This window comes from Neobacillus mesonae (assembly GCF_001636315.1).
Lineage (GTDB): Bacteria > Bacillota > Bacilli > Bacillales > Cytobacillaceae > Neobacillus > Neobacillus mesonae.
Window position 1 is genome coordinate 1,778,874 of sequence record NZ_KV440949.1, and the last position, 57,321, is coordinate 1,836,194.

The following is a 57,321-nucleotide window of genomic DNA, read 5'->3' on the forward strand; positions in this document are numbered from 1 at the left end:
GCTTGATAGCAAGTATATGGTGAAGGGCAAAGCTGTCGCGGCATAAACAAACGCTAGAACAAACAAATTGTCTAATAAAAAGCCTTCACCAAATTGCCCCCGCAAAAAGGTATCCCCGTTCAATAACATGAGGAAAATCGGCACGACAATGTAGTTCACATTGATAAATAAGCCTGCTTTAAATAACGTATTCATCAATCTGCTGCCTCTAAAGGTATATCTCGCCAGCACATACGCTGCAGGCAGGGCAACCACTAATAAGATTAGCAGCGCCAAAGCGGTAACCCAGACTGAATTCCACATATAGGTGCCCATGTTTGCCTTCTCGAATGCATCGATAAAGTTTTGAAAATAAAACCCTTTCGGCATCGCCCATGGACTGCCATAAAACTCCTTATTTTGTTTAATCGACGCTAAGAACACCCAGCCAACCGGGATAATAATCGAAATGGCTAATGTAATTAGTGCGACATAAATAAATATGCGATAAATTTTTTCTGCACTCATGCTTTTGTCTTTTTTCATTGTTCATGGCCCCCCTAATACTCCAGTACGTCCCGTTTGGTGACATGGCTGATAATAGCTGACAATGCAAATGAAAATAGGAAGATTACCACGCCAATCGCCATACCGTAACCATATGAAGAATTGGTGTACGCCTGCTTATACATATAGCTTAAAAATACCTCTGTAGCCCCGTCAGGCCCTCCTCCTGTCATCGCCTGGACGAGCAGAAAGCTTAGGTTAATCGTACTGATAATAAAGAAGGTAAGTGTTGTTCGAATGTTATTCCAGATTAATGGAAGTGTAATACTGAAGAATTGCCTGATCCGTCCGGCACCTTCCAAAGCGGACGCTTCATAAAAGCTTTCCGGGATGCTTGCGATACTAGCCATATACATCACCATGTAGTAGCCAATCGCCTGCCAAACGAGTGCCCTGCCGATACTATAAATGGCTATTTGCTGATCGCCCAGCCATAATTTTTGCAGGCTTTCAAGCTTAAATAAACCTAGCATATTATTCAACAAGCCGGTTGTTGGGTCATAGACAGCTGAAAAGATACCGGCAATGACGACAATCGATAAGATATTTGGGATGTAAAAGATAATTCGAAAAAAGCTGTTGCCTTTCATTTTCTCCCGTGTCAGAATTGACGCAAACAAAATGGCAATCACCATCGTGATGAGTGTGACCACGACGATCAATAAGATACTGTTTTGCAGGGAATGGATAAAGTTCATATCATTCCAGAGCTTTTTAAAGTTTTCAAGCCCGACGAACACCTGATTATTAGAAAATCCGCCCCATTTATACATAGACATTCGAAAGACCTCAATCGTGGGCACAATCATAAAAATCGTTAATAAAATCAGTGCCGGAGCCGTACAAACAAAGATAAATATCCGTTTTTCTGTCGTTTTCTTCATTGCAATCACCTCTGATTTGAAAAGCGCATGCACCCTTTGCACATTGCACTTCAGGCTGGGAATACCGCTTAAAAAATATAACGGTGAGAGGGCTGCTCACCGTTATACTGCTTGTGCGTTTATATCCGTTATTTTAAAGCAGGCCGCAATTGGTCACTGGTTTTTTCAACGGCTTTTTGCCATTCTTTTACGGTTTTATCCCCAGAAACAATACTGTCAATGGTTCTGAATAAAGTATCAGCCATGCTGACGCCTTCCACTGCATCTGTTGCCGCAAAACCGCCCATACCTGCTTTTGCTCCATTATCATAGATGCTGTAGAATAATTGATTGTCGCCTGATAGTTTACTAGAAATACCTTCAATTGGCTGAATTGCTCCAGATTCAGCAAAAATACTTGCCGCTTTTTCAGAATAAACGAACGTTAAGAAATCCTTAGCCGCATCTTTATTTGTCGCCTGGGATGGGATCCACATTTGTTCAAAGAACGTAAAAGCGTAGCGGTCGCCGCCATCTTCAAGTGAAGGCAGTGAAGTCATTCCCCATTCAAAGCCATCTGCTCTAGGGGCGTCCTTCATTTCACCTACTACCCAAGTTCCATTTGGCATAAATAACGCTTTATTATCCAAGATCAATTGTTGATTTTTTGTATAGTCCTTATCATTGGCATTGGCAACAGTAGTCGGCTCAGTGTATTTTGCTAATTTGCCAACAATTTCAAATGCTTTTGTGGCTTCAGATGATTCCCAAATGCCATCTTCATATCGCATTGCTTTATTATAAAAATCTGGTCCGCCTACTTCTAAAAGTAAGGAATAGAAGAATGCATCAAAGTAGCCGGTGGTTGGATACGTAAATAATGAAATACCTTCAGCTTTTGCCTTATCACCTAAAGCCCACATTTCATCCCACGTTTTTGGGACTTCCCAGCCTTTTTCCTTAAATAAAGCGGCATTGTAGAATAATCCTGTCGGACTGTAGAACATAGGTGCCATATAGGTTTTTCCGTCATTATAAGGATTTGTGGCAAGGGTTTCCGTAAACCCTGGAACCAGTTTATCCTTCACTTTGACATCTTCCCCAAAGACGTTTTGATTGAACACATCGGTAATGTCTTCTAATGCTTTATCTTTAATTAACGTTTCGGTAAGTGCCAGTTTTCTTCCCGTTGCTAGTAACACAACATCAGGGTAGTTTCCAGCTTTCATATTTGGACTGATAACCTCTTCCAAGTTTTTATCAACGGTTAATTCCACATTAATTTTGGGATTCGCTTCCTCGTAAGCGTCAGCAATTTTTGTCCACATGTCCTTACCATAAGCAGATTCCAGCGCCGCCACATGAAGAGTCTGCTTTCCGTCTGCATCTTTGCCGCCCTTTGAATCTACCTTTGTGCTGTTACCACTCTGACAAGCTATCAAACTAAGTGATAATAAAGCTGTCATCCCTGCCATCAAAACTTTCTTTTTCATCCTTCTCTCCTCCTTTATACCTATCTCTAGCTTAAAGTATACGAGGCTTAAAACGCTTCCACAATAAACATCTTGTTCTGTTTTTTAGGTATCTTGCTTTTCATTGTTAAAATCCGCTAAAAAAAATTATACTTAAGAGAATGAGGCACGAGAACCGTCTCTACGTATACCTACATAATTGATAAGGAGGGGATGAATTGTCAAATGAGATTTATGAGGTGAGGCCAGCTCATCGAGAGCATCTTCCTGTTAAGCTTCTGTATGTTACAAAAGCGCGATATGATAAGGATTGGCATAGCACCAATCATACGCATCACTTTACCGAAATCTTATTTATCATAAAAGGAAAAGGGACGTTTGTTTTTTTCAATGAGGAGGTTCCTGTTGCTGAGAATGATTTAATCATCATTAATCCTAATAGCGAACACACGGAAAAGTCCTGCGCTAATGACCCTCTTGAATACATTGCACTGGGAATTCAGGGGCTAGCCTTTTCTTCTCCGGATTCTCCTGGTTCACAGGTTACTTTTCTTAATTTTAAACAGGAGGAAAAGGTTTATCGGTTTTACATCCAGCAATTGGTTGAAGAAGTGGAAAACCAAAAGGAAGATTATGAACTGGTCATTCAAAACCTATTGGAGGTCCTCCTCCTTAAAATGATGCGGAGAAAGGCATTCAACTTAGAAAAGACCTCTTCTGAAAAAATCAGCAAGGATGTTGCTTTTATCAAAAATTACATAAAGCAGCATTTTCGCGAGGATATTAATTTAGATACACTGGCGGAGGCCGGTCATATTAATAAATACTATCTCTCTCATTCCTTTAAGAAATCAGTAGGTGTCTCCCCAATCGAATATTTAATTCAAACCCGGATCAGAGAAAGTAAAATTCTGTTAGAGACCACTAACTACCCCATCTCAGATATTGCAGCTATAACCGGATTCTCTTCCCAGTCATTCTTTGCCCAATCCTTTAAACGAGTGGCAAATGTCACGCCCTCGCAATACCGAAATGCCAAAAACACTAAGAAAAAGGGGCAAAAAAAGCAAAGTAAAACAAGAAAAAAAAATTAACCATCTTGAGTCCTGTATTCTTGGGGGCTCGGGATGATTAATTTTTTTATGACCCAAGGAAATAAATGCGTTTTTGGCGGGACGGTAGAACCGTCCCAATGATTAACTGATTGTGCTTGTACCAGCAATAGTGACATTGCAGTCTATTTTAACATTTAGATTTTTATAATCGTCTTCCCATTTTTTGAAGTCAAACCCCCGATTCTTACTTTTATAAAATTGTCCTAATCCAATCGGGTCGATGTTTTGAGCCTGGAATCTCTTTACTAGCTGTAAGCATTCCTTTTCCACTTCCTTTTCTAATTCTTTCTGAACCATCTCTATTTCTTTTGTCTCTTGCAGTTTCTTTCCTGTATATTCTTGGATTGTTCCCTTAATTTTAATTTGAATCGTTACTTGGGAAGGATTTTGTTTTGAAATTTCAAATTTATGGATGGAGCGAATACTTCTGACAGATGCTTTCTCGCCCTTTTCCTTTGAGACTGAAAAATTGCCGTTACTATACTTATCTACCAACAGTTTAAAAAAAAACATCTTTTCGGCTGGAATAATATCTACTGCTTTATCGCCTCTAAACAGGCTAATCCCGCTTATTTCGACCTGATCATCGCTTATTTGTTTCAGTTGAGGAAGGTAAATATCTTTTCCTTTTTGATAATAATCATATAATAACAAGTGGAGATTCGTTTTGGGTAAATCTCTACCTTTCACGTGAGAATCCAGAAGGTTGTATAAATAATCGCCACTTCCCTCTGTTCCATAACGTCCTTGTAATATAGTTTGAGCCTTTCCTTCAGAGATGACAAAAAAGTTTCTGGCCCCTATGGAAACATCTCTTTGATACGGATCTAATAGATCTTTAATCCCTCTCTTGCCAAGCTCCTCCCCAATGATTGTAACCCCCAAACCGCCAGTAACAAGCGGCTGTGAAGATTGTCTATTCGCATTTATTAAAAGATCTCTTCTCAAAACAGCTTTAGAGGAATACGTTTGGTTACTGATGCTTTTATCAGATTTGTAATTTTGGGTAAGAAAAGTGCCGATTAGTTGTTTATCTTTTAAATAGTCAAATCCGACACCAGTGACGATATTAATATCATCAATGATTTTTTTTTCAATACATCCCGCCAGCAGAAACAGTGTGATTATAACAAAAATTAACCTTTTCATTTTTGCTTCACCTTCTTTGTAATCTGGACCGCAAGGAATAATAGCGGAATGTACAGCACCGTGAAGGCAAATCCTATTTTCTCCACAAGAATGTTTAACCGTTCAATCCCTTCCCGTGTATGAATAAGATTGATGGCGGCCAAAAGGGCTATAACGAACAGGTACACCCCATTTTTCTGCCTGATATTAAAAATTCTATTCACTAGCCTAGAGCCAATCCAGATTGACAAACACACATTGGGGAGGATAATTAAATTCCAGTTTGCAATCCCAATAAATTCAAAGCGGTCTACAAACGATAGCTTCAGAATTTTCCACATCGTTAATGTTGGCCACAATAACTTTTGCAGCTGTTCTTCCGAGAAATAGGCAAAAGTTAACACCGAAAAAACCCCGTATAAAAGAGTGGTAGTGAACAAGGAAAAGTGTGCCCATTTTTTTGATTCTTGTGGCTCCTTAATAAATGGGTAAAGGAACAGTACGATTTCAAATCCTATAAAGGAAAGTGTCATGTGAAAGGAACTTTTTAATAGATCGTTTATGGAATGATCCCAAATAGGCAATAAACTTTCAAAGTTAGAAAATGGTAAATTAAAACTAAATGTAAACAATAGGTAGGCAGGCAAGACGAGGCTGAAGAACGCAATTCCAACAACTGTTCTTAGTCCGCCAAATACAATATACATACAAAGCAGTAAATAACTAAAAGTGAACCAGAAAATGTTTATTTCAGGAAACACCCAAACCTGGATAATTTCAATGAAAGTTCGAAGAGTAGCCAAACAATGCAAAAGGAAATAGCCAATAGAATGAAGTGATAATAGCTTCCCGAGAAAATTCCCCGCAACATACGTATGGGCTGCCACGATATCTCCGTTAACAGTTTCCGTAATTTTATAAATCATCCAAAGAATAATATGAAGGCAGGCACCTACAAAAAAAATAGAAATCCAGGCATCGTAGCCGGAATCTTTAGCAATTCTCCGCTGAAAGTCAAACGCACCAAGTCCGATTTGCATGGACATAATCGCATAAAAGATTAAGAAAGGGGAAATTTTCAGCCTGTCAGGAATGGTTTGCGCTTGCATAATGGCATCACCTTCTCTTGTATTCATTCCTCAATATCCTTTTTCATTTTTGCCTTTTTCTTACTAAAACGTATGGGATTTTCCGTTCTTAAAAATTCTGGTCTTATTGCACTGTTTTTAAAAGGAACCCTGATCAGGGAATCCTTTAGGTCGATCACTCTTGGTGGATAAAAAGGCTCCAAAAACGGCCTGCCAAGAGAGGTAAGTCGGATTAAATGGGCCAATAAAATACAAAAACAAAATACGATACCAATCAATCCCCATAGGTGAGCAAAAAACAAAAAAGGGAAGCGAAGGACACGGATGGTATTGCCCATTTTATAGATCGGTGTCGTAAAGGAGGCAAGAGCTGCAAGTGCGATAAGAATGAGAAGCACATTACTTGTTAGACCTGCTTCAACCGATGCAGTCCCAATGACAATCCCTCCCACGATACCAATAGTCTGTCCTACTTTCGTCGGCAGCCTTGCCCCCGCTTCCCGTAACAATTCAATCGTCACTTCCAAAAATAACGCCTCTAGGACTGGCGGAAATGGAACAATCCTCCTTGATGATATTAATGTACCTAATAAATCATGTGGAATAATTTCATAGTGGTACGTAAGGACTGCCACATAAAGCGGGGTTACCAAGACGGAAAAAGAAACGGCAAACACCCGAAGCAATCTGAAAAATGAAGCAATAATCCAATTTAAAAAATAATCTTCGAAGGCACTGAAAAAATTAACAAAAGTAGTCGGCGTAATCAAAGCATGCGGTGAACCATCTACAATAATGGCGATCTTCCCCTCGGACAAAACCGCCGCGACTCTGTCTGGTCTTTCTGTATCGAGTAACTGAGGAAATGGTGAATTCGAGTTATCCGATATGATCTGTACGATATAAGAACTGTCCGTAATGGCATCATATTCAACATCTTTTAAACGCTGCCTGACAGTATTCACATTCTCCTGATTCGTAATACCCTCAATATGTAAGACAGCAATCTTTGTTTTAGAAAGACTTCCAATTGTAAATTCTTCCACAATTAATTCTTTTATTGGCAATCTGCTTCTGATTAAGTTTAAATTTGTCTCCATGGATTCTACGAAGGCTTCCTTTGGGCCGACAACAGAAATCTCTACCTCGGGTGGTGTTAAAGAACGAACAATTTCTTTTTTGGCTGCAATACAACCATACCGCTCTTCCTCTGTTTCAATTGTCAGCAGCACAAAGCCGTTGCATAAATTTTCTTCAATTTTGGAAGGAGTATCACAAATTTGAATATCTTCTAGTGGAATAACTTTCTTTAAATCATCCATGGAATGAAAATCACTTCTTAATAAAGGAGAAAGGATTCCTTGCTGAACGATTTCCTCATCCACTAAAGTAGAGAAAAATGAAAGGCAAAATTGCACATTTGTTTTTTGATTACAATAATAGCTACTTTTAAAATCTTTGGATTTAGCTAATGTTTGTATCCAATCTTTCTTTTCCATCCCCTCATCAACACTCTTCCTTTTTAACCATTTCATCCTATCATCACCATCATTTCACGATATGTAAATTATTCCCCTACTAGGAGAAGTTATGAATCATAATGGTAAATGGCGGCATTTGAATCAAGGAATTTGCTAACAAAAAAAGGAGCAATTCCCCCATGTTGAGAGATATACCCCTTCTGGTGTTTATACAAGTCCGCTCCCTGCGTCACATTTCTTAAACCCAAAACATGGATATCGCAGGGAAGAATGTAATAATTAACAAATCCACTACCATGACGATAATAAATGGAATGACAGATTTAATAATTTTATCATAAGAAACATCTGCTATACCTTTTACCACAAATAAGTCTAACCCTACCGGCGGAGTAATAAGTCCTATGGACAGGTTAACTACCATTATCAGACCGAAGAAGATTGGATCTATTCCGGCGGCAATGGCAATCGGTAATAATAATGGTGTTAAGATGGTAATAGCGGCCGAAGCATTTAAGAAACAGCCTGCAATAAAAAATATAACGGTGAACATTAAAAGTACTAAGTAGCGATTATCAGAGAATCCTGATACAAGCTGTACCAATTGATGCGGGATTTGCTCCGCTGTCAGCAGCCATCCAAACAGGTTAGCAGCTGCAATAATAAACACAACCATAGCTGTCATTTTGCCTGCCTTAATGAATGCTTCAGGCACATCCTTCCACTGCATATCTTTGTAGACAAACTTATTAATAATAAAAGCATAGGCAGCAGCTGCAGCTCCGGCTTCTGTTGGGGTGAATATACCTCCTCTGATCCCGAATATAATAAATAAAGGTAAAATTAAAGCCAATATACCTTCAAAAAATGTCTTTTTAAAAGTTGCGAACTCAAATTTCGTTGCTTCCTCGGAATAGTTATTCTTTTTGGTCAACCAATAGTTTAACAGCATAATCGATAAACCGATTAAAATCCCAGGAACGATACCTGCGGTAAATAAAGACCCAATTGAAACTCCTGCCGTTACCCCGTAAACAATCATGGGAATCGATGGTGGTATAACAACAGCGATGGTTCCCGCACTTGCAACAGTTGCAGCAGCAAAACCTTTATCATAACCTTTTTGTTCCATCATTGGAATCATCATTTTACCTACAGCCGCTGTATCTGCTGCACCTGAACCAGAAATTCCTGCAAAAAACATACTTGTTAAGGTAGAAACCTGCGCTAACCCGGATTTGACCCATCCAACAGATGCAAACGCAAAGGCTGCAATTCTTCGTCCCATACTGCCGGACATCATAAATTCACCCGTCAGCATAAAGAAAGGAATAGCTAGAAGTGGAAAAGAGTCTACAGAGGTAATTAGTCTTTGAGGTACTACTTCTAATGGAATATAATAAATGCTAGCTAAAAATCCCGAAATGGATGCTAAAATTAGGGAAATTGCAATTGGGACGCCAATAAACATAAATAAAAACAAAACAACAAGGACAACTAAAGCAACCGTCATTCAAACCCCTCCTTTAATAAATTAAATCGGCATCTCTTCTATTGTTTCGATTGGTGCAGAATTCTTTTGGTTTTTTATTTCCAGCAAGCCAAGTATATTTACAACAGCATGAATGAGACAAATAATGGAGCAGATAAGAACTGCACAATAAATTAGCGTCATATTTAGTCCCATTGATGGAGATATTTGCTGGCTTGTAAATTTCAAGATTCTCCAGCCAAAGACAATTAGAAACAAAAATACCGCAGAATTAACAGCTTCTATGACGACTAATAGTTTGCCTTTAAATTTTTCAGGCAGATAGTGATGTAAAATTTCCACCTGTGCATGTTCTTTACTTTTATAAACCAGTCCAATTCCCAGAAAAACGATCCATACAAATAAATAGCGAATAAGTTCTTCAATCCAGCTAAAATTAAAAACAGAGAAATCAATCATTGGAAGCATATTCCGCATAAAAGAACTTTGCAATACAAAACGGGAAAACACCGAGTATACAGCAGCTACAAAGGCAATCACGAAAAGTACAATCAGTAGAAATCGACTGGCTTTATTTATTTTTTGGCTTAACACTGTTAGAAATTTCATGATTATAAGGCACCTCCAAATAATTTTTTTAAAACCGACTTTTTGGGGCTATATCTTTCCATCTATTGAAGCCGTTTGAACAAGCAGTTTTATGGCTGCTTTAGTTTTTCTATTTTTTCTAATAAATCCTTGCCGATAGAATCTTGAAATTCTTTATATACTGGTTTTACCGCTTCTCTTAAGGAATCTAAATCAGGATGTTCCTCTATTTCGATATCCGATTTTCTTAAATTATCAAGCAGGGTTTTCTCATCCTCTAAAGCTACTTTTCTTTCATATTGAATGGCTTCTTTTGAAGATTCTGTTATCACTTTTTGAAGGTCTTTAGGTAGTGTGTCAAATGTAGTCTTACTCATAATAAATACTGCGGCATCATAATTGTGGTAGGTTAATGTAAGGTATTTCTGCACTTCATGAAATTTGTTCAAGTAAATTTGCGCCAAAGGGTTTTCCTGCCCATCGACAACATGCTGCTCAAGCGCCGTATACAATTCACCAAACGGTACAGGTACCGGAGTAGAACCCAGTGCCTTGACGAAGGAAATATAAGGAGGGGATTCCTGGACCCTAATCTTCAAACCAGCAGCATCTTTCGCCGTTTTGAATGTTCTCACATTGTTGGTCATATGTCTCCAGCCGTTTTCCATATAACCTAAATTCATTAACCCCCTATTCGGTAAGTTAGCTGAAATCTGCTGACCAATTTCGCCATCTAGCACTCTGAATGCTTGTTCACGGCTTTCAAATAAATAAGGTAAATTCAATACATTGAATTGTGGGGCAAAATTGGTAACTGGTGCAACAGATCCAATATGAAAATGGATAGAGCCAATCTGGGCCCCTTCAATTTGGTCCCGGCCGTTCCCTAACTGACTACTTGGAAAAATATCAATTTGAATTCTTCCATTTGACTTTTTTTCAACCAATTCTTTAAACTTTAATGCCCCTTTATGATAAGGATGGGTTTCCGTTTGCAGATGTCCCAGCCTTAACACATATTCAGCTTTTGACTTTTTACCTGCCGCCGTATTCGAGCAGCCGGCACTAATAAAGAGAACCGTTAACACCATTAGAATCAGTACAGACAATTTTTTCATCTTCTATCCTCCCTATTCATTTGTAAGCCTTTTCATCTTTTTAAAAAACATCCCGGAACCGATGATTAAATTCTGCTCTATGGTTCAGTCACCCAACCAGTTCTCTTTAATTATATTTTAATTTTCTAAAAAATCAATATATTTTAGATAAAAATTTAATTGATTCATCACATTAAACATGATTTAATGAATTTATATTGGTTGGGCCACTATGCCAATTTTACCTGCTTTTGAACGGCTAAGAAACAAACGAATACTTTATATATTGCTCCTCTTATTCAACCTGAGATTTTTAAATGTCAAATATCTGTACTAATTCACACAATTTCTAAGTTTTCGTTACGGTAAAATGAACATAAAACTTTCAAGGTTTGCCCTTTTATTAACACCTTCGAAGTAAAGAATATCAGATTCGTAAATAAAAAGGAGGCTGGGGGTATAAATGCAAAGCAAGCAATTTAATCGAAAAGGAATTTCGGAACAAGTAGCAGACAGGATTAAAGAAAAAATTCAAGCGGGTGAATACGAAGTAGGTGAGCGAATCCCGGGAGAAAGGGATATGGGCATCGAACTTTCCGTAAGTCGGAATACGGTAAGGGAGGCTTATAAAATTCTTGAAGCATACGGATACCTCACCGTTAAACATGGAACAGGAGTATTTGTAGCTTCCCCAGAACATCAAATCCAAAAAATGACTGAAGCTTTTTTTGTTTCATCCAGTCATATTAAAGATTTCTTCTCTGTTCGAAAAATTCTCGAGGAATGGACGGTAAAATGGGCGATTGAAAACTCTGATGAAGGTCAGTTTATTGAATTGGAGCAGATTGTAGACGAAGCAAATGAAATTGTAAATGGTACGATTGATTACCAAAGGCTAGCCGAATTAGACCATAAATTTCATATGACACTAGCCAATAAATCCAATAATGTGGTCCTCGTTAATATTATGAACTATTTAATTGATTTATTATCTGAGTCACGTAATAAGTCGATACAAATTCCAGGCCGTGCCATACAATCTATCCAGGAACATACAAAGATTTTACAGGCCATCAAACAAAAAGATTCTCAACTAGCACAAAAATATATGATAGAACATATTGAAAGTGTGGAGCGTTCAATATCAGAAACAAGTCCAAAGGATTTATAATATTTGTTTGGCTTAAGAAAAATACAGAAAAAAAGGCTGTTCAAAAGACAGCCTTTTTACATGATTTATTAAATTTTTTCAAAATATAGCGGTTCCGGGAACTTGACGCTTAAATCCTTCCCAATGTTCATTAGTTCTTCTTCAACACTAGCTGATAGGGAGATTCCTTCCAAAAGACGCAATTCTCTCTCTCTTTTCCGTCTTTCACCTGGATACCTTATTTCTCCTTTCCCGGGAGCCAGTGGTACTTCCTTCATCTCATGCAGAAGGTTCTCCATAGATTTAAAAAAGATCGACAAATCCATAAACTTATCAATATCCAACAGGATGAAAAAATGCCCTACATTGGCTGGTTCCGTTTCCTCGTCATCATAAAGATTATTCACATGAGGACCAAAGGCAGCACCTGAGAGAATACCTGTGAGGATTTCTACTGCCAGTGCTAGCGCTGACCCCTTTGCACCTCCTAATGGAAGTACAGAACCTCTTAGGGCTGCTTCCGGGTCATTGGTCGGCTCACCATCTTCATTAATAGCCCAGCCATCCGGAATTTCTTCCCCCTGTTTAGCTGCTAAGATAATTTTTCCTCTAGCAACAATACTAGTGGATAAATCAATAATGACCGGCTGATCATTTCCTGTTGGAAACCCAAATGCAATGGGATTTGTTCCGAAAAAGGCACTTTTCCCTCCCCATGGAGCAATTCCTGGGGGAGAATTCGTAAAAGCCATACAGGCAAGGTTTTGCTCGCAAGCGAGCTGGCAAAAATAAGCAGCAGTCCCAAAGTGATTGCTATTTTTGACTGCAATTGCTGTCATCCCATTTTGTTTTGCCATTTCCATTCCTTTCATAATTGCTCGATGGCTGACAACATGCCCCAGCCCGTTATTTCCATCAACAAGTAACACAGAAGCAGTTTTCTGGACAATTTGAATGTCGGGATTTACATTAATCCGCCCGTCACGAAACCGTCTTACATAGATGGGGAGCCGGCTAATTCCATGGCTGGCAACCCCCTCTAAATTGGCTTTTACGATAGAATCAGCAGCAACTTTTGCATCCTCAGAATTCATTCCTGAACTGATAAGCAAATTTTCACAAAAGCACTTTAGATCAATTGCTCTAAAAGTTCTCATTGATTAACTCCTCAATAATTATTCTTTTTTCGTGCTATAAATGCCTTGGGGAAATCTATCAGTAAAAAGTGAACTCCCCACACATCAAAATGTGTAGGGAGAAATTGTAAGCGTTACAGTATCCTTTTCTACATTCCGTCAACTAGAAAAATTATGCACTTCGATATAATTTTGTCATGACAAATTCGCGGTGTCCTAATGCCTCAGCACTTGTCAAACGGCCATTCACAGTACGGCAAATCATTTCCATTAGCTGATCTCCGGCCTCTTCCAATGAAATCTTCCGGGAAAGTAGCCCTTGTACGTCCACATCAATATGTTCACTCATTGTCGCCGCAGTTATTGGGTTTGCCGTGATCTTAACAACCGGTTCAATTGGATTACCGATAATGTTCCCCTGACCAGTAGGGAATAAATGAAGAACCGCGCCCCCAGCTGCCATTAAGGTAATACATTCTGCTGCTGCAGAGGATGTGTCCATGAAATATAAGCCATTTCCATTCTCCGGCTTTTCAGCAGGATCAAGTACGCCAATAATTTCTTTTGATCCTGTTTTGGCAATATTGCCCAAGGCCTTTTCCTCAATTGTTGACAGACCACCAGCGATATTTCCTTGAGTAGGCTGGGAACCTAGTAAATCAACACCTTTTGATTCAATTTCCCCAACATAATCGTTGTAGATATCCATGAACTGCTGACGTAATTCAGGAGTAGCCATACGCTCGCTTATTAAATGCTCGCCGCCTGTTAATTCTGATGTTTCACCGAAGAAAACAGTTGCGCCAGCATCAACTAAACGGTCAACAGCCTGTGATACAGTCGGACAAGATCCTAAGCCAGTCGTTGTATCAGATTCACCGCATTTAATACTTACTGTTAGATCCTTTAATTCAATTGGTACTCTTTGTAGCTCAGTGGCCCATTGAACATATTCCTTCGCCTTCCAGGAAGCCGCACGGATTGTTTCTAAATCACCATTTCTTTCAATAGAGAAGTAGGATACTGGTTTACCAGTTTCAGCAATTCCGTCAGCAATTTTCTTCGCCCAATTCTCTTCAATTCCTATAACGATAACAGCTGCTACGTTAGGGTTGGATCCAGTTCCAATCATTGTTCTAAAATGTAAATCTAGATCTGGACCATACTGAAGTCTGCCGTATGCGTGTGGTAATGCAAGTGTACCTTGAATTTGTTTAGCAACTGCTTCACAAGCAGCATTTGAAATGTCATCTACTGGTAAAATAATTACATGATTTCGAATTCCTACTTTTCCATTTTCTCTGCGGTATCCGTATAATTGTACCATTTCCTACCACCTCGCCGTTTTAATATTGTGAGTATGAACATAGTCGCCTATTTCCCATTTTTCAGTTGTGATTCCTACCTGAACACCATACTTCAATACTGGTTCGTCCTTTTCCAGGTTGACTAAGGAAATTTTGTGGCCTAAAGGAATATCTCCTTTTGCCGTTACGACCACATCAGTATTATCATCCATATAAATGCCGACTACCTTTTCCCCCTGAAGAATCTCGCTTGTAGCTACTCCTACATGATCACCGCGATGATGAATTAAAAACTTGTGTGTGCTGGTAACTGTTTCCGCCTGCTTCTCCGATAGAGTACTTGCCTGATTGTTAACCATTTAAAAGCCTCCTTATAATTGGACCAGTGACCCAACCAATTTCTATATTTTTATTAAACCACTTTAGGAACAGTTCGTCAATAATAATATTATAATTTTCTAAAAATTCCTTCTAAAAATTTTTTCTCTATATTGTACATAGAGAATGTTCACCTTTTACTATTTTTCCTACCTCCTTTGCCACTAACACAGAAGTTCTTATTTGGGACTCTTGAGTAAGTCCGGCAATATGCGGAGTGATCATAGCAGTTTCACAGAATAATAGCTTATTAGACGAGGATATTGGCTCCACTTCAAGCACATCTAGAAATGCCCCGGCAATAGTATGGTTAATTAAGGCTGAAGCTAATGCCGTTTCATTAATAATCCCGCCTCTTGATGTGTTAATAATATAGGCTGAAGTTTTCATTGATTTTAATTCAGATTCAGAAATTAAATAATGGGTAGCAGGTGTAAGAGGAACATGGATGGAAATATAATCAGATTCTGATAAAACCTCTTCTAAAGATTCTTTTACTTGAACCCCAGTTTCGGTAACAATAAAATCATTCTCAGTAATGTAAGGATCATAACCAATAACGGTCATCCCAAAAGCGAGAGCCCGCTTGGCAACCCGGTGGGAGATTTCCCCTAAGCCAATCAAACCGATTGTTTTATTGGCAATTTCCCGACCGGTAAATTTTTTGCGATCCCAATTTCCTGCTTTAATATCTTTATCAGCAAAATATAATGGGCGATTAGCACTAAGTATCGCCGTCATGACATATTCAGCTACAGAGGTAGCATTGGCATGGCGGGCATAGACGACTTGGATATTTCTTTTTTTAGCTGCCGTGGTATCAATGTTATCGAGCCCCACCCCCAGACGGCCGACGACCTTAAGCCTAATGCCGGCATCTAACAGTTCATAATCAACCCTCGTTTGGTTTCGAACAATAATGGCATCATAATCTTTCACCATTTCAAGAAGTTTTTCACGCTTTTTCCATAGGGTTTCATCGTAATCAACTTCAAAACCCTGATTAATGAGTTCTTCAATCCCTTCATTCCATATGATTTCTGTAATTAAAACTCTCATAAGAAAACTCCTTTCTTTGATAATGGTTCAGTGACCCAACCACATTATAATCCTATTAAAACACCGTAACTATCTTTGGTCAATAGGTATTTAACATTAAAAGGAATATAAGGAAGAATGTTCACGAACCAAACAAAAGATTCGTATTAGCTAGAAGCCCAATACCTTATCTACATATAGTCTGCTTCAATTGGAAATAATAAATCTTCAAATTAAATGAATGGTGATGATTTAGTGCGGTTAATTTTTCTATTATGTTTAATCGTGAGCCCTATAGTGGCAACGGCTGCTAATAATAATGACGGAAAAGTGGAAATTATTGCACATAGAGGCGCCTCCGGTCATGCGCCGGAGCATACGATGGAAGCGTACCAGCTCGCTTTGGAACAAGGGACAGATTATCTGGAATTGGATTTACAGATGACAAAGGACCGAAAACTTGTTGCGATTCACGATGACCGGGTGAACCGGACAACAAACGGACGCGGGAAGGTCAATTCGCTGACACTTGCAGAAATTAAACAGTTGGATGCGGGCTCATGGTTTAATCAAAAGTTTCCCGAAAAAGCAAAACCGTATTATAACGGACTTTCCATCCCCACTGTAGACGAGGTTTTTCGAGCATTCGGCACATCGATGAATTATTATATTGAAATAAAAAAATTGGAGCCATTTCCGGAAATGGCTGATGAATTGCTGAAGGTTCTACGTTCGTATCAGTTAATCGGGACACAGGCTGAAAAAGGGAAGGTAGTCATAGAATCATTTCATCCCGAAACCTTAAAATACTTGCGGAGAAAAGCTCCAGAACTGGTTCTGATTCAATTAGGAGAAAAACCGGCCAAAATGAACCTCTCGGAAATCTCCGGTTACGCAGATGGCGTTGGCCCAAACTACCTCAACATGAACAAACAATTCGTTAAAACCGCCCACCTCCACGGCCTCATTGTCCATTGCTGGACTGTCAACAACGAAACCGATATGATAAAACTAATCAACTGGAACGTAGACGGCATCTTCACAAACTATGTGGACAGAGCAAGGAAACACGTCGGGGCCCTCCAATGAAACACGGGGACGGTTCAACCTGCATCATCCTTAACATAAGGCAGAAGAACCGTCCCCATGCAGCATATCAAAGGTGAGTGAAACGGATATGGATATTAAGCATTTGCAGTATTTTCTTGAGGTAGCACGGTTGAATAGTTTTTCGCGGGCAGCGGATGAGTTGTTTATTACGCAGCCGACGATTAGTAAGATGATTAAGAATTTAGAGGAAGAGCTTGGGGTTGTGCTGTTTGACCGTTCGCGGAAGCAGCTGGCCTTGACGGATGCCGGGCGGATTATCCTGGAGCATGCGAAGCTGGTCGACCATGCGATGAAAAATTTAAGTACCGATCTTGATAACCTGTTTGGCCTGAAAAAGGGGCATATACGCATCGGGCTGCCGCCGATTTTCGATGCCCATGATTTTCTTAAAATCGTCGGGAAATTTCACGAAAAATATTCCGGCATTACTTTTCAATTAGTCGAAGACGGCTCGAAAAAAATTGAGGAAGCCGTCCAAAATAATCTGCTCGATGTCGGGATTGTTGTGCTGCCAACGAAGCTCGAACTGTTTGATTATTTTTCGATCCTAGAAGAAGACTTGATGCTCATCCTTCCTGAATCACATCCATTAGCGAACCGGGAAGAAGTCAATTTAGTCGAGCTGGCCCAAGAATCCTTTATTTTGTTTAATAAAGATTTTGCCTTGAACGACCGGATTATCCTCTCATGCAACAACCTCGGTTTTCAGCCGACGATTATTTCTGAAAGCTCGCAGCAGAATTTTATAAAGGAAATGGTGTCCTACCAGCTTGGAATTGCACTTTTGCCGGAAAGTATTTCCCACGATCTGCCGAAAAATGTGAAGGCGATCAGGGTGGTGAACCCAACGATTTCCTGGCATTTGGCGATCATTTGGAGCAAAGAACAATATCTTTCTTACGCGGCCAAAGAGTGGCTTAACTTTACTAAACAAGAGCTGGCAAAAAGATAAAGACGGTTTTTCAATACATGAAAAAGCCGTCTTTTTTTATTACCATACTATTTACATTTTGCATCAATGGTAGCATTTACATAGATTTCATCTATACTTTGGATAAAATATAACCATTTTACATTAGTTGTCATTGGGCTTACACTTGTTTCGTAACAAAAAATCCTTTTTCCAACGTGAATATAGGGTTTTTACGAAAGGAAGTAATAATATGAATGCAAAAAAAGCAAGTGAAAGTCGGATTGTGAATACAGCACAAGTATTGTCTTGTGATTTAAATAACTATAATACTTTGTTTGGCGGAATTTTAATGAAGAAGCTGGACGATGCCGCCACATTGTCAGCACGAAGACATTCTCGGGTGAAGGAATGTGTAACAGCTTCAACCGACTCAATCGACTTTTTATGTCCGATTCATCAAACAGATTCCGTTTGTGTGGAATCATTTGTCACCTATACAGGCAGAACGTCAATGGAAATTTTCTGCAAAGTCATTGCGGAAGATATCGGGACAGGTGAACGCCGCGTGGCTGCCACTGCCTTTTTGACTTTTGTCGCTCTTGATGAAAACAAAATGCCTGTTCCGGTGCCGGGTGTGATTCCGGAAACCGAAGAGGAAAAATTCCTTTATGAAACTGCGAAAGAAAGAGCCGAAATCCGGAAATTAAGAAGAAAGAAAAGTAAAGAACTTGCGGCCTACATTTCATTGGAAAAACCTTGGGATAAATAATAGGAGGAATTTCATTATGCTTACTTTATCAAATATTAACGAGCTAAATACGGCGAAAGCTGAACTAAATGTTTTTCAACGAAACCATCCGGAGCTTTTTGGAAAATTTATAGATATGATCTATTTGACACGAGCTTTGCATTTCAAATATCAATACATGGGATGCTTATTAATGGATGAAGAACCCGGCGAAAACACTCCGGACTTTGTCTACGGCTCTGTCCTTCGCCTATATAAAAAAGAAATCCAGCAGCTCAAAAACGAAGCTGAAATCCAAAGCTTAAAAGACATCCTAGCCCAATACAAACAAAACGGCTACGCCAAACTCAGCCTCCTAGCTCTTGGTCAAAACCCCGAAACCCTAGTCGGTCCAACCCTTGTGCAGTAAGACATGGGGGTTCTTCTGCTACTTTTTCACAGTATTTGCCGTTAGGTTAAGTGAATAGATTCACGTGTATTCTGTAATAAAAAACTAGAATCTAGTCTAAATAAGTTATACAGGATTGTCGAATTGAGTCGTTTTTTGTATGATAGTACCAAAGTAGAATATTTTAATCACTTTGGAGAATAAAACCTATGGCTAAACTATATTCCTTTAAATTGGATGAAGAAAAAGGCATTTTTTTTGTAAAGGTAAAAGGCTTCTTTCAAGTGGAAGATGCAAAAATATATCTGAGCGAGTTTCAAACGATTGTAAATACTATTAACCCTTCAAGATATAAATTAATCATTGATGGTCGTGGACAAGAAAAAGTTGCTGATCATGTAGTGGATGATATTGAATTTGTTTTAAAATTATATTGGATAGCTAATTTTAAAAAGGTAATAATTATTAAACCTTCCTCTTTAGCTTCAAGAATACAGGTTGAAAATTGTGTAAAGAAAATTAACTTTCCTGGTATATTTGTGGATTCCATTGAGGAAGCTTACAACATATTAGAATAAAAGCACTCTTATCATTTTTGTTGTGATGCAAAAATTATTTTTAAAAAAAGCTAAACAATTTTTGATAGGAAGACGATAATATTTAATGTAACCTGCTTTTCTCCTAGCAAGAACTAGTATTATTTCACTAGAGCTGTTCCTTTTTAGGGCAGCTCTTTTTCTTAAGGTAAACACCCCAATTAATGTCAATAAAAAACGAGTGTCAAATTGTATATGACACTCGTTTTGTTGTTTAAGTTAGGTATGGGAACCCGTTAAGAGATCTGTCCCCATGTATTATTAAACAGTTACAGCTGATAATTTTTTAGCAGCTTCCGCAACTTTAGCTAAGCCTTCAGCGATAATAGTTTCAGCTTTGTCTGGGGCTGCGTTGTGGCCTTCGATGATGACTTCGTCAATGATTTCCATGCCGAATACGCCGCCGAATACATTTTTCATATAGGTTGCTGCCATTTCCATTGGTGCAGTCTCTGGTGTAGAGTAGATGCCGCCGCGCGCGCTTAGAATAACAGCCTTTTTATCAGGCATTAAGCTGATTAATTGACCATTTTCATCATATTTAAAGGCGAATCCAGCAGCATAGACATAGTCGATGAACGTTTGTAATTTAGCTGGGATGGTTAAGTTCCATAATGGGAAAGCAAATACGACAACGTCAGCTGCTTTTAGGGCATCCATAGCTTTTTGTTTTGCCGCAACAATTCGTTGCTCAATATCTGTAAGCTCTTCACCAGATTGCATTTTACCAAAAGCATTAAATAAATCTTGACCAAAGTAAGGCATGTCCTCTGCGAACACATCATAGGTCGTAACGTTCACACCTTTTAAATTTTCCATGAACGTTTCGTACATTTTACTAGAAACAGCTTGAGAAGCTGGACGATTATTTGCTTTTACTACTAATACATTCATTATATTAAAAACTCCTTTTTAAAAATTATCTCGAATTCATGATATATGAAACTATAGCTTTAATCAATCGAAACAATTTGGAAATAGTGAAAAAAAGAAGTATGGCACCCTTTTCTTCCTCTTACTGGAATAAACTAGTAAATTAGTCCCTAATATTTTCTTGCTGGTAATATCCTGCTTGTCCGCTCCATAGCATGTACTGACAGATACATCACGAATTTTGGGGAGTGAGCTCGATGTTAAATAGAATGGCTGGAAGGTTTTCGAAGCTGGTGGAGAGGTATCTTCCGGATGCCTTCGTAATCGCTGTGTTGATGACTCTGTTCGTTTTTGTGGTTGGTTTTTTCATGAAGCCGCAGGCGCCAATGGAATTGTTTCAATCGTTTGGAGACGGCTTCTGGGTTTATCTCGCTTTTACAATGCAAATGGTGCTTTTGCTAATGACCGGTATGACCTTAGCCTCTGTTCCGGCTGTCGGACGTCTGTTGGAAGCATTAGCCTCCAAAGTAAAAACAGCCAACCAGGCTTACGTCGTTACTTTTCTAATCTCTTCTCTGGCCTATTATATTAATTGGGGACTCGCGGTTGTTGTGGGGGCAATCATGGCCCGGGAGGTTGGAAGACGGAACAAAAATGCCCATTTTCCATTATTGGTTGCCGCTGCTTATACACCGACCGTCCTATATACAGCGGGACTTTCAAGCTCGATTGGTCTAACCGTGGCAACAAAGGGGCATTTTCTTGAAAAGGTTATGGGAGTCATTCCAACATCGGAAACTATTTTTCATCCGGGGACGATCATTATCTTTTTTGCTCTATTAATCACCATCCCGATTTTTATCGTACTAATGGCTCCGAAAAAAGATATTATTCCGTACAACCCGCCCGTAAAAAAAGCTGACATCGAGGATACGCCGAGTGAAACGGCGGTGGACGCTCCAGCTGCCCGTTTGGAAAATACCCCGGTTCTCGGAATCATCACTGGATTAATTGGTCTGGTGTACATCGTTTATGGGTTCGTGAACGGCAAAGATTTGGATTTAAACATGATTAATATGTTGTTTTTGTCACTTGGACTTATTTTGCATCGGTCTTTATTTCAATATGCTAAAGCATTCAAAGAGGCGGCAGGAGCCATCTCACCGATTATTCTTCAATTCCCATTTTACGCGGGGATTATTGCTGTTTTAGGGAGTTCGGGGCTTGCAGAAGCGATTATCAACGGAATGACGTCTGTTGCCAGCAAAGATACATTTGATATTTTCACCTATTGGACGGCTGGATTGGTGAATATCCTTGCACCTTCTGGGGGCGGGCAGTGGGCATTACAGGGACCGCTGCAAGTCCCGGCAGGCATACAGCTTGGCGTGAACCCGGCCATCACCGCCATGGCCGTTGGATGGGGCGATGCCTGGACCAACCTCATCCAGCCATTCTGGGCCCTGCCCATCCTGAGCGTCGTCGGCCTGCACATCCGCCACATCATGGGCTACTGCATTTTATTAAGCGTATGGGTTGGTTTGATTACAACCGTCTTGATGTTTTTTGTTTATTAAATTTATAAGTATGCTCATATAGATTTGATTATAGTGGGAAATTACTCTATCTTGAGGATTTCCCACTGCATATTCACCTTTACCCGTCTGTTTGCTTGTTTTACCCATCTAAAAATTGAATTTACCCGTCACTTTTTCTTGTTTACCCGTCCAAGGTACCATTCAAAATTATACCTTATACATTTCCTATAAATGCATCTGCTTTTGTTTCAATTTCCGATAGGATGGTGTCGTTTTCCTGTAGTGTTTTTCGGATTCGGTCAACAAGTTCAAGGGCTGCCGTTCCTCTGATTTGTTCGGCGACCCGTTCGAGCAGAAGCTTTGTATCAACAGAAAATTTCCTCGCAAAGCCGTGACATCTGGAGATATTTTTCCTTAAAAACTCGGAATTCTCACGGGCAAAAATACGGCGGATGCAGCCCCTCATCCCGGCGTAGCCGTAGGAAACCTCTGAAACAGCACGGTATAAAAGAATCATTCCGTCTGCCCGGCTTGATTCGGGGTGGAGCCTCAGTTCGGTGATTAATGATACAAGCTTTCTAACCACAACAGCGCCTCGTTCCGTTGCCTCCCACCATTCCAACAATACTCGTTGTTCCTCATTACTCAAAATTAAAGAAGGGCCTTGTGACATTTTCCCACTCTCCCTTTTGTAAGATCCCTTTGCTAAAGCCGCGGGATCGCTTGAATCCTTTGGACTCGCTTTAAAATCACGTCCCATTCCGCTCCAAGCATCGCTTTACCGGACATGGTCGCCTCCCTGATTTTTTCACCAATAACTCCGTTCAAGTAACGACTTTGCTCAATTAAATAATAGGTTTCGGGTGTTGCTTTTTCAGCCACAAGTTCAAAGTTTGGACTTAATTGTTTTTCACTGATTCGCAATGTATCAAGATCTAGAACCAGCATTTCTTTCGCTAGAGGAATCGTTTCACCGTGACGGAGCCGCTGAATCGTCCCTCTTACGGCATCAAATCCATAACCGACATCCGCCACAGATGCATGGTACGGGTTCAGCCCCGGCGCATTCCGCAGTGCGGGAAGGACCCGGAAACCCGTCGTAATCGAACAAACAACCTCCTTCGCCGCCATCCCCTGCTCAAATGCAGCATCAATGGCATCCAGATACACATTCCACTGATTGGTGCTCATTTCATCATCCCTCATTTGTTTTGCCTTGCTTCCCCCTAATCCAGGTGCCTTCCTATACAAATATTCCCTCCAAAAAAGAAAGTGCCAGCCCCATCCATTTTTTAGGATAGTAGATGACACTTTGATATTTTTAGAGGGGAGAACATTTCCTATGCTTTTTTAACTGTCCACTCCACGCGTACAAATGTCCACGAGTGGTGCCTGACACCAAAGCTTATTTCACTTTAACGGAAACAGATTTGCTCTTGTTGCCGGCTTTGTCTACAGCGTAGATTGTTAAGTTTGTGCCTTTTTTCTTTGCTTTGATTTTTACGGAATAGTTGCCTTTTGAATCGGCAACTGCTTTGCCTAGATATGATTTTCCATGATAGATATAAACAGTTGAGCCCTTTTCAGCTTTTCCTGTAACCTTAGTAGATTTAGATGTTACTTTATTGACTGAAGGTTTAGCCGGTGCTGTCTTATCGGCCACTTTTATACTCATTGCGTTACTTACATTTCCAGCCTTGTCCGTTGCCGTCACTTTAATTTCTGCTCCGGGACGCTGTTTCGAAATGACAAATTTGTATTGGCCATTTTTATCAGCAGCGGTGCTCTTTTGGTATTTTCCATTGATATAGAGCTTAACCGTTACATTCGCTTCTGTTTTTCCTATAACACTAGTAGATTCAGAGGTTACTTTATTGACTGAAGGGCGAGCTGGTGCTGTCTTATCGACTACTTTCAAACTCTTAGCGGTGCTTACATTTCCAGCTTCATCAGTTGCCGTAACCTTTATTTCTGTTCCTGCACTTTGCTTTACAATGACAAACTTATAGTGGCCATTTTTATCAGCAACGGTGCTCTTTTGATATTTACCATTAATATAAAGTTTAATAGTTGCATTTGCTTCAGCTTTTCCAGACACCGATGTGGATTGATCCGTTACACGGTCAATGGCTGGAGCCGCAGGCGGTGTGAAATCTGGCATATTTGTAAATGATGGAAGGCCTGAAAGATAGCCAATACCGCCTGTTTTATTAATACCAATTTCTTTTTCCAACGCATTTAATAACTCTTCTTTATTTACAGCAGTAATATCTTTTCCGTCCACTTCATCTCCTGGGTGCTGGAAGTTACTCATGATATAGGAGAAACCATTACGATCATCTGCTGCGAACAAGCCAGTGGCTTCCGCACCTGCAGGATTCGATAAAATACGTGATAACTCTTTTGTCTCTACATTGTACGCCCACACATAGTTATTGGTATGCTTGCCGCTGTCTTCACCGATAAATAAAGTTCTCATTTCTTCCGAGAAGCTAAGGTTATCAGGATTAGCCACCTTGTCAACATTTGCGGTATTTCCATAGGCATCAGGAGTTGCGAGGTCTTCCCCTGCAACTAAACCAGACATCGAGGTCGCTACATATTTACTAAGAATTCCGCTGCCGTTTTGATCTTTTTGTCCACTATTTAAATCTAATTGATAGGTTACACCAGACTTAATTTTTGGCAATTGAATATCATCCGGAAGTCCCGATCCTGAAGTATCCTTTTCCATACCGCCGCTTTGGTCGGAAATCGCGATATACACCTTTTGATCCTTGGCGTTATAAGTGACACCTTCCATTTTATTGAATTCGGTTGTCGCACCAAGATATGCTGCATAGCGGCGGGATTCTAAAAATGCAGCCGCTTTTTCCATCCCTGGCTTCAGTTTTATATATTCTGTTTTACCATAGGAATATTGCTTAATGGCTTTAAATCCTTCTTGTGGTGTTTCGGACGTTTCAAAAATGTCACTGAATTTAATTCCATTATCAATAAGCTGCTTAATTTCTTTGTCAGTGCCATGCCCCAGCTTAATCCAGTCTAATTTTCCTGAACCGCCATTTTCTGTTCCAGTTTGATTAAATTTCGCGGCATATAGCGTACCAGCTGTTAAATTCTCCGCTTTATCGGCCACATACATGAACAAGCCTGTGTTGCCGCCGTCATCCCCAAAGTAAGCAGTACGGTTATCCGGCATCATTTTCATTAATTCATGTGAGAAACGCCCCATACTGTAATGCTTGTCCACTTTTACTTTACCGTTTTTCTTTACTTGGATCTCAGGGATATATCCATAGAAATATGGGTTTGCCTTTGATTTATCACCAAAGTAAAGCTGGGCGAAGCTTTCAACCTGAGTTCTTGCTGATGACTTAGCATCAAATTCAAATTTTCTCGCATCTGGCTCATATTCTTCCGACCCTAAATGGGTATTCCATGGAGAAAGAGAACCGTTACAAGGAATCCAAAGTCCGTTGACAGCGGAAAAGTCAATCTTCTTAACCTCTTTGGTTGTTAGCTCTCCGGTTTTCTCATCTTGATCTAATGTTGTTAGTGACATGGAGGCTGGCACAACACCGTAGGCAGAGTTGCCGGCAGCATCTATTGTCTGATATTCATAGTGTGTAACCATGTACAATTTTCCGTTAATCGGATTTAGTAAGCTATTGGAATCCGGTGCATCGGAAACAAACGGTGTCGGTTTTCCAGGAACGCTATGATCCATGATTGGGTCACCATAGTAATCAATCGGGGTACCTGCAGAAATCATTTCTCCATTGTTCATTGCCACTTTATCTTCTGATTTAAAAAGCTTTTTATAGGTAAGCGGAAATCTTTTCACTTTTCCGTTGCTGTATTTTACATCAACAGAGGCAGTTGAATATGTATCTACCATTTGGTTGATTGTAGTGGGCGCTTGCATTCCATTAAATTTCACAGAGTCAATTTTTACTTTACTGTTCCCTGCAGCCGCCGCTGGTGTGAGAGCAGGAATCGTTAAAGCCAATGCTAAAGCGAAAGCTGTACCTTTTTTAGCCATCTTTTTCTTATTCATTGAAAAACTCCCCCTTAGATTATCTAGTTTCTACATATCTAAGAATAATTCTTGTTTATTAATGTTGGATTAATAGAATGTAAAGCTTTGTGAATTTTATGTAAAGTTTTGAGTTTTATAAGAATCTATTTGAATATTTTTTCCCCACCTGGTCATAGGTGATGCACGGGGACGGTTCTTGTGTATCACCAAAAAAGGGCATATTCATACATCCCTAAAAGGACACGCAATGCTTGTTCGCTCATACAATAAAGTAAACTTTTGAAAGAGGTGTAAGAATTGACACATCATATTGTAACAGGCCCACATCCCGGACAACCTGGCGGCGGCTGTATGGCACAATATAACCACTATACCCATGGTCATACACCACAGCACTACCCTACCTTGCCTCAGTCTAACCACCAAAATCACACCACACCATTTTCGCAATACCCTACTTCCTTTTACGGGCAGTATGGGGTACCTTCCTGGAGACCACCTTGGCGGTAAACCTTGTTCCATAAAAAAACAAAAGACCAAGGGATTTCACTTTCCCTTGGTTTATTACTTCCCTCTTACCCGTTTGTTTTCTTTGTTTACCCGTCAAAATTTAGATTTTAACCGTCAATTTTCGCAATTTACCCGTCTGTTTTGTCATTTTACCCGTCAAACACCACACCCCTTTATTAAACAGACAAAATCACTAAATTCTTTTATAAAAATATCCTAATCCTGCTTACCTTAGTATCAATGAAATCAAAAAACCAAGAGGCTCCCCCCTTGGTCTGTATCACTCCCACATGCATCATCCACACTTCCTGAAAATGTAGGCTCCCTCTTCAATATCTACTAGTTCTACTTTGTCGTTGATTTGGATTTCTTCTTTTATTCGGCCGGTGACTCTTTCGCCTGAGATTAAGTCTACTAGTACGACGTAGTAGGGTGTGAGGTGTTTGAATTCGACGGAAGAGATGTTGATTTTAGTGAAGGTATAGACCGAACCTGTGCCTTCAATTTCTTCTATCCTAAAACCCACGGCGCGGCAGGAAGGGCAGATGAGCCGCGCTGGAACGCTTGTGTTCCCGCATTCTTCACAAACATGTACTGATAGTTTCATAGCCCCTTACCTCCCGTTACTAAAAATATGGACAGTAGAATAGGACCCTGTCCCGCCTAAATTTTGTGCTAAACCGATTCTCGCTCCGTCCACCTGGTTGCAGGCCGTCCCTCGCAATTGCTGGACCACTTGATAGATTTGTGCAATCCCGGTCGCCCCGATTGGATGACCGCGTGAAAGCAATCCGCCGCTTGTGTTAACCGGAATCTTGCCGCCATGCTTCGTGTCACCGTTCTCGAGCAATTTCCAGCCCTCGCCCCGAGCAGCCAGTCCTAGAGCCTCATAAGCGAGAATCTCCGTCATGGAGAAACAATCATGCAGCTCAATCACATCAATATCGTCAGGTCCAAGTCCAGCCTGTTCATAAGCTAGTTCAGCGGATTTTTTAATCGCACCAATTGTCAACAAATCCTCCACTTCTTGCGCCTGTGTCGGACCGGAAGCCTGGGAGGAAGCAATCACCCGAATCCCCGACTGTCCCCGTGATAATATTACTGCAGCAGCCCCGTCGGTAATCGGCGAGCAATCAAACAGCCCTAGCGGTTCGGTAATCATTCGGGCAGCTAAAATTTCCTCTAATGCTACCGGATCGCGATATTGGGCAATCGAATTTTGGACCGCATATTCCCGATTCTTCAGCGCCACCATTGCCAAATGCTTTTTCGAAGCCTCTGTTTCGTAAAAATAACGATTGGCCACAAGCCCGAAAAATCCTGGGAAGGATAGGCCCGCCATCTTCTCATTACTGTCGGTATCCATCGCGGCATTAATCGCAGACGTGACCACATTCGTATCCGCCTGCTTCATTTTTTCCCCGCCGGCCACAAGAACCGTATTATACACACCGGCTTCAATCATTTCGCAGGCATGACGGAATGCAATTCCTCCGCTAGCACAGGCCCCTTCCATTTTTGCCGTCGGAATTGGTCCCAGCCCTAAGTCATGGGCAATAAGCGATCCGAGGATCTCCTGATTGGCAAGCGGACCGGACATGAAATTCCCGATAAACACCGCGTCTACCGTTGGAAACCCGGCTTCCTTCAAAGCTTCGAAACTAGCTTCCAAAAGCAATTGTTTCAGAGATTTATCGGCCATAGTTCCGAACTTGGTAATCCCCGTTCCAATTACGGTCACATGATTCATTGATGAACACCCCCATACAGCTTTTTCATTTCCTTCTTCAAAATCTTTCCGTACGAGCTCTTTGGCAACGACTCGACAAATTGAATCACCTTTGGCTTTTTATAACTGCCTAAATGTTGCTTACATAACTCCAGCATATCCTCTTCTGATGCAGTTCGGCCTTCTTTTATTACAATAAATGCAGCTACTATTTCACCCCATTTTTCATCAGGCAGCCCGATGACACATGTTTCCTTCACAGAAGCATGTTTATTTAACACTTCCTCAATTTCCCGTGGGTAAATATTCATTCCACCGGAGATGATGACTTCTTTTTTGCGGTCGACTAAATGTAAAAAACCGCGTTCGTCCATCCAGCCTAAATCGCCGGTGTACAGCCAGCCGTCTCGTAAAGTGTCCGCCGTAGCCTCCGGGTTATTCCAGTATCCCTGCATCACGAGCGAGCCTTTACAAATCACCTCGCCCACTTCGCCTTGAGGAACCTCCCCCCCTTTGCCATCAACTAATTTCACTTCAACAAAAGGTCCGCTTAAACCGCAGGATTCTAAATGTTCACCAAGTTCCCCCCGCGGCATAATGGTAATCGCCATCGGTGCTTCCACCTGACCGTATGTTTCAACAAACTTATCCCCAGCCAAATCCAAAGCCTGCTGTAATTTCGCAGCCGCAATTGGCGACCCAGCCATATTAATGCTTTTAATATGTACGAGTTTACTAGCATCAAAATTGGGACTTTGAATAAGAAGGTTCACGATCGTTGGTACGAGGAAAATCACACTTACCTTCTCCCGGTACAACTCATCCAGGGACTCTTCCGGATCAAATTTTTCAAAAATCACCTGGGTTAATCCAAACAGCCAAGAGGCATGAGAAAGAAAATTACTGCCGTGCGTCAGTGGTGCGACATGTCCAATGACGTCATCCCAGCCGATTTCGCATGCCATCGCAAGTGACAACGCCCCGGCGACAATATTGCGGTGTGACAGGGTGACTCCTTTTGGCTTTCCGGTCGTACCGGATGTGTACATAATGGCAAAAGGGTCATTTTCGCTGACCGCTTCTTCGAGGAATTGAACAGATTCTTCAGCAACCAGCCCCTCATACATGTCCCCAACCGTAATTTTGGCAATCGTGCTTGAAATCGCCTCAAGCAACTCTTGTTCCCCAATCAGCAGGACAGCACCTGATTGTTCGAGCATGTATTCATGTTCCTCCGGATGCAGGCGGTAATTGAGCGGCACCTTGATAAAACCGCCAAACGCACAGGCAAGGTCAAGTTCAATATGCTCCGAACGGTTAGACATCAAAATCGCCACGCGGTCGCCTTTTTTAATCCCTCTGTTCTGCAGCAACGACACAAGCTTGTACGTCCGCTCCTCCAGCTCGCCATAAGTATACGTAATCCCCTTATATTTCACGGCAGGTTTATCTTTAAATGTCCGAAACGTCTTTTTTGCATAGGATGCGATCGTTTCCAATTATTGAGCCTCCTCCCCATAAAAATTAAACACACTAAACTTCGTCCCCGGAATCAGTTCCCGAACAGCTTTTGCTTTAGGGGCAACTGTCACGGAAAACTCAATGGTAATCGCTACAGTGTTGCCTCCTTCTAGAAAATGACCGCCGTGAATTTTCCCGTGTTCGTCAATCATCACACCATGAAAATGAATATCCGGACGGTTGTCCTCTTTCACCCCAATGAAACCGGTTCCACTTAATAGCTCGACTGGCTTATCTTTTTTAATGGGACTAGTGTACGTTAGTTCTCCATTCGAGTCTTTCCCAAACATACAGTAATGAACAGACTCCAGCGAACCCATGCATTGAAACGAACCTGCTTGAATGTTATATTTTTCGCACTGCTTTAAAATACCTAGCAGCAGGTCTTCTCCTGCTGCCAAACTTCCAATTAAAATACCCTTTTCTTCATTATATATAGCATGAGACTGGCGCATCGCATTTCCCCCTCAAACAATAGTCGATGCCATTAGGCAAAAACGGCGCCTCCATCTACTCGGAGTGTCTGTCCTGTCGTATAGCTGGACTCCGGTGTAGAGAAATAACAAACTGCTTCGGCGATATCAGCCGGCTGTCCCATTCGTTTGATCACTTGGCTATCAAGATTATAATGAATTCCAGCGGTGATTCTTGATTCTACAGCACCTGGAGCCACACTGTTACAGGTAATGCCCTTTGAACCAAGCTCTTTAGCTACCCATTTGGTTAAAGCGATGACCCCGCCTTTACTGGCAGCATATGCAGGACCCGAACGTCCCTTCCAGCTATCCTCGTTAAAACCAGAAACCTGCCCTCCGTTCATGCCGGAAATCGAACTGATGTTGACAATTCGTCCATAGCCGGTGGACAGCATATGAGGATAGACCACTTTTTGGATAAAAAAGAACGCTGCTTTGAGGTTCGTATTCAAATCGCGTTCCCAAATTTCTTCGGTCATTTCTTCGATATCCAGACGTCCGGCAGTTCCAGCATTATTGATCAAAATATCAATTTTTCCAAACTCTTCAATCGTTTGGTCGACAACCGCTTGAATTTCGTTATTGTTGCGAATGTCGATTTGATGCGTCCTTACCTTGCTATTTGAAAAATCCTGTGTAATCTGTGCTGCCATTTCTGCAGCGTCTAATAAATCGACAATGACAATATGTGCCCCTTCCTGCGCAAGTCTATAGGCACAGCCTCCGCCAATCCCACCGGAAGCACCCGTAATAATGGCAACATGTCCCTCTAATTTCCCCATCAAAACCCCTCCTTTGTTTTTAAAAAAATACGTTGAAAGTTTTGCGCGGATTTTGCCCATTATCTGCGATTCCGAAGCAGTTATCCGCGTATCTCACAGCAATATCCGCGTTTTTAGCTAGTTATCCGCGTATCTAATCCACTTATCCGCGAATTACAAAAAGAAGCCTTATTTAATCCCCATCAAATTCGGTAAAAATGTTGATAATGCCGGGATATACGTAATCAACAGAAGTACGACTACAGCAGCAATAACAAAAGGCAGAACAGCTTTTGAAATACTTTGAATCTTGATATTTCCAATCCCGCTTGCTACATATAAATTTAAGCCTACAGGCGGTGTAAACAAGCCAATCGCCAGGTTTACGGTCATAATGACCCCAAATACCGTTGGGTCCACGTTAAAGTGGATAATGATTGGTAATAAAATTGGAACAAAGATGTAAAAGGCGCTGATTGCATCAATAAAGCAGCCGGCGATCAATAGAATAATATTAATAATTAATAGAATGATAATCGGATTCGATGATAAGCTCAGGAGTGAATCCGACATCGTCTGGGCAATCGACTCTGTCGTAATAATATAAGCAAACAGGGAAGCCGTACTGACGATAAACGTAATAATCGCTGTTTGGATCGCAGCATCATAAAGAACTTTGAAAACATCAGATATCTTCAACTCACGATAAATGAAGATTCCGACGATAAACCCGTAAAACACCGCAACAACCGCTGCTTCTGTCGGGGTAAAAATCCCCCCGTAAATCCCACCTAAAATGATAACCGGAATCAATAGACCGCCAATTGCATCACGGAAAGCCTTCAAAATTTCCTTGCCAGATGCCCGCTGTCTTCCTTCTAATGTTGCTGCCACTTCATCATGAACTGGCGCTCCCGACTTGAGGCCTTTTTTTCGAGCATAAAGTGCGGCAAAGACGAAGGCTGCTCCCATTAACAGACCAGGAATAATTCCGGCAACAAACAAGCGGCCGATTGAAACACTGGCCTGGTCACCTGCGACAACAGCGAAGACAATGAAAGCAATACTTGGCGGAATGACGATCCCAATCGCACCGGAACTGGCGACAAGGGCACCCGCTGTATTTCGTTTCACCCCGTTTTTCGCCAAAGCGGGAATTAATATACCGCCAATCGCCGCAACCGTTGCCGGACCTGAACCAGAAATCGCTGCAAAGAAAATGGCTGTTATGACAGTTACAAAAATCATACCGCCTTTTAAATGACCGACACAAACATCTGCAAAATGAATCAGTCGTTTGGAAATACCTGCATAGTCCATAATGACACCAGCAAGCACAAAAAACGGAATGGCAAGAAGGGTAAACTTTGACACGCTGGAATATAAAATATCCGGCACTACTTCAAGATTGCTTACCCCACCGGTTATAAGCAGAATCGCAATGGAGGAGACTCCCAAAGATATTGCAATCGGAATTCCAAGTAACACCAATATAAAGAAAATCCCAAACAATAAAATGGCTGTCATGCTTTAACCCCGCTTTCCTGTTGGGATGCGGCTTTCCACTCACGAAAACCGGCCTCAATTGCTCGATATAATCCGAACAAACAGCCGATTGGGAACCCTAAGGTGAATACCCATTGATTCCAGCCAAGAGCAGGGGTCTTTTGATTCGATTCAATTTGAAAACTCACCATATCATAGCCAAAATAAACGAATATAAGAAAAATTGCCGAGATTAATGCACAGGTAAAAACAATGAGGAATTTTTTAGGCACCCCTGATAGCTTGTCAAACAACATGGTAAAACCGAGGTGGGCACTATTTCTAATGCCCGCCGCAGCCCCCAAGAATGTTAACAACACGAATAGGTTAACGGTGACTTCCTCTGTAAACGAAATAGAATAATGAAAGAGATATCTTGAAACAATATTGGCAAACGCCAGGATGCTCATGACCGCCAGAGTTATTGCCAAGATCGTGTTCTCGATATATGCAATGGCTTTTGACATGCTATCCCCCCTGTTAGCTTTCTTGGAAAGCTTTTAACAAGTCTGCTCCCCATTCTTTCTCATACTTTTCATAAATTGGCTGTGAGGCCTTTTTGAATTGCTCCATTTCTGCATCTGTTGGGGTGTAGAATTCCATTCCAGCTGCTTTTAATTCTTCAATTTGCTTTGCTTCCTTTTCACGAGCCAATTTAATTTGGTATTCATTTGCATTTTTTGCCGCTTCTTTAATAACCTCTTGATCTTCTTTACTCATGCTGTCGAATTTCTTTTTGTTCATCCCGAAAATCAGCGGGTCATACGAATAGTTCCACATGGTGATATACGGCTGTACTTCGTTTAATTTAGAAGAAGATATGACATCAATTGGATTTTCCTGTCCGTCGATCGTCTTTTGCTGAAGTGCTGTAAATACTTCGGAGAATGTCATCGCAGTTGGATCAGCTCCGTAACCTCTCCATAAATCCGTATACATTTTGATGCCCGGAATACGAATTTTTAATCCTTTCAAATCTTCCGGTGACTTTATTGAGTGTACACTGTTAGTAACTTGTCTAAAACCGTTCTCACCAAATCCCAATGTTTCAATCCCTTTTTCTGTAAGGATTTTCTTAAGGGCTTCCCCGCCTTTACCATTTAACTTTTGGTCGACTTCATCTAGGTTTTTAAATAAAAATGGGGCACTAATGACACCAAGGCGTGCATCTAAAACAGAGTAAATAATTGGTGAATGATAGCTAAGATCAGTGGAGCCTTTTACAAGCATTTCCACGCCTTTAGCAGAATCGCCGCCGGATAATTGTTCATTTGGATAAATCTTTGTTTTAATTCTTCCATTTGTTTTCTCTTCCACTTCTTTAGCAAATTTCTCGGCCGCTTTATACCACGTAGAAGATTCCGATACTGTTACAGACATTTTTAAGTTGTAGCTTTTTTTACCGTCTGATGAGCTCTTTGAACTTCCGCACCCTGCTAGGGCAAGCAGCAAAATAGCGCTTACAAAAACTAATAATAACTTTGAACGTTTCAATTCATTTTCCCCCTTGTTTTATATTACATTGACATTGGTAAAACCTAATCTTAGAGAAATTTCCTTAACAGCATCCAATCCGAGTGTAATAGCTTGCTTCACAACGTCTTCGTTAAAGCGATAGGACAAACCAGAAATGGAAAGAGCACAAACCAGTTCCTGTCTGGCGTTAAAAATCGGAAAGGAAATTCCCTTTAATCCTTTTTCCCATTCCTCGTTGTCAATGGCATAACCATTTGTTCGGATCTGTTTTAATTCCATCAGTAATGCCTGTTTACTCGTAATCGTATTTTCTGTACACGGCTTAAGCTCGTTTCTATGTAAATATTTTTGTAGTTGTTTTTCATCGAGGTGTGCTAAATACACCTTGCCAGAAGCCACACAATATAATGGAGCCTTTTGGCCTATATTCACAACGATTCGCGCTGCAGATTTACTTTCTATTTTTTCGACATATTGGACTTGGTCACCGGCAAGCAGTGCCAAAAAGGTACTTTCTTTGACGGTCTCGGTGATAGATTCTAAATAGGGCCGGGCGATGGGAAGAAGATCTAGATGGGATGAGGCCTTAAGAGCGATTTGAAACCACTGTTGGGATAGGTAATACTTTTCCTGGTGATCCTTTGTGACATAGCCAAGCTGTTCAAACGTTGATAGAAAACGGTGAATTGTAGCCTTATTACTATCTGCCTTCATCATCATTTCTGTAAACGTCATCGGCTGCTCGGCAATCATTTCAATTAATTTAAAAGCCTTTTCTACTGTTTTTAAAACTTCAGAAAATGGAATCACCTCCTAAATTAAAGTTTCATTTTATGAAACTCGAGTTACGTTATCTGAAATTAATTATAATTTATATATTTTTGAATTGTCAATATATTAGTTATTTTGCAAAAATTAATGCTTTTAATTGTTAGATTAATATGTGAAAATATAGAAATAATATATTGATAGAGTAGGATTCTGGAAGAATTCAAATCATAGTCGTTTGTTATCCATTCTATTAGAGGCATTGTATTTTAGGAGGCAGTTGTTGTGAAATTGTTCGAAGTTGTGATGAAGATCGTTTCCAAGTATTTGCCGGTTTGGATTGTGTTATTGTCGGTGATTGCTTATTTTTTTCCGCAAGCGTTTGCCTCGATTCGGCATTTGACAGGTCCGGGACTGGGCATGATTTTTCTATTAATGGGGATGTCGCTTTCGACTGATAGCATCAAGTCGGTGTTAAAAGCACCGCGGTACACGATTCTTGGCGGTGTGCTGAAGTGGACGATTACTGTGGGCGTAACAGTCGTGATTGCGTTTTTGTTTTTTCGCGGGGAACCCGAGCTTGCCACCGGAGTGATTTTGGCCGGAACAGTGCCAAGCGGTACTTCTGCTAATCTTTATTCGTTTATTGCCGGGGGTGAAGTTGCCCTAAGCATCACCCTTGCATCCGTGGATACGGTGATTTCACCTGTTTTGACGCCAACGCTGGTAAAAGTCTTTGCGGGTCAGTTGATTGAAATCGAGTTTCTGCCGCTATTCTTAAACATTATTTATATCGTATTTATTCCGTTATTTATGGGGTTGTTCTTGCAATGGAAGTGGCCGGGGAAGGTGGAATTGGTAAGACCTTATACATCCTTTTTGTCTACGATGGCTTTATTTGTCGTCGTGTTGTCGGTGATTTCAAGCGCTCAGGCAACGCTTTCCCAACAGCTGGCGCAGCTGCCAGTAATCTTTGCCGCAGTATTCCTGCAGGTTGCGATTCCGATGTTCGGCGGCTATGGGGTCGCCCGCTGGCTCAAAGTCCCGGAAGCAAACTGCCGCTCCATCCTATTCCATGTCGGCATTTGCAACACCGCCCTATCATCAACACTTGCTATGGAACACATCAGCACCATAGCCGCCGTCCCAGCCGTCGCCAACATGGTCGTCAACCTCACTCTCGGAGCCCTCGTTGCCAACCGCTTCGCCTTCATGAGTCATGGGGACGGATCTTCTGCCTCAAAAAAGGCAGGGTGAGGGGCTGATGAGGCATGGGGACAGTTTCTCCTGCCTCAATGTGCCGCGGAAACCTTTTGACAGCGGAATTTTAACCGAGAATTTACATCGACTTCATATAAGTGCAATCTCCGTGCAGTAAAATGAATATATAACAAAAGTGAAGATTATTTTTCAAGAACAGGCATAGTTGTTCAAATTCTGACATAGGTTTTAGTAAGTGTAGTTTCCCGTCGAAATGTGCACCAATCCTATAAAGAAAGAGGCTGTTCAATTTGAATAATAAGATAGTGATGTATCAAGGCAAGAAATTCAAAGTTCTTTATCAATATTTATCGGATTTTTGCGAAATACAGGAAGTAGAATTCAGATTCAATGTGGAGCTTGTTCATAAATCAGAATTAACACTGTTGGAGGGGTAGTAGATCACCTGCCAATTGGTTTGGAGGAAACTGAGGATTTGAGCAATTTCAGGCTGAAGTAAGCCGGACGACCTTACCTTTACTCAGTTACTCCTCCTCTTCTTTACCCATCTCGGCCGTTACTTCTTCCTCCTCCACCACCTGCAGCTTCTGGATTTCATCGGTCAGCTGCTCAAACGCATGCAGCCGGAATTTGGCGCTGGCGATAAGGTCATCAATAATTTGCTTGAAGGTTTCATACTCCACACCGTTTTCGCCGCATTCTTTAATCAGCCGCAAAAAATCACCTTCATACAGGTGATACCGCTCATTGAACGTTTCCGAATCCATCGTTAAAAAGTACTCTCCATCGACCACGAACTCATTGAATATTTTTTTCGTCAGCCGGGACTTTGTCACTTTGATTTCTTCTTGATCCTCTTTGTTCTCATAATGCTGGGCATCCTCATATTCCGAGCACAATGTCGCATAAATCTTCTCAAGCAGTTCAGTCGGTTCCAAATACTTTAATTCCGCCATTAAAAAAACCTCCGGAAACCTCTATCGTCTATTATCTTTATTGCCAAATTAAAAAAGAAATAGAACTGGAAAGATTTCTGCCATGCGTCGTTCGTTCTGGTCAAATAGCGGTGTCTTATTGATTTTGATATACTTATTAAGCTAGCATTCTTGTCACCACAAGAGAAAAAACTTAACGTTATTGTCATAGCATGGTTGTAATAAGTGAGGCAGGAGAACCGTCCCCGTGCATTACTAGTAAGGGAGGAAAATGAAAGTTGAAGAGAAAGAAAAAAACTTCTAGGGAAAGTTTCGTGCCTGCAGTTGGGATGCTGATTGTTGCTTTTGGTGCGGTTCTTTTGTTTGGGTGGTTTGTGATGACTGCTCATTTAGATTCAGATGTGTATGGGGATGTGGTAGAACTGGCGCTTCCAGATCCTTACTATTCCTGGATTAAGAAAGTAGCGGTGTTTTATTGGGCCTTGGGAGTAATGGCAATAGTAACTATTTTTATCGTTGTTTTTTTTGAAGATAAACTAAAGCATAGCGATCAACTTATGTTTATTGCTTACACCATTTTGCTATGGTTACTAGGAAGCTCCATGATGATTGGTTTCTTTGTTGCCCTGATTAAACTGCATGTAGTAAAATGGGTGTTCATTATTTCCTGTTTACTAGTGCTTTTCTTGATAATGAACAGCATTGTCTTACTATTAAAATTCAGCAGCAAAATAGTTACTATATCTTTTTTAGTAGTAGCGTTTGTCATCATTTTAGCGTTATGTGCCGCACAGGCGACAGATCAATTGTACATAATCATTAAAAACTCACATCAATTCTCAAACCTTGAATCAAAACTACTCTTATGGGTTGAGGCTTCCTTAGGATTATTTATATTTGCCTGCCCTTTTTATTGGAAGTTACGGGAGCGCTGGGAAAAGTCTGTCCAATAGAACTATCCTATAAGACAAATCTTGAAGAGTAATCCACAAAACTGTCTCATAGAGCGAGCCTATGGGGCATACCAGCTGATATATCAGGAGAACCGTCCCCATGCCTCATCAAAAAAAGAAGCACGAAGAACTGTCCCCATGCTTCAAAAAGAAACAAGAGAACCGTCCCCATGCTTCGCCATGGCAGTGCGAAGTCTTTTGATCGCTTGGTTGTGGAGCTGGGAGATGCGTGATTTGTGGAGGCCGAATATTTTGCTTACGTCAGTGAAGCTCAGGTTTTCAAAGTAGATCAGGGATAGGATGATTTTTTCTCGTTCTGGTAAGCTGTCGATTAATTCGGCTAGAATTTGTTTTTGCTCCTTGGCTTCAAGCCATTCGTCCTGCTTGATGGATTGCTGGTCTTCGATTTGTTGAACCATTGTGTTTTCTTCCTGGCTTTTGGGCTGGTCTAGTGAGTCTTGATGAATAAAAGAAAGCTGTAATTGGGTTTGTTCATATTCTTTCATGCTGATGCCCATATACTCACTTACTTCTTTTGGAGTAGGACGCCTAAGATACGATTGTTCTAATGTTTCCATCGCCTCTCGGTAGGTTTTTTCCTTTTTCCGCAGCGTCCGGGAGACATGGTCTGTTTTTCGTAAGCCGTCCAATATTTCCCCGCGGATCCGCTGCACGGCGTATGTTTCAAATTTAACACCTTGCGACGGATCAAACTTCTTTCCGGCATCCCACAAACCGGTCATTCCAAAAGAGATAAGATCGTTCTCATCCGCCTGACTGGATAAACTTCTCTTCATTTGCGACACAACCCTATGAACCAATGGAATATATTGATCGATGACCTTCTCTACATTCCTCTCCAATCTATATTCCCCTCTCCTTGGTTTTTCTCTTCATATTTGCAAGATTCTAAACAGCAGTCAGTGAACATTATGATGTAAACATCCGGGAGATGGTTCGAAGGAACCCTTTCATCCCGCCGTCTTCAGCAGGAACAGCTTCGGCCCCGTTGATAAACCTTTGCGCTAACCGCTTTAACGTCAACGACGCCTGTGCCCTCGGATAAGCAAGATAAAACGGAACTTGTTTTAATACCGCCTGCATGACGGCTGCATCATCAGGAATCGCGCCAAAGATGGTGATTTCTTTATTTAAAAACCGCTGGACGGCAAATTTAAATTTACTCCCTGCCTCGATCCCTTCTTTTTGACGAGAAACCCGATTTACCACCAATTGAAAGGAGATAGTCGGTTTCTGGCTATGTAAAATTTTCACCACAGAATACGCATCCGCCATCGCCGTCGGTTCAGGTGTTGTCAGCAAAATGACTTCATCTGCGGCGAGATGGCATTGCTGCGATTCCACCGTTAAACCCGCGCCCGTATCTATTAAAATCAGATCAGCATAGCCGTGCAGTTTTTCCAGCTCCCGAAAAAAATAATGCCGTTCTTCTTCCCTTAACTGCAGCAATTCTTTCAGCCCTGAGCCGCCAGCGATATACTCCAGTCCCTGCGGACCTCTCTCCAGCACACTCCAAATACTTTTCCGTTCGAGAATCATGTCCAGCAGATGATACTTCGGCGTTGTCCCCATTAAAATATCCAGGTTGGCCATCCCAATATCCAGGTCAATCACCACAACCTTTTGGCCAAGTTCCATCAGGCTGAGGGCAAAACTTAAAATAAAGTTTGATTTGCCTACTCCGCCTTTCCCGCTTGCCACGGTAACCACTCGGGACATTTTCTTATGTTGTGCCAGGGAGTTAGATAGCTGTCTTAATTGATGTGCTTGATCCTGGTTCATCCTCATCTACTCCTAAAATCTTTTTTGCCATAAAGGCTGCATCCGCCGCCATGATATCCTGCGGGACTCCCTGCCCTAAGCTGACATAGGCTAATGGGTACGGATAGTGATACACCATATTGAGGGCCACCCCGTAACAGCTTGTTTCATCCCATTTCGTTAAAATCAGCTTATCAACCGGAACAGCTTTCATTTGCTCGACGATTTTGCGCATATCCCGCCAGCGCGTCGTCATACTAAGAACTAAGTAATTTTCCTGCGGGACATCAAAACGTAAATATTGATTAATTTCTTCTATATATTCTTCCTCTAAATAGTTCCGTCCGGCACTGTCCATGAACACGATATGGCAGCCTTTCAGCCGGTCCATGGCTCCTTTCAGCTCCCCCGCATCAGAGACCACTTCTAACGGAACATGTAAGATGGAAGCATAGGTTTTAAGCTGGTCAACAGCAGCAATCCGAAACGTATCTGTTGTCAAAAGTCCCACCTTCTGCCTTTGCTGAAAAACCCGTGCTGCTGCCAGCTTGGCAATTGTGGTCGTCTTTCCAACCCCGGTCGGTCCTAATAAGGTGATAAAACAAGCGCTTGATAGAGGATCTTTCGCAATTCCTTCCTCAAACAGCTGCTTTAACACCGCCAGCAGCAGCCTCTCAATTTGTGAATCCGACATACTGTCTAGGTCCATCTTTTTCATCTTCACTTTTTTTATGATATATTGGATGACTTCTTCGTCCACTTCCTGCTCACGCAGCCGTGCCGCCCATTTTTCCAGCTGCTTCGGTATAGTGCCTGCAGCTGCGTCATCTTTGAGCAATGAATAAAGCAGCCCCTTTACTTCAGACAGTTCCTTCCATACATCTGGCAGCACAGGCTCCTCAGCACGAGGTTTCAAGCCTGCCTGCTGTGGCTGCCCATCAGCTTCAGACTTAACAAAAGGTTTCTGCTCCTCCTGTTTCGTACCGATTATATCAACTGCGGCAACCACCTCTACTCGTTTTTTTCGAAAAAAGCCAACCCTAACCGGCTTCGTATTTAAAATAAAGGCATTCGTCCCAAGGTCCTGAAAAATCAACGGATAAGAATCAGCTATCGTTTTAACGATATATGTTTTGATAATCATAGATTTACCACTCCAACACTCTTCACTTCGACATTAGGCTCCAGTTCGTTATAGGAAAGAATTGGGACATCAGCTAATGAGCGTTCCACCAGCTGCCGAACATACATCCGGATGCCCGAGGATGTTAGAATAATCGGGCGGATCCCCAGCTGGGCCATTTGCTCTATTTTTTGTGTAAAAGTAAGAATCAGCTGATTGGATGATTCCGGATCTATTGTCAAAATATCACCATGCTCGGTCCGTTGAATCGATTCCGCCAGTTTCTTTTCAATTCCAGCACCAACCTGAATCGCATGGACTACGCCGTTTCGCACAAATTGTGACGTTAACTGGCGAGCAAGGGCCTGCCTGACATATTCAGTTAGGATATCGGGATTCTTTGTATAAACCGAGTAATCTGCCAGCGCCTCAAAAATGGTTGAAAGATTCCTAATTGAAACATTTTCCTTCAATAACTTTTGCAGCACCTTCTGAATATCACCTACAGAAAGAACATTAGGAATTAATTCCTCCATTAATGATGGATGCGTTTCTTTCACATGGTTAATTAATTGGCTTGTTTCTTCCCGTCCCAATATTTCATGTGCATGCTTTCGAATCGTCTCTGATAAATGGGTGCTGATAATCGAAGCTGGATCAATCACAGTGTAGCCAAACATCTCCGCCTCATCCTTTTTCTCCTCTGTAATCCAAAGCGCCGGCAGGCCAAACGTAGGATCAACGGTTTCGATTCCATCAATCCCATGCTCCTCATCACCTGGATTCAGCATCATGAAATGATCCAGCAGGATTTCCCCTTTGGCCACTTCATTCCCTTTGATTTTTATTACGTACTCATTATGATGAAGCTGGATATTATCACGAATGCGGACAACCGGAACGACAAGGCCCAAATCTAAGGCAATCTGCCGCCGTATCGCTACCACTCGGTCCAACAAGTCACCGCCCTGATTCACATCTGCCAGCGCAATCAATCCAATCCCAAATTCAAACTCAATTGGATCTTCCCGGAGCAAGGCAAACACATTCTCCGGCTTGCGCACTTCTTCCAGCTCTTGTTCGCTTTGCGTGTTTTCCTCTGCGGCCTCCTGTGTCGTCTGTTTATGCTGGATGCTATAAGCAGCAAAAGCGAGCAGGCCGCCAATCCCCCATGTCAGGAAAATGCCAATCGGTGTCACAATCCCAAGCAAGGCAATACATCCGGCAACGATATATAACAGACTTGGATAAGAGAGCAGCTGCTTCGTGACATCATCACCAAGATTCCCATCCGAAGCCGCCCTCGTGACAATAATTCCTGTGGCTGTTGAAATTAACAGGGCAGGAATCTGGCTGACAAGCCCATCGCCTACAGATAACAGCGTGAAGGTATTGATGGCCTGTGTTAAGTCCATCCCGTGCATCGTCATCCCAATAATGAAGCCGCCGATAATATTAATCATCAGGATAATAATGCTGGCGATCGCATCCCCTTTGACGAATTTACTGGCACCATCCATGGAACCGTAAAAATCCGCCTCCTGTTCGACTTTCCTCCGTCTCAGCCGAGCCTCCTGATCATTGATCATGCCTGTATTTAAATCAGCATCGATGCTCATTTGTTTTCCTGGCATCGCATCCAAGGTGAAGCGGGCAGCGACTTCCGCGACCCGTTCTGACCCCTTCGTAATCACGATGAATTGAATAATGACTAAGATTAAAAAGACAACAAAACCAACAACGGTATTCCCGCCAACGACGAAGTTTCCGAACGTTTCAATTACGTTTCCCGCTTTTCCATTGGTCAAAATCAAGCGTGTGCTGGAGACGTTTAACGACAGGCGGAATAACGTTGTCAGCAAAAGCAAGGACGGAAAGATGGAAAAATCAAGGGGTTCCCTCGTATTCATCGTAATTAAGAGAATCATAATCGATAGGGATAAATTAAATAAGAGCAAAATATCTAATAAAAACGTTGGTAATGGAATGACCATCATTACGACAATCATGATGACCGCAATGAGAACCCCCATATTTTTCATATTCACGTTAAATCCCCCCCTGCTTGTTTAATGTCCCTTTGACTTTATATACATAGGCCAATACTTCTGCGACCGCTTTAAAGAGTTCTTCCGGGATCTCTTCGCCAATTTCGACATTGGCATATAATGTTCGTGCTAATGGTTTATTTCCCATGATGACCACCCGATGTTCTTTGGCAATTTCCTTTATTTTTTGCGCTAAAAAGTCGGCACCCTTGGCGACCACTACTGGCACCTTTGTCTTCCCAGCTTCATAGGCAATGGCAACCGCAAAATGGGTGGGGTTTGTCACTACCACCTGGGCACGGGGTACATCCTGCATCATCCTGCTACTTGAAATCTGCCGTTGCTTCTCCTTGATTTTATGTTTAATTAACGGGTCACCCTCGGACTTTTTATATTCATCTTTAATGTCCTGCTTAGACATGCGCAGCTTTTTGGCATGATCAAACCGCTGATAAACCAAATCAGCCACAGCCAAAACGAGGTATGAAGCTGAAATCACCATTCCCAGCTTCACCATCAGCGATCCAAGAAACGAGGCCAGCCGAAGCAGCTCCATTTGCGGCAACTTCAACAGCACAGCTTTTTGCTTCCAAAGAAACAGACCCGCTACCATTACAATCACGACCAGCTTTAAAATCGACTTAATGAATTCGACCAGTGTGCGGGTTGAAAACAACCGCTTGGCCCCTTCAACCGGATTGATTTTTTTTAGGTCCATTTTGATGGTTTCTGATGATACGAGAAAACCAACCTGTGCCAGTGTTGAGGCCAGACTGCCCATCCAGGCAATCGCAATGATAGGCGCAGCAATCAGCGCACTATCCTTTAGAATAGTAACAAACAGCATCGTAACCGTTGATGGATTCAGGTCCACGACAAGCCAATCACTAAAGCCGCGGCGAAACACAAGCAAGAGCTGTTCCGCCGCCCTTCCGCCATAAAATGAAAGGAAGGAAAATGCACTTAACAGTACGACTGCATTCGATAAATCCGTACTTTTGGCAACCTGTCCCTTTTTTCGTGCTTCTTTCTTTTTTTGCGGCGTTGCCTTCTCTGTTTTTTCAGCAAATAATTGTAAATCTAATGATAAGTACATGTCGATGGTTCCTTTACGTCCCAAGTATCTTTAATATTTGTTCCAATGAGTGAACCATTGTCTGTACGAGCTTTTCCATCACAATCAAAAAAACCGGCATAAAGACAAACAAAACGATAAAATGGACGGCCATTTTGACTGGAATACCGATAACAAACAGATTCATTTGCGGCACTGTTTTTGCTAAAATCCCAAGCGCCACATCTACTAAAAATAAGGTCCCGACAATCGGAGACGCGATTAATACCGCCATCCAGAACATATTCTTAATAATCATCAGTGACAGGGTGACAAGATTCTCCGACACCGTGGCGGGCAGCATCGATTGAACAGCGATCCAATCATAGCTGGCCAAAATCCCTTTTATCAAGAGGTGATGACCATCGATTGACAAGAAGAACACAAGCGCCAGCATATAGAAGAACCTGCCTGTTTGCGGCTCTTGAATGCCGGTTTGCGGATTAAACAATGAAGACATCGCAAAGCCGCTTTGCAGATCAATCAAGCTCCCGGCAAGCTGCACCGCATATAACAGCACAGCTGTAAAAAAGCCCAAACACAGCCCGACGAGCATTTCTTTTAAGACTAAGAGCAGATAGAGCCCATCCATTTCGATTGCCTGTACAGGCTGAATCAGCGTCCCTGCAAGTATCGAGAAACAAATTGCCAGTCCCCATTTAAAGACGGCCGGCACCTGCCGATCCATAAATACCGGGGCAGTTGTAAAAAAACAGGCTAACCTGACAAACACCAGCAAAAACAACGGAATATGTGAAAAAATTGTCATCGTCTTAGCCGATAAAGCGCGTCATATTGGCCAGGATATTCCGGGTAAAATCCACGAGATGCGTCAGCATCCAGGGACCAAATAATAGCAAACTGGCAAAAACGGCGATTATCTTCGGTGCAAACGAAAGGGTTTGTTCTTGAATCTGCGTAATTGCTTGAAAAATACTGATAATTAGTCCAACTGCCAAAGCCACACCGAGAATTGGTGCCAGTGTAATGATTGTTAAGTAGATGGAGCTTTGGGCAAGCCCCATAATGCTGTCAGGTGTCATACTATTACTCCTTATCGAAAGCTTGTGAACAATGATTGAACGACCAAGTGCCACCCATCCACCAGGATAAACAGCAAAATTTTAAATGGCAGTGAAATGAGCGCGGGCGGCACCATCATCATTCCCATCGCCATCAATACACTTGCAACAATCATGTCAATAATCATAAATGGAACAAAAATTAAAAACCCCATTTGAAATGCAGTCTTCAGCTCGCTTATCGCAAAGGCAGGAACTAAAGATGTCAGCGGGATGTCTTGAATCGAATGGATGTCTTTCGTGTCTCTATACTCTAAAAAAAGCTTTAAATCACTTTCACGAGTTTGTTTTGCCATAAACTCCTTTATCGGTGCAGCTGCTTTTTCGGCAGCCTGTTCCTGGCTCACCTCTCCCGCTAAAAAGGGCTTAAGCGCGTGTTGATTGACCTCGTTGAAGGTTGGCCCCATGATAAAAAACGTCAAAATTATACTCAGCCCCATGATCACCTGATTCGGCGGCATTTGCTGGGTGCCAAGCGCGTTCCGGACAAATGATAGAACAATAGCAATCCTTGTAAAACTAGTCATTAATAGAAGAATACTTGGCGCAACAGATAAAATAGTAAGAAGAATAATTAATTTAATAGATAAGGCCGTCCCCTCTGTATCTCCCGCGCCTGCATCCAAGTGGATGCCCGGAAGAACAGAAGTGTTTGTTTCTGCAAAAACTGTGTATTGCCCTAACAAAAATAGGAATGGTGTTAGAAGGATGAGCTTTTTCAACTCCGCTCCACTCCTTTCCCCTGCTGGTCCGTTAGCCGTTTCGGCTCATCGGACTTTACTTCTTTTAACTTCTTTAACAGAAGCTCGTCCCACTTTTCCTGTGAGGATTTCTTAAGCTGACTGCTCCATTTAGAAACCGTATCCAGCGGTTTTTCCGCCATTGTTTCTAAAAGCTTCCGCTGCTCCTCACCGGGAGGGATTGTGCGAATTAGGTTGACTTCTTCTCCAATACCTAGAATGTATAGGGTGTCGCCAATCATTACCATTTGCAGCGAGCGATTTTTTCCGAGTGAATGTCCTCCAAGTGCATGAAACGGTCCGCCTCTCCCGTTCATACCTGTTTTTTTTGAAAGATATTTTAAAACGATAAACAGCAGAATTAATATTAATAGGAAGGAACCGATAAATTTAAAGGCATATGGGACGATTGACGGATTTTGAAGATCATGGTTTTGGTCTGAGGTCTTCTCACCGGCTGGAGTCTTTTTTTCATATTGCTCATATACGGTTCCTTCCTTTGCCTGAACCGATGATAGAGGCAGAATGGATACGAGAAGACTAACCATTATGATGCCTAGCCATTTTTTCCATGTACGCACGTGGTATTTCCCTCACTTAATTTTTTTCTCGATTTCTTTGTTGGAAACAACATCTGTTATTCTGATGGCAAATTTGTCATCCATGACAACGACTTCACCAACAGCTATCGATTGCTTATTAACGAGAACATCAACGTACTCACCGGCAAGCTTTTCCAGTCCAATCACCGACCCTGATTGCAGCTGCAGAATCTCTCGTACCGATTTTTTCGTTCTGCCTAATTCAAATGAAACTTGAAGGGACACATCGGTTAATAATTGAATTTGTTTTTTTCCTGAAGCAGCAAGCGGCTGGTCCATAAGCGGAGCGAATTGCACCGACTGTACCGCACCATATGCTCCTGTTTTTTGTTCTTTCATAGTTGCCCGCTCCTTTCAAAGGGATTCAGCTCGTTTAAGATGAAAGCCGTTGATGAAAATGGCGAATCGCCGCCATTTCATCCATTGCCTCCTGCTCCAATTTCTTCTGCAGCTGGCTGTATTTTTCAAACGCCTTGTCTCGCAAATGATGCCAGGTTTTTTCCTCCTGCTGCTTGGCTAACAGCTCGGCGTTTTTCCTCGCTATGTCCTCGTCGATTTGATGGATTTGTTTCTCAAGTTCAACTGCCATCCGGGTTAGATAGGTAAAATATTCTTTTCGCCGCTGGATGTCAGCAATCGAGATTTGCCCGCTTGCAGATTCGATCTGTTCGAGAACTCCCTGCCGCTTTCCATCGATGGACTGAAATTCCTCCATAACAGCTTCTCTTTTTCTGACGATTACGCTCATCTCTAATAAAGCCTGATCTTTTTCTTTTTCTTTAAGGTTTAAAATGTGCTTATATGGAAAATGAAAAGTCATCCTGCATCCTCCCCAAATTTTGATAGCAATAGCTCAATAGTCGACTCGTACAGAGGGGATTCATGTGTCCCTTGCTTAACAAATTCGTCAATCCAATCCTTTACATCGACAGCCCGGTCAATTTCACGGTCCGTTCCCCGCTTATAAGCCCCTATCTGAATTAAATCCTCCGCATTCTGATAAACACTCATATGCTGCTTCAGCCGCTCTGCTGCCTTTATATGCTCACTTGTCACAATCTCATTCATCACCCGGCTGACGCTTGATAGTACATCAATGGCAGGATAAATCCCTTTTCGTGCCAGATTCCGGTCAAGCACGATATGACCGTCTAAAATGCCGCGGACCGTATCCGCAATCGGTTCGTTCATATCGTCGCCATCGACAAGCACCGTGTAAAAAGCCGTGATACTACCCTTGGCATTTGTACCAGCCCGTTCCAATAAGCGCGGTAGCAGGGCGAATACAGAGGGTGTATAGCCTTTCGTTGCAGGAGGCTCGCCGATTGCCAGTCCGATTTCTCTCTGTGCCATCGCATAACGCGTGACTGAATCGAGCATCAAATTAACATTCAAGCCTTGGTCACGGAAAAACTCAGCGATCGCCGTTGCAATCATTGCGCCCTTGATTCGGATTAGTGCTGGCTGGTCGGAAGTGGCGGCTACGACAACTGATTTTTTCAACCCTTCTTCACCTAAGTCTCGTTCAATAAAGTCTAATACCTCCCGGCCGCGCTCCCCGATTAAGCCAATCACGTTGACATCTGCCTCCGTATTGCGGGCAATCATACCAAGCAGTGTGCTTTTTCCCACACCGCTCCCTGCAAAGACACCAACCCGCTGGCCTTTACCTACCGTTAACAATCCGTCAATTGTCCGTACCCCGACACTTAACGAAGTCGTGATCCTCGGTCTTGTTAACGGGTTCGGCGGAAGATTATCTGTTCCCGCTTCGAGAAGCCCTGCCGGAAGACTGCTCCCATCCATCGGTTTGCCAAGGCCGTCCAACACTTTTCCTAAGAGGTCCATTCCCACCTTCACCGTTAGCGGTTTTCCGGTAGACACCACGTCACATCCCGGTGCAATCGATTGAAGTTCACCTAGCGGCATCAGCAATACCTTGTGATTGCGAAAGCCGACTACCTCTGCCATGATTGGTTTTTGCTGCTGCGGAGAAAAGATATGGCAAATATCTCCTAATTTCACATCCGGTCCCTGCGATTCCACCGTCAACCCGATGACCTGTGTCACTTTCCCGTTCATTTTGATTGGATTAATTGTTTCCAGCAGCTCGAGATACGGTTTGCTATTCCATTTCCTCACGACGGTCCTCCTGTTGATAAGCACGCAGCACTTTTTTGATCTCACTTAGCTGGACGTCAATTCTTGCATCGACACTTCCGGATGAAGTCCGAATGATACAGCCGCCCTGCTGGATTGAGTAATCAGGAAACACTTTGATCTCGACTTGTCCATTGTCGAGCGCCAATAGCTGCTCCCGCTGCTTTTGCACAAACGCGAAATCTTCCGGTGCCACACCGATCGAAATCGAATCTGTTTCATAAACGGACGCAAGCGTTTCTTTAATAATATGGATGAGGGCATCTGGATGCGTGCGCAGTTCCTGCTGTAACACCTTTTTGGCAATTTCCATCGTCAGTTCCATCACAAACGGTTCAGCTTCTTGAATAATCGCCGCTTTTTCTTGATAGGCCTGTTTTAGAATGTCTGCAGCTTTTTGCAGCTGGAATTGATACTCTTTTACAGCATGATCCCTGCCATCCTCAATGCCCAGCCCATAGCCTTCCTCATAACCCCGGCGTTTTTCTTCTTCCAGTTCTAGAAGAAAACGTTCCTCCTCTGCTGCCCGCCACTTAGCTAACTCCCTATGGGCCCGTTCTTTTTGCTGCTCCAATTCCAGCAACAGCGCTTCTTTTCGAGAATCTGCAATTTGTGTTGACACAGTTTCCAAGGCTTGAGGCTCCGGTTTCGGTACACCTATCAGCTTTTGCCCATTGTAGGCGATGACGTTTCGTGCTTTTACCAGCTTAGATGACACGATTCTCTTCCCCATTTCGAGAAATAATGATGGCACCGTCTTCCTCAAGCTTACGTATGATCGTCACAATCCGGCCCTGAGCATCTTCTACATCTTTTACGCGAACCTGCTCATTCGCATTTAACAATTCTTCAAGCCCTTCTTCACGGCGTTTCGAAATGTTTCGATAAATGGCATCCTTGACACCTTGTGAAGTCATTTTCAGTGCCAAATAGAGGTCCTGATTTTGGACATCCATCAAGATTCGCTGGATGGAACGATTATCAAGATAGGCAATATCATCGAAGACAAACATCCGCTGTTTGATTTCATTGGCGAGTTCTGGATCTTTCTCTTCTAATGTCTCGAGAATATTTTTTTCTGTCCCGCGGTCAACGCTGCTTAAAATGCTGACAATTGAATCGATACCTTTTTGCGCTTCCTGCTTTTGTGAGCTTGTCATTGTCAATTTCTCTTGTAAAACCTGCTCTACCTGATGGATAATTTCCGGTGAAGCTATGTCCATCATCGCAATTCTTCTGGCAATTTCAATTTGCCGTTCAGAAGGGAAGCTAGATAACACCTCTGCTGCCTTTTCTGATTCCAAATAAGATAAAACCAATGCCACTGTTTGTGCATTTTCATATTGGAGCAAATGGAAAATTTGCAATGATTCCACATGCTGTATAAACTGAAACGGCCGATTATTGGTACGATTGCCCATTCGCTTCAGAAACCCAGCCGCCTTATCAGGGCCAAAGGTACGCTTCAAAAGATCTGTTGCGGTATCAAGGCCGCCGTATGACACGATATTCGAGTCAATCGCCAATTGATGAAATTGTCTCATCACTTGCTCTTTAACATCAGCCGTGACCCTGCGCAGCTCGGTAATTTCCTTTGTAATACTCTCAATCTCTCGTTCTTCTAAATGCTTCATAATCCCTGCAGAAACATCAGGTCCAACGGAAAGCAGTAAAATCGCTGCCTTTTGGGTGTTTGTGTACTGTTCCATCTCATCACTCCCCCTTTACCTAATCCCGTGTAAGCCAATTTCGCAGCAGTCCGACGAATTCTTCCGGCTGTTCCAGCGCCATTTGTTCCACCTGCTTTTTAATCGCTGCCTTTTCATCTTCTTTCATCTCAATAGGCGGGGAGACAGGCTCTTGAAATATAGGAAATGGATCGTCCTCTTCCATCGATGCTTTTCTGCGGCGTAATACCAGGAATAATACCAGGAATAGAATCAAACCACAGGCCCCAATGAGACTGTATAACAGCCATGGTGGAAGCAGATCAGATTTTTGTTCCAATTTTGGCGCTTCCGCTTTGCCCCCAAATGCCTGGGAGAACACAGTAATCCGGGATGAAATATCTTGATTGGTTAAAGCCGTATTCGAACTTAATGCCGTCCGGACAACATTTGAAAGAACTTGTTGAATGTTCGCCTTCGTATCCGGTGTCAATGATGCCGGATTTTGAGGGTCTGGAGGCTCTACTCCGACGTTGATCGTCAAATCCTCAATTTTATAAGGACTTTTCATAATCTCATTTGTGATCCGATTTACTTCATAGTTCACTCGGTTTTCTGTTTCATTTGATTTATTTTCCTGTGAAGGGCCGGCAGCGGTATATTGTTCAGGTACATCCGTTTGTCCCGTTCCAGTCACTCCGGAGGTGGTATCTTTCCCGCTGTATTCCTTCTTTATCTCTTCAACACTAACGGCAAGACCTTTTGTTTTCTTTCCATTTTCGTCTACTACAACTGGCTCGACTAATTCTTGACGCGTTTTTACTTGATCAAAATTTAATCGCACAAACGCTTGAACCAATACCTTGTTATGCCCCATGATCTTTCCGAGCATTTGCTGCAAGTCCTTTTGGATATCATTTTCAATATCCTTTTGTATCTTTCGCTGCTGATCAAAATTATCCAATGCTCCCGCTCCGGCGGATTGATTCGGCAGCTCCAATCCCTGTCCGCCTTGATCCGTCATCACGATATTCTCTTTTGGCAAATTCGGAACACTTTTAGAGACTAAATGATACAAAACTTGTATTTCCTTTGGTCCCATTTCATACCCCTGCTCCAGCTCCACAACCACGGAGGCTGACGCTTGCTCTTTCTCATCCGGACGGACAAACAGGCTGTCCTGCGGGGTTGAAATGACCACAGCTGCATTTTTTACCCCTTCTACATGCCGTAACAAATTAGCGACTTCTCCTTGAAGGGCTTCTTTTTCCATTGCATCAAGCTGTCGGTCAGTGGCTCCAAATTGCAAATCCTTGGTCATATCGAAAAAACTAATCGTTCCCGTTTTCGGGAGCCCCTTTGAAGCTAGTGAAACTAATAAATTGTCGACGTCCTCTTTCGGCACTTGAATATTGGTTCCATTGCGATCCAATTTATAGTCGGTATAGCCTTCTTGTTCCAATTCGGCTTTGATATCGCCAATTTCCTTTTGACTCAACTCATTGGTAAACAACGGAACATAGGTTGGCTTTGATAGAAAAAAGATGGTAAGAACCAATGCAAGAAGAATAGCTAGAAAAATTCCGACAAACAGAAGCTTTTGTTTTTTACTGACCGAATCCCAATACTCTATATACTTTTCTTTAAGGTTACGTAGTTGTTGATTCATGCTTCTCCACTATTTCCTCTGGTAGATTTTTACTAGATTTGCATTCTCATGATTTCTTGATAGGCTTCTACTGCTTTGTCTCGGACTTGTGTCGTTAGCGTAACCGCAATACTCGCTTTTTGGGCGGCAATCGTCACATCGTGCAGATTGATCGCCTCGCCCTTCGCTAATGCCAGCGATTTTGTTTCAAAATCTTTTACCGCACCATTTGCTTCTTGAATATATTTTTGTAAAACATTTCCGAAAGAGACAGATGATTCAGCGTCGGTCTGCCTTTTTGTCCCTTGCAAAAAACTGCCCTGTATTCCTTGAATTTGGCTTATGTTCATTTCCTATCCCTCCTGCCTTATCTTCCAATTTCCAGTGCTTTTAACAGCATCGATTTTCCCGCGTTAAATGCTGTGATATTAGCTTCGTACGCTCTTGAGGTCGACATCAAATCAACCATTTCCTTCGTGACATCTACATTAGGCCTCATCACATAGCCCTGCTTATTACTATCTGGGTTTGACGGATCATACTCGGCCTGAAAAGGGGTGGTATCTTCGACAATTTTATTCACTCGTACTCCTGAAAGAGAAAGCTCCTGCCGAAGATAGTTCGTAAACGTATGGGGCTTGTTCGGCGTTACCTCAACCATCTTCCGGCGGTAAGGCTGCCATTCTCCGTTTACATATCGGCCTCTAGTGGTGTTGGCATTCGCAATATTAGAGGAAATCACATCAAGCTTTAGCCGATTTGCTGTTAAGGCCGAGCCGCTAATGGATAACGATTGAAATATCGACATGGTTCTTATCCCCTTCCTCTAATAGATGTTTTCAATAGATTAAATTCTTCGTTCAATCCGTAGGTTAATGACTGGTACCAAATGGTGTTTTGACTAAGCTGCGCCGTCTCATAATCCAAATCGACACCATTTCCGCTATTGGTAAAAGTAGTGTTTGCCCGTTCCAATTTTGCGGTTGGAACCTGCGCGGCGGATGGGCTGCCGATCACGATATGCTTGGCATTTGTGCGTTTCCCGATAAAACTGCTTTGAACCTCGCGCTGAAGCAGCTCTTCAAAGGAAACCTTTGTCGGCTTGTAATTAGGGGTATCAACATTGGCAATATTATTAGAAATTGATTTTTGTCGTAAGGCAGAAGCATCTAAGGCACTGGACATGATTCCAATCAACTGATTCATCTTTTCACCCATTTCTTTTGATATGGTTAAGGACAGAACTAGTTTTATTCTTATGAACCCTTATTAAGGACAGTTTTGATAGGTTTTGTGCTGATTTTGTCTTCAAGAACGCTTATTGAAGACAGTTTTGCTAGTTTTTGAACTGGTTTTGTCTCCAAGAACACTTATTGAAGACAGTTTTGCTAGTTTTTCAACTGGTTTTGTCTTCAAGAACACTTATTGAAGACAATTTTGCTAGTTTTTGTGCTGGTTTTGTCTTCAACAAAGCTTATTGAAGACAGTTTTGCTAGTTTTCGAGCGAGTTTTGTCTTCAAGAACGCTTTTTAAAGACAGTTCCACTTGGTTTCGAGCGAGTTTTGTCTTTAAGAACGCTTTTTAAAGACAGTTTTGCTAATTTTAAGCTGCGTTTGTCCTCAAGAACGATTATTGAAGACAGTTCCACTAGGTTTCGAGCGAGTTTTGTCCTTTAAGTACGCTTATTTTAGAAAACCAACAACATCATTACATTGACTTCATCGCTTCTGCCCATGTGGCTTTTAACTCCTGGAACATTCCCTCTACTTCCATTAGAATCTCGCAATCTTTGCTCATATTCGCTTCAACAAGAAGCTGCTTCATATAGTCGTAGAGAGAATAAAGAGAGTTAGACAGTTCGTACTCCATATTCAGCGTCACCATAAGCTCCGTCAGGATATCCTGCGTTCTCATTATCAAGGAGTGCGCCTTCGCCGGATCCTTGTTCTCGATTGCCCGCTTTGCCTGATGTAGAAATTTCACGCCGCCATTATAGAGCATGAGCGTTAAGTCCTCCGGTTTAGCAGTTAGCACTTGATTCCTTTGGTAAACCTCATTTCGATTGATCATCAACAAATCCCCCCTTTACTTCTTACGGTCGTAAAAAACACCCTTTGAAACAGCCGTCAAGTCTTCATATTGATTTTTGATATATTGATTTCTTTGCTCGGAGCGTACCCGGCTAGAAAGCTTTTTCATCGCTAGCTGCAATTGGGACTGAATTTCTGTTTCCAGCTCGGCAATTCTGTTAAGCTGCTCTATCATCGTTTCATTCATGAGCAGGTTTCCGGCCTTTGCATCTAGTTCATTAATGGCCGCAATACAAACATCCCGCTGCTCAAGCAAATCCAGCACCTGTTCTTCGTCTCCTTGATGTAAAACCTTCAATACCTTCACCGACAGTTCGAAATACTGCTGCAGCCGCAGTTCTTTTTCCGCGATCATCTCAACACCGCCCTCTTTATAACGGAGATTGGCAAATTTCCTTGATTCTTACGCCAAAGTGCTCCTCAATCACAACCACTTCCCCTTTAGCAATCAGCTTGTTGTTTACATAAATGTCAACCGGTTCACCCGACATCTTATCTAATTCGACAATCGAGCCGCTCGTTAATTCAAGCACCTCACTGATTTTCTTTTTGGTCCGTCCCAGCTCAACAACAATCTCTAACGGAATATCGAGGAGAAGATCCATATTCATGTTGTCGTTCATTTTTCCAGCAGCTTCATCAGGCTCAAGCTCGGCAAACTGGAAGGGTTCATTGGAAGGTCCCGGTTTATGGTCAGCAAGCAATGCATCGATTTCATCCTGTGTCAGTTTCCCCGTTTCATTCATCAGCTCCATCTCCTTCTACCAATTGTTCAATCTTAACCGCAACTCTTGACTTCTTTATCCCCGGATGAGCAAGGAACTTCATTTCTTCATTAACCCTAATATGCAGCGGCTCATCCGCCAGCTGGTTTAACTGAATGACATCATCGACATTTAAGCCAAGCAACTCCTCAATGGTGATGCTTGCCCGTCCTAATTCAGTAATGACCGGGACCGTTAAATGTTCAATTCGTTCCTGCAAAAAGTCACTTTCATCCTTGTTTTTCGCCCATTTCCCATGACCGTACCAATTATGGGAGGATAATTTGGGAATAAACGGCTCCAATAATATGTAAGGAATACAAAGATGCATGGTTTCTTCCATTTTTTCAATTGTGATTTGAAAGGTAATCACAATGACCGTTTCTGTCGGGATGCCCAATTGTAAAAACTGCGGATTGGTTTCCATGTTCAAATAGCGAAGCGGCAGAACCATAATGTCACTCCAGGCTTTCTGTAAGATTTGAACAACACCTTCTAGAAGCCGTTTTAATACATTGGATTCAATGGGCGTTAAGGAGGTCCTCCCCCACTCACTTTCCGTTCCCTTGCCGCCTAAAAGCCGGTCAATCATCACAAAGGCCATTTTCGGATTTATATCCATTGCCATGCGGATTCCTTGTTCACCAGATTCAAACACACTTAACAGTGTCGTGTCCGGAAGCTGGTTAATAAATTCCTCGTACAGCATCTGTTCCACAGTAGCGGCCTCGACTTGGACAAATGAACGTAATTCGGAAGAAATAAAGGAAGCCAGCTGGTAAGCAAAGTTCTCATGAATTCTCGTCAGTACCCGCACCTGTTCCATTGACAGCCTTAATGCTTTCTTAAAATCATAGACTTTCGGTTCAGCAGTACTGCCTCCAAAAGCCAAGGAATTCGGCATACTTTTGTCCATTCTTACACACCTCTTATTCCTTTTAGACTATTAATAATTACCCAGAAAGACGCAAAAAAGACGAGACCACCCCGAAGAATAGTCTCGTCCACAGCAAATAAACATAGATAGTTTAGGACAATCTATTTCGGCAACTGGCTGGCATATTGTCAAGACAATTTAGCCCCTATAGCTTTGCGTCGCTGAGTTTCCTCAGGTTTGCCTTTTTCAATTTTTTAAATAATTCTAGGAAAATGATAACATTACAAAAATATTTTTTCAAATACATTTTGTTGGAAACCCCCACAAAATGACGAATAACATCGAATAATAATATTTTTTGTAAAAAAAAGGAGAATATCCAGGACGATATTCTCATTCTTTTTACTATCGTTTTAAGTTGACCAATTCTTCTAAAATGGAGTCAGAAACAGTAATGATCTTGGCATTCGCCTGGAATCCCCTCTGCGCGGTAATCATGTCTGTTAATTCCTCCGATAAATCGACATTGGACATTTCCAGGGCGCCGGAGATGATGGAGGCATCGCTCCCTCTTGCAAGCAGGCCAGCCATGTTTCGCGAGTCCGCATTAGGCGTTAGGGTATATAACGAGCCGCCTGCTTTTAGTAATCCACTTGGGTTATTGACCGCCACAGTACCAATTTTCATACCTGTGTCCACGCTGTTTCCATCAACATCCACACCAATAATTGCTCCAGATTGATCAATCGCAAAAGAGATAAAACCACTTGGAATTGTTATGGTATTTCCCGTTTGATCCAAGACAAACATGCCGTTCTGATTAACTAATTGATTGCTGCTGTCCAATTTAAAATTTCCTGCCCGCGTTAAAAAAGATTTTCCGGCTTGATCTTGAACAACAAAGAATCCGTCACCATCTAGATAAAGGTCGGTTCCGATATTGGTTGTCGTCGGGCTGCCTGGTGTATGAACCGTATCAATGCTGCCAACTCTTGTTCCTAAACCAACCTGGATTGGATTCGTACCGCCTGATATAGGTGCCCCTGTTACAGGATTACTCTTTGGACCAGTTGCTGATTTAACTGTTTGGCTGAAGATATCTTCAAAAACAACCCGGCCTTTTTTAAAGCCTACCGTATTTACGTTGGCGATATTGTTTCCAATCACGTCTAGTTTAGTTTGAAAGCCTTTTAACCCGGATACTCCTGAATTTAGTGAACGTAACATGATAATCTCTCCCTATTGTTTGTTGATTTCCATTGAAGTGATACTGCTTGATAGAATTTCTTGATCGCCAATTTTATAGTAAACTTGATTATTTTTATAATTGATTCCTGTTACAATCCCGCTCTCCTGTGCATTTGTTTCCGGGTTGGTCCAGGTCACTTTGTTTCCAAGCATATAGGAGTGCTGGCTGATATTATTGCCTGATTCAAGATAAGCCGTCAGCGAATTGTTTAAGTTCGAAAGCTGCTCGAGCACACTTAACTGCGCCATTTGGCCAATAAATTCTCCGTCCTTTTGCGGCTCTGTCGGGTCTTGATTTTGTAATTGCGTAACTAAAATCTTTAAAAAAGCTTCTTTTCCCAGCTCTTGTTTTTGCGGGGTGCGGCTCGAAGCCGGTGTATAGGAATTAATAGAC

62 protein-coding genes, 1 pseudogene and 1 riboswitch (2 of these 64 running past the window's edge) are annotated in these 57,321 nt (G+C 41.9%); of the genes and pseudogenes, 12 read left to right on the forward strand and 51 right to left on the reverse strand.

The genetic code is table 11. The features are described 5' to 3' along the window. The 3 genes from A6749_RS08655 to A6749_RS08665 form a co-directional block, all read right to left on the reverse strand. Nucleotides 1-525: the 5' portion of a carbohydrate ABC transporter permease gene (locus A6749_RS08655; protein ID WP_066388118.1), read on the reverse strand. Its footprint begins 357 nt before the window's first position; only the first 525 of its 882 coding nucleotides appear in the window; it begins with the start codon at nucleotides 523-525; its stop codon lies off the left edge, out of view. Between the two features lie 14 nt (nucleotides 526-539). Next, nucleotides 540-1,430 (reverse strand): carbohydrate ABC transporter permease, encoded by an 891-nt coding sequence (locus tag A6749_RS08660; protein WP_066388121.1) that lies wholly within the window; start codon nucleotides 1,428-1,430, stop codon nucleotides 540-542. 128 nt (nucleotides 1,431-1,558) lie between these two features. Continuing rightward, nucleotides 1,559-2,902, reverse strand: coding sequence for a carbohydrate ABC transporter substrate-binding protein (locus tag A6749_RS08665; RefSeq protein ID WP_066388124.1), 1,344 nt, complete (start codon nucleotides 2,900-2,902; stop codon nucleotides 1,559-1,561). A gap of 197 nt (nucleotides 2,903-3,099) precedes the next feature. Here A6749_RS08665 and A6749_RS08670 point away from each other — a divergent pair, with 197 nt between their 5' ends. Further along, on the forward strand, nucleotides 3,100-3,975 hold the full coding sequence (locus tag A6749_RS08670; protein ID WP_066388127.1) for an AraC family transcriptional regulator: 876 nt from the start codon (nucleotides 3,100-3,102) through the stop codon (nucleotides 3,973-3,975). 102 nt (nucleotides 3,976-4,077) lie between these two features. On the opposite strand, the gene A6749_RS08675 is transcribed toward A6749_RS08670, so the two are convergent. The 6 genes from A6749_RS08675 to A6749_RS08700 all read right to left on the reverse strand — a co-directional run bounded on the left by A6749_RS08675 (nucleotide 4,078) and on the right by A6749_RS08700 (nucleotide 10,891). Then, entirely contained in the window at nucleotides 4,078-5,145 is a 1,068-nt protein-coding gene (locus A6749_RS08675) for a Ger(x)C family spore germination protein (RefSeq protein ID WP_066388133.1), read from the reverse strand. Then, a complete protein-coding gene (locus A6749_RS08680) occupies nucleotides 5,142-6,260 on the reverse strand; it encodes a GerAB/ArcD/ProY family transporter (RefSeq protein ID WP_236719639.1) in 1,119 nt (372 codons plus the stop codon). The genes A6749_RS08675 and A6749_RS08680 overlap by 4 nt, the downstream gene beginning before the upstream one ends. Then, nucleotides 6,257-7,747, reverse strand: coding sequence for a spore germination protein (locus A6749_RS08685; protein ID WP_066388137.1), 1,491 nt, complete (start codon nucleotides 7,745-7,747; stop codon nucleotides 6,257-6,259). The genes A6749_RS08680 and A6749_RS08685 overlap by 4 nt, the downstream gene beginning before the upstream one ends. Before the next feature lie 184 nt (nucleotides 7,748-7,931). Continuing rightward, on the reverse strand, nucleotides 7,932-9,206 hold the full coding sequence (locus tag A6749_RS08690) for a TRAP transporter large permease (protein WP_066388139.1): 1,275 nt from the start codon (nucleotides 9,204-9,206) through the stop codon (nucleotides 7,932-7,934). A gap of 21 nt (nucleotides 9,207-9,227) precedes the next feature. After that, complete coding sequence (locus A6749_RS08695) at nucleotides 9,228-9,794, reverse strand: TRAP transporter small permease (RefSeq protein ID WP_066388151.1); 567 nt, start codon at nucleotides 9,792-9,794, stop codon at nucleotides 9,228-9,230. 89 nt (nucleotides 9,795-9,883) lie between these two features. Continuing rightward, entirely contained in the window at nucleotides 9,884-10,891 is a 1,008-nt protein-coding gene (locus A6749_RS08700) for a TRAP transporter substrate-binding protein (RefSeq protein WP_066388155.1), read from the reverse strand. Nucleotides 10,892-11,333: 442 nt separating this feature from the next. Here A6749_RS08700 and A6749_RS08705 point away from each other — a divergent pair, with 442 nt between their 5' ends. Further along, the gene (locus A6749_RS08705) at nucleotides 11,334-12,041 is read left to right on the forward strand and encodes a FadR/GntR family transcriptional regulator (RefSeq protein ID WP_066388161.1); all 708 of its coding nucleotides are present in this window, start codon (nucleotides 11,334-11,336) and stop codon (nucleotides 12,039-12,041) included. A gap of 68 nt (nucleotides 12,042-12,109) precedes the next feature. Here A6749_RS08705 and A6749_RS08710 read toward each other — a convergent pair whose 3' ends face one another. The 4 genes from A6749_RS08710 to A6749_RS08725 form a co-directional block, all read right to left on the reverse strand. Next, on the reverse strand, nucleotides 12,110-13,177 hold the full coding sequence (locus A6749_RS08710) for an Ldh family oxidoreductase (RefSeq protein WP_066388169.1): 1,068 nt from the start codon (nucleotides 13,175-13,177) through the stop codon (nucleotides 12,110-12,112). Nucleotides 13,178-13,328: 151 nt separating this feature from the next. Beyond that, complete coding sequence (locus tag A6749_RS08715) at nucleotides 13,329-14,483, reverse strand: UxaA family hydrolase (protein WP_066388174.1); 1,155 nt, start codon at nucleotides 14,481-14,483, stop codon at nucleotides 13,329-13,331. 3 nt (nucleotides 14,484-14,486) lie between these two features. Then, complete coding sequence (locus A6749_RS08720; RefSeq protein ID WP_066388176.1) at nucleotides 14,487-14,822, reverse strand: UxaA family hydrolase; 336 nt, start codon at nucleotides 14,820-14,822, stop codon at nucleotides 14,487-14,489. Between the two features lie 127 nt (nucleotides 14,823-14,949). Beyond that, nucleotides 14,950-15,900 carry a hydroxyacid dehydrogenase gene (locus A6749_RS08725; RefSeq protein ID WP_066388178.1) on the reverse strand — a complete coding sequence of 317 codons (951 nt, stop codon included), beginning with the start codon at nucleotides 15,898-15,900 and terminating at the stop codon, nucleotides 14,950-14,952. Between the two features lie 234 nt (nucleotides 15,901-16,134). Here A6749_RS08725 and A6749_RS08730 point away from each other — a divergent pair, with 234 nt between their 5' ends. The 5 genes from A6749_RS08730 (at nucleotide 16,135) to A6749_RS08750 (ending at nucleotide 19,616) form a co-directional block, all read left to right on the forward strand. Continuing rightward, nucleotides 16,135-16,968, forward strand: coding sequence for a glycerophosphodiester phosphodiesterase (locus tag A6749_RS08730; protein ID WP_161487127.1), 834 nt, complete (start codon nucleotides 16,135-16,137; stop codon nucleotides 16,966-16,968). An 88-nt stretch (nucleotides 16,969-17,056) separates the two neighbouring features. Beyond that, a complete protein-coding gene (gene cidR, locus A6749_RS08735; RefSeq protein ID WP_066388189.1) occupies nucleotides 17,057-17,941 on the forward strand; it encodes a cidABC operon transcriptional activator CidR in 885 nt (294 codons plus the stop codon). 211 nt (nucleotides 17,942-18,152) lie between these two features. Then, nucleotides 18,153-18,671: an acyl-CoA thioesterase gene (locus tag A6749_RS08740; RefSeq protein WP_066388191.1), complete on the forward strand. Its 519-nt coding sequence runs from the start codon at nucleotides 18,153-18,155 to the stop codon at nucleotides 18,669-18,671. Nucleotides 18,672-18,687: 16 nt separating this feature from the next. Continuing rightward, on the forward strand, nucleotides 18,688-19,059 hold the full coding sequence (locus tag A6749_RS08745; protein WP_066388193.1) for a hypothetical protein: 372 nt from the start codon (nucleotides 18,688-18,690) through the stop codon (nucleotides 19,057-19,059). A gap of 188 nt (nucleotides 19,060-19,247) precedes the next feature. Further along, complete coding sequence (locus A6749_RS08750) at nucleotides 19,248-19,616, forward strand: hypothetical protein (protein ID WP_066388194.1); 369 nt, start codon at nucleotides 19,248-19,250, stop codon at nucleotides 19,614-19,616. A gap of 279 nt (nucleotides 19,617-19,895) precedes the next feature. Here A6749_RS08750 and A6749_RS08755 read toward each other — a convergent pair whose 3' ends face one another. Next, nucleotides 19,896-20,528, reverse strand: a complete 633-nt coding sequence (locus A6749_RS08755; protein WP_066388196.1) for an FMN-dependent NADH-azoreductase — start codon at nucleotides 20,526-20,528, stop codon at nucleotides 19,896-19,898. Between the two features lie 236 nt (nucleotides 20,529-20,764). On the opposite strand from A6749_RS08755, the gene A6749_RS08760 reads away from it, so the two are divergent. Then, nucleotides 20,765-22,084: a short-chain fatty acid transporter gene (locus A6749_RS08760; RefSeq protein WP_066388198.1), complete on the forward strand. Its 1,320-nt coding sequence runs from the start codon at nucleotides 20,765-20,767 to the stop codon at nucleotides 22,082-22,084. 175 nt (nucleotides 22,085-22,259) lie between these two features. Here A6749_RS08760 and A6749_RS08765 read toward each other — a convergent pair whose 3' ends face one another. From A6749_RS08765 to A6749_RS08775, 3 genes are all read right to left on the reverse strand, one after another. Continuing rightward, nucleotides 22,260-22,718 (reverse strand): hypothetical protein, encoded by a 459-nt coding sequence (locus tag A6749_RS08765; protein WP_066388202.1) that lies wholly within the window; start codon nucleotides 22,716-22,718, stop codon nucleotides 22,260-22,262. Between the two features lie 32 nt (nucleotides 22,719-22,750). Then, nucleotides 22,751-23,296, reverse strand: coding sequence for a hypothetical protein (locus tag A6749_RS08770; protein ID WP_236719640.1), 546 nt, complete (start codon nucleotides 23,294-23,296; stop codon nucleotides 22,751-22,753). Between the two features lie 154 nt (nucleotides 23,297-23,450). Continuing rightward, nucleotides 23,451-26,105: an Ig-like domain-containing protein gene (locus tag A6749_RS08775; protein ID WP_153043014.1), complete on the reverse strand. Its 2,655-nt coding sequence runs from the start codon at nucleotides 26,103-26,105 to the stop codon at nucleotides 23,451-23,453. 279 nt (nucleotides 26,106-26,384) lie between these two features. On the opposite strand from A6749_RS08775, the gene A6749_RS28055 reads away from it, so the two are divergent. Continuing rightward, nucleotides 26,385-26,597 (forward strand): hypothetical protein, encoded by a 213-nt coding sequence (locus tag A6749_RS28055; protein WP_153043015.1) that lies wholly within the window; start codon nucleotides 26,385-26,387, stop codon nucleotides 26,595-26,597. Between the two features lie 295 nt (nucleotides 26,598-26,892). On the opposite strand, the gene A6749_RS08780 is transcribed toward A6749_RS28055, so the two are convergent. The 9 genes from A6749_RS08780 to A6749_RS08820 form a co-directional block, all read right to left on the reverse strand. After that, nucleotides 26,893-27,204, reverse strand: a complete 312-nt coding sequence (locus tag A6749_RS08780) for a Zn-ribbon domain-containing OB-fold protein (protein ID WP_066388205.1) — start codon at nucleotides 27,202-27,204, stop codon at nucleotides 26,893-26,895. Nucleotides 27,205-27,210: 6 nt separating this feature from the next. Next, the gene (locus tag A6749_RS08785) at nucleotides 27,211-28,347 is read right to left on the reverse strand and encodes a thiolase C-terminal domain-containing protein (RefSeq protein WP_066388208.1); all 1,137 of its coding nucleotides are present in this window, start codon (nucleotides 28,345-28,347) and stop codon (nucleotides 27,211-27,213) included. Further along, the gene (locus A6749_RS08790; protein WP_066388215.1) at nucleotides 28,344-29,825 is read right to left on the reverse strand and encodes a class I adenylate-forming enzyme family protein; all 1,482 of its coding nucleotides are present in this window, start codon (nucleotides 29,823-29,825) and stop codon (nucleotides 28,344-28,346) included. Before A6749_RS08790 ends, A6749_RS08785 begins: the two co-directional genes overlap by 4 nt. Continuing rightward, nucleotides 29,826-30,302: a PPC domain-containing DNA-binding protein gene (locus tag A6749_RS08795; RefSeq protein ID WP_066388217.1), complete on the reverse strand. Its 477-nt coding sequence runs from the start codon at nucleotides 30,300-30,302 to the stop codon at nucleotides 29,826-29,828. A gap of 32 nt (nucleotides 30,303-30,334) precedes the next feature. Continuing rightward, complete coding sequence (locus tag A6749_RS08800) at nucleotides 30,335-31,105, reverse strand: SDR family NAD(P)-dependent oxidoreductase (protein WP_066388219.1); 771 nt, start codon at nucleotides 31,103-31,105, stop codon at nucleotides 30,335-30,337. Between the two features lie 168 nt (nucleotides 31,106-31,273). Then, entirely contained in the window at nucleotides 31,274-32,611 is a 1,338-nt protein-coding gene (locus tag A6749_RS08805; RefSeq protein ID WP_066388221.1) for a TRAP transporter large permease, read from the reverse strand. Next, nucleotides 32,608-33,096 (reverse strand): TRAP transporter small permease, encoded by a 489-nt coding sequence (locus tag A6749_RS08810; RefSeq protein WP_066388224.1) that lies wholly within the window; start codon nucleotides 33,094-33,096, stop codon nucleotides 32,608-32,610. Before A6749_RS08810 ends, A6749_RS08805 begins: the two co-directional genes overlap by 4 nt. A gap of 13 nt (nucleotides 33,097-33,109) precedes the next feature. Then, entirely contained in the window at nucleotides 33,110-34,123 is a 1,014-nt protein-coding gene (locus A6749_RS08815) for a DctP family TRAP transporter solute-binding subunit (protein ID WP_066388227.1), read from the reverse strand. An 18-nt stretch (nucleotides 34,124-34,141) separates the two neighbouring features. Then, nucleotides 34,142-34,915, reverse strand: coding sequence for an IclR family transcriptional regulator (locus tag A6749_RS08820; protein ID WP_066388238.1), 774 nt, complete (start codon nucleotides 34,913-34,915; stop codon nucleotides 34,142-34,144). 243 nt (nucleotides 34,916-35,158) lie between these two features. On the opposite strand from A6749_RS08820, the gene A6749_RS08825 reads away from it, so the two are divergent. Together A6749_RS08825 and A6749_RS28345 are read left to right on the forward strand one after the other, a co-directional pair. Beyond that, on the forward strand, nucleotides 35,159-36,130 hold the full coding sequence (locus tag A6749_RS08825) for a bile acid:sodium symporter family protein (RefSeq protein WP_066388240.1): 972 nt from the start codon (nucleotides 35,159-35,161) through the stop codon (nucleotides 36,128-36,130). Between the two features lie 254 nt (nucleotides 36,131-36,384). Further along, nucleotides 36,385-36,531 carry a hypothetical protein gene (locus A6749_RS28345; protein WP_161487128.1) on the forward strand — a complete coding sequence of 49 codons (147 nt, stop codon included), beginning with the start codon at nucleotides 36,385-36,387 and terminating at the stop codon, nucleotides 36,529-36,531. An 87-nt stretch (nucleotides 36,532-36,618) separates the two neighbouring features. Here the strand turns inward: A6749_RS28345 and A6749_RS08830 are convergent, their stop codons facing one another. Continuing rightward, nucleotides 36,619-37,050, reverse strand: coding sequence for a hypothetical protein (locus tag A6749_RS08830; RefSeq protein ID WP_066388241.1), 432 nt, complete (start codon nucleotides 37,048-37,050; stop codon nucleotides 36,619-36,621). 257 nt (nucleotides 37,051-37,307) lie between these two features. Between A6749_RS08830 and A6749_RS08835 the strand changes: the two genes are divergently transcribed. Then, the gene (locus tag A6749_RS08835) at nucleotides 37,308-37,982 is read left to right on the forward strand and encodes a hypothetical protein (RefSeq protein ID WP_066388246.1); all 675 of its coding nucleotides are present in this window, start codon (nucleotides 37,308-37,310) and stop codon (nucleotides 37,980-37,982) included. Between the two features lie 143 nt (nucleotides 37,983-38,125). Here the strand turns inward: A6749_RS08835 and A6749_RS08840 are convergent, their stop codons facing one another. The 24 genes and pseudogenes from A6749_RS08840 to A6749_RS08955 all read right to left on the reverse strand — a co-directional run. After that, nucleotides 38,126-38,845, reverse strand: a complete 720-nt coding sequence (locus A6749_RS08840) for a sigma-70 family RNA polymerase sigma factor (RefSeq protein WP_066388249.1) — start codon at nucleotides 38,843-38,845, stop codon at nucleotides 38,126-38,128. Between the two features lie 67 nt (nucleotides 38,846-38,912). Next, nucleotides 38,913-39,785: a MinD/ParA family protein gene (locus tag A6749_RS08845; RefSeq protein ID WP_066388252.1), complete on the reverse strand. Its 873-nt coding sequence runs from the start codon at nucleotides 39,783-39,785 to the stop codon at nucleotides 38,913-38,915. Next, on the reverse strand, nucleotides 39,745-40,908 hold the full coding sequence (flhF, locus tag A6749_RS08850) for a flagellar biosynthesis protein FlhF (RefSeq protein ID WP_066388254.1): 1,164 nt from the start codon (nucleotides 40,906-40,908) through the stop codon (nucleotides 39,745-39,747). The genes A6749_RS08845 and flhF overlap by 41 nt, the downstream gene beginning before the upstream one ends. Then, nucleotides 40,905-42,929, reverse strand: a complete 2,025-nt coding sequence (gene flhA / locus A6749_RS08855; protein WP_066400888.1) for a flagellar biosynthesis protein FlhA — start codon at nucleotides 42,927-42,929, stop codon at nucleotides 40,905-40,907. The genes flhF and flhA overlap by 4 nt, the downstream gene beginning before the upstream one ends. Before the next feature lie 7 nt (nucleotides 42,930-42,936). Continuing rightward, on the reverse strand, nucleotides 42,937-44,031 hold the full coding sequence (gene flhB, locus A6749_RS08860; protein WP_066388264.1) for a flagellar biosynthesis protein FlhB: 1,095 nt from the start codon (nucleotides 44,029-44,031) through the stop codon (nucleotides 42,937-42,939). Between the two features lie 13 nt (nucleotides 44,032-44,044). Further along, nucleotides 44,045-44,818 carry a flagellar biosynthetic protein FliR gene (gene fliR / locus A6749_RS08865; RefSeq protein ID WP_066388267.1) on the reverse strand — a complete coding sequence of 258 codons (774 nt, stop codon included), beginning with the start codon at nucleotides 44,816-44,818 and terminating at the stop codon, nucleotides 44,045-44,047. 4 nt (nucleotides 44,819-44,822) lie between these two features. Beyond that, nucleotides 44,823-45,092, reverse strand: a complete 270-nt coding sequence (fliQ, locus tag A6749_RS08870) for a flagellar biosynthesis protein FliQ (protein WP_066388270.1) — start codon at nucleotides 45,090-45,092, stop codon at nucleotides 44,823-44,825. Nucleotides 45,093-45,103: 11 nt separating this feature from the next. Continuing rightward, nucleotides 45,104-45,853, reverse strand: a complete 750-nt coding sequence (gene fliP, locus A6749_RS08875; protein ID WP_066388272.1) for a flagellar type III secretion system pore protein FliP — start codon at nucleotides 45,851-45,853, stop codon at nucleotides 45,104-45,106. Then, entirely contained in the window at nucleotides 45,850-46,452 is a 603-nt protein-coding gene (locus A6749_RS08880) for a flagellar biosynthetic protein FliO (protein WP_066388275.1), read from the reverse strand. The genes fliP and A6749_RS08880 overlap by 4 nt, the downstream gene beginning before the upstream one ends. Before the next feature lie 12 nt (nucleotides 46,453-46,464). Beyond that, a complete protein-coding gene (gene fliN, locus A6749_RS08885; protein ID WP_066388278.1) occupies nucleotides 46,465-46,812 on the reverse strand; it encodes a flagellar motor switch protein FliN in 348 nt (115 codons plus the stop codon). 34 nt (nucleotides 46,813-46,846) lie between these two features. Then, a complete protein-coding gene (gene fliJ / locus A6749_RS08890; RefSeq protein ID WP_066388280.1) occupies nucleotides 46,847-47,293 on the reverse strand; it encodes a flagellar export protein FliJ in 447 nt (148 codons plus the stop codon). Further along, nucleotides 47,290-48,555 (reverse strand): flagellar protein export ATPase FliI, encoded by a 1,266-nt coding sequence (gene fliI, locus A6749_RS08895; protein ID WP_066400889.1) that lies wholly within the window; start codon nucleotides 48,553-48,555, stop codon nucleotides 47,290-47,292. Before fliI ends, fliJ begins: the two co-directional genes overlap by 4 nt. Nucleotides 48,556-48,598: 43 nt before the next feature. Beyond that, entirely contained in the window at nucleotides 48,599-49,351 is a 753-nt protein-coding gene (locus A6749_RS08900) for a FliH/SctL family protein (protein ID WP_066388283.1), read from the reverse strand. Next, nucleotides 49,341-50,342: a flagellar motor switch protein FliG gene (gene fliG / locus A6749_RS08905; protein ID WP_066388286.1), complete on the reverse strand. Its 1,002-nt coding sequence runs from the start codon at nucleotides 50,340-50,342 to the stop codon at nucleotides 49,341-49,343. Before fliG ends, A6749_RS08900 begins: the two co-directional genes overlap by 11 nt. A 19-nt stretch (nucleotides 50,343-50,361) precedes the next feature. Beyond that, nucleotides 50,362-51,969: a flagellar basal-body MS-ring/collar protein FliF gene (fliF, locus tag A6749_RS08910; RefSeq protein WP_066388288.1), complete on the reverse strand. Its 1,608-nt coding sequence runs from the start codon at nucleotides 51,967-51,969 to the stop codon at nucleotides 50,362-50,364. A gap of 32 nt (nucleotides 51,970-52,001) precedes the next feature. Further along, nucleotides 52,002-52,298 (reverse strand): flagellar hook-basal body complex protein FliE, encoded by a 297-nt coding sequence (gene fliE, locus A6749_RS08915; RefSeq protein WP_066388290.1) that lies wholly within the window; start codon nucleotides 52,296-52,298, stop codon nucleotides 52,002-52,004. Nucleotides 52,299-52,315: 17 nt separating this feature from the next. Next, nucleotides 52,316-52,756 (reverse strand): flagellar basal body rod protein FlgC, encoded by a 441-nt coding sequence (flgC, locus tag A6749_RS08920; protein WP_066388291.1) that lies wholly within the window; start codon nucleotides 52,754-52,756, stop codon nucleotides 52,316-52,318. 5 nt (nucleotides 52,757-52,761) lie between these two features. Next, a complete protein-coding gene (gene flgB, locus A6749_RS08925) occupies nucleotides 52,762-53,154 on the reverse strand; it encodes a flagellar basal body rod protein FlgB (protein WP_066388293.1) in 393 nt (130 codons plus the stop codon). A 501-nt stretch (nucleotides 53,155-53,655) separates the two neighbouring features. Continuing rightward, on the reverse strand, nucleotides 53,656-54,018 hold the full coding sequence (fliS, locus tag A6749_RS08930; protein WP_066388295.1) for a flagellar export chaperone FliS: 363 nt from the start codon (nucleotides 54,016-54,018) through the stop codon (nucleotides 53,656-53,658). Between the two features lie 15 nt (nucleotides 54,019-54,033). Next, the gene (fliT, locus tag A6749_RS08935; protein ID WP_066388299.1) at nucleotides 54,034-54,393 is read right to left on the reverse strand and encodes a flagellar protein FliT; all 360 of its coding nucleotides are present in this window, start codon (nucleotides 54,391-54,393) and stop codon (nucleotides 54,034-54,036) included. A 16-nt stretch (nucleotides 54,394-54,409) separates the two neighbouring features. Continuing rightward, nucleotides 54,410-54,709 (reverse strand): annotated as a pseudogene (gene fliN / locus A6749_RS28845) (flagellar motor switch protein FliN); the annotation flags it as partial. Nucleotides 54,710-54,776: 67 nt separating this feature from the next. Continuing rightward, the gene (gene fliM, locus A6749_RS08945) at nucleotides 54,777-55,718 is read right to left on the reverse strand and encodes a flagellar motor switch protein FliM (RefSeq protein ID WP_066388306.1); all 942 of its coding nucleotides are present in this window, start codon (nucleotides 55,716-55,718) and stop codon (nucleotides 54,777-54,779) included. Between the two features lie 126 nt (nucleotides 55,719-55,844). Then, nucleotides 55,845-55,931, reverse strand: a riboswitch (cyclic di-GMP riboswitch). Between the two features lie 153 nt (nucleotides 55,932-56,084). Beyond that, the gene (locus tag A6749_RS08950; RefSeq protein WP_066388316.1) at nucleotides 56,085-56,906 is read right to left on the reverse strand and encodes a flagellar hook-basal body complex protein; all 822 of its coding nucleotides are present in this window, start codon (nucleotides 56,904-56,906) and stop codon (nucleotides 56,085-56,087) included. Between the two features lie 12 nt (nucleotides 56,907-56,918). After that, on the reverse strand, nucleotides 56,919-57,321 hold the 3' portion of the coding sequence (locus tag A6749_RS08955) for a flagellar hook capping FlgD N-terminal domain-containing protein (RefSeq protein ID WP_066388318.1). The gene runs 14 nt beyond the window's last position; only the last 403 of its 417 coding nucleotides appear in the window; the start codon falls outside the window, past its right edge — the gene reads right to left on this strand; it ends in the stop codon at nucleotides 56,919-56,921.

Excerpts from the sequence above, each read along its gene's own strand:
- fliF (WP_066388288.1), bottom strand. The coding sequence starts at position 51,969 with ATGAATCAACAACTACGTAACCTTAAAGAAAAGTATATAGAGTATTGG.
- A6749_RS08950 (WP_066388316.1), bottom strand. The coding sequence starts at position 56,906 with ATGTTACGTTCACTAAATTCAGGAGTATCCGGGTTAAAAGGCTTTCAA.
- A6749_RS08810 (WP_066388224.1), bottom strand. The coding sequence starts at position 33,096 with ATGTCAAAAGCCATTGCATATATCGAGAACACGATCTTGGCAATAACT.
- A6749_RS08720 (WP_066388176.1), bottom strand. The coding sequence starts at position 14,822 with ATGGTTAACAATCAGGCAAGTACTCTATCGGAGAAGCAGGCGGAAACA.
- fliR (WP_066388267.1), bottom strand. The coding sequence starts at position 44,818 with ATGACAATTTTTTCACATATTCCGTTGTTTTTGCTGGTGTTTGTCAGG.
- A6749_RS08695 (WP_066388151.1), bottom strand. The coding sequence starts at position 9,794 with ATGAAATTTCTAACAGTGTTAAGCCAAAAAATAAATAAAGCCAGTCGA.
- A6749_RS08700 (WP_066388155.1), bottom strand. The coding sequence starts at position 10,891 with ATGAAAAAATTGTCTGTACTGATTCTAATGGTGTTAACGGTTCTCTTT.
- A6749_RS08780 (WP_066388205.1), bottom strand. The coding sequence starts at position 27,204 with ATGAAACTATCAGTACATGTTTGTGAAGAATGCGGGAACACAAGCGTT.
- A6749_RS08715 (WP_066388174.1), bottom strand. The coding sequence starts at position 14,483 with ATGGTACAATTATACGGATACCGCAGAGAAAATGGAAAAGTAGGAATT.
- cidR (WP_066388189.1), top strand. The coding sequence starts at position 17,057 with ATGGATATTAAGCATTTGCAGTATTTTCTTGAGGTAGCACGGTTGAAT.
- A6749_RS08675 (WP_066388133.1), bottom strand. The coding sequence starts at position 5,145 with ATGAAAAGGTTAATTTTTGTTATAATCACACTGTTTCTGCTGGCGGGA.
- A6749_RS08685 (WP_066388137.1), bottom strand. The coding sequence starts at position 7,747 with ATGAAATGGTTAAAAAGGAAGAGTGTTGATGAGGGGATGGAAAAGAAA.
- A6749_RS08725 (WP_066388178.1), bottom strand. The coding sequence starts at position 15,900 with ATGAGAGTTTTAATTACAGAAATCATATGGAATGAAGGGATTGAAGAA.
- fliG (WP_066388286.1), bottom strand. The coding sequence starts at position 50,342 with ATGGAACAGTACACAAACACCCAAAAGGCAGCGATTTTACTGCTTTCC.
- flgC (WP_066388291.1), bottom strand. The coding sequence starts at position 52,756 with ATGTCGATATTTCAATCGTTATCCATTAGCGGCTCGGCCTTAACAGCA.
- A6749_RS08690 (WP_066388139.1), bottom strand. The coding sequence starts at position 9,206 with ATGACGGTTGCTTTAGTTGTCCTTGTTGTTTTGTTTTTATTTATGTTT.
- A6749_RS08705 (WP_066388161.1), top strand. The coding sequence starts at position 11,334 with ATGCAAAGCAAGCAATTTAATCGAAAAGGAATTTCGGAACAAGTAGCA.
- flhF (WP_066388254.1), bottom strand. The coding sequence starts at position 40,908 with ATGATTATCAAAACATATATCGTTAAAACGATAGCTGATTCTTATCCG.
- A6749_RS08845 (WP_066388252.1), bottom strand. The coding sequence starts at position 39,785 with ATGAACCAGGATCAAGCACATCAATTAAGACAGCTATCTAACTCCCTG.
- A6749_RS08660 (WP_066388121.1), bottom strand. The coding sequence starts at position 1,430 with ATGAAGAAAACGACAGAAAAACGGATATTTATCTTTGTTTGTACGGCT.
- flgB (WP_066388293.1), bottom strand. The coding sequence starts at position 53,154 with ATGAATCAGTTGATTGGAATCATGTCCAGTGCCTTAGATGCTTCTGCC.
- fliE (WP_066388290.1), bottom strand. The coding sequence starts at position 52,298 with ATGAACATAAGCCAAATTCAAGGAATACAGGGCAGTTTTTTGCAAGGG.
- A6749_RS08745 (WP_066388193.1), top strand. The coding sequence starts at position 18,688 with ATGCTTACTTTATCAAATATTAACGAGCTAAATACGGCGAAAGCTGAA.
- A6749_RS08775 (WP_153043014.1), bottom strand. The coding sequence starts at position 26,105 with ATGAATAAGAAAAAGATGGCTAAAAAAGGTACAGCTTTCGCTTTAGCA.
- A6749_RS08785 (WP_066388208.1), bottom strand. The coding sequence starts at position 28,347 with ATGAATCATGTGACCGTAATTGGAACGGGGATTACCAAGTTCGGAACT.
- A6749_RS08750 (WP_066388194.1), top strand. The coding sequence starts at position 19,248 with ATGGCTAAACTATATTCCTTTAAATTGGATGAAGAAAAAGGCATTTTT.
- fliQ (WP_066388270.1), bottom strand. The coding sequence starts at position 45,092 with ATGACACCTGACAGCATTATGGGGCTTGCCCAAAGCTCCATCTACTTA.
- A6749_RS08830 (WP_066388241.1), bottom strand. The coding sequence starts at position 37,050 with ATGGCGGAATTAAAGTATTTGGAACCGACTGAACTGCTTGAGAAGATT.
- A6749_RS08795 (WP_066388217.1), bottom strand. The coding sequence starts at position 30,302 with ATGCGCCAGTCTCATGCTATATATAATGAAGAAAAGGGTATTTTAATT.
- fliJ (WP_066388280.1), bottom strand. The coding sequence starts at position 47,293 with ATGACTTTTCATTTTCCATATAAGCACATTTTAAACCTTAAAGAAAAA.
- fliN (WP_066388278.1), bottom strand. The coding sequence starts at position 46,812 with ATGAAAGAACAAAAAACAGGAGCATATGGTGCGGTACAGTCGGTGCAA.
- fliI (WP_066400889.1), bottom strand. The coding sequence starts at position 48,555 with ATGAACGGGAAAGTGACACAGGTCATCGGGTTGACGGTGGAATCGCAG.
- A6749_RS08755 (WP_066388196.1), bottom strand. The coding sequence starts at position 20,528 with ATGAATGTATTAGTAGTAAAAGCAAATAATCGTCCAGCTTCTCAAGCT.
- fliT (WP_066388299.1), bottom strand. The coding sequence starts at position 54,393 with ATGATCGCGGAAAAAGAACTGCGGCTGCAGCAGTATTTCGAACTGTCG.
- A6749_RS08680 (WP_236719639.1), bottom strand. The coding sequence starts at position 6,260 with ATGAATACAAGAGAAGGTGATGCCATTATGCAAGCGCAAACCATTCCT.
- A6749_RS08760 (WP_066388198.1), top strand. The coding sequence starts at position 20,765 with ATGTTAAATAGAATGGCTGGAAGGTTTTCGAAGCTGGTGGAGAGGTAT.
- A6749_RS08665 (WP_066388124.1), bottom strand. The coding sequence starts at position 2,902 with ATGAAAAAGAAAGTTTTGATGGCAGGGATGACAGCTTTATTATCACTT.
- flhA (WP_066400888.1), bottom strand. The coding sequence starts at position 42,929 with ATGAAAAATATGGGGGTTCTCATTGCGGTCATCATGATTGTCGTAATG.
- flhB (WP_066388264.1), bottom strand. The coding sequence starts at position 44,031 with ATGTACTTATCATTAGATTTACAATTATTTGCTGAAAAAACAGAGAAG.
- fliS (WP_066388295.1), bottom strand. The coding sequence starts at position 54,018 with ATGATCAATCGAAATGAGGTTTACCAAAGGAATCAAGTGCTAACTGCT.
- A6749_RS08765 (WP_066388202.1), bottom strand. The coding sequence starts at position 22,718 with ATGTCACAAGGCCCTTCTTTAATTTTGAGTAATGAGGAACAACGAGTA.
- A6749_RS08800 (WP_066388219.1), bottom strand. The coding sequence starts at position 31,105 with ATGGGGAAATTAGAGGGACATGTTGCCATTATTACGGGTGCTTCCGGT.
- A6749_RS08710 (WP_066388169.1), bottom strand. The coding sequence starts at position 13,177 with ATGAGAACTTTTAGAGCAATTGATCTAAAGTGCTTTTGTGAAAATTTG.
- fliM (WP_066388306.1), bottom strand. The coding sequence starts at position 55,718 with ATGGACAAAAGTATGCCGAATTCCTTGGCTTTTGGAGGCAGTACTGCT.
- A6749_RS08805 (WP_066388221.1), bottom strand. The coding sequence starts at position 32,611 with ATGACAGCCATTTTATTGTTTGGGATTTTCTTTATATTGGTGTTACTT.
- A6749_RS08740 (WP_066388191.1), top strand. The coding sequence starts at position 18,153 with ATGAATGCAAAAAAAGCAAGTGAAAGTCGGATTGTGAATACAGCACAA.